Origin of the sequence: Malikia sp., assembly GCF_028687635.1 — a bacterium.
Lineage (GTDB): Bacteria > Pseudomonadota > Gammaproteobacteria > Burkholderiales > Burkholderiaceae_C > Malikia.
The window spans coordinates 1-57,671 of the sequence record NZ_JAQTZS010000010.1 but is presented as its reverse complement, the minus strand read 5'-3'; the positions used below and the strand labels follow the sequence as shown (position 1 = coordinate 57,671).

Annotated in this window: 43 protein-coding genes (1 of these 43 running past the window's edge); 27 read left to right on the top strand and 16 right to left on the bottom strand. The window is 67.4% G+C overall.

The window, feature by feature from the left end; all coding sequences use genetic code 11:
- Positions 1 to 968: the 5' portion of an IS4 family transposase gene (locus PHR85_RS08255; protein ID WP_300052979.1), read on the bottom strand. The gene continues 343 nt to the left of window position 1, outside the view; only the first 968 of its 1,311 coding nucleotides appear in the window; the start codon lies at positions 966 to 968; the stop codon falls past the left edge of the window.
- A gap of 15 nt (positions 969 to 983) precedes the next feature.
- On the opposite strand from PHR85_RS08255, the gene PHR85_RS08250 reads away from it, so the two are divergent.
- Positions 984 to 2,132, top strand: a complete 1,149-nt coding sequence (locus PHR85_RS08250) for a hypothetical protein (RefSeq protein WP_300052854.1) — start codon at positions 984 to 986, stop codon at positions 2,130 to 2,132.
- 18 nt (positions 2,133 to 2,150) lie between these two features.
- Here PHR85_RS08250 and PHR85_RS08245 read toward each other — a convergent pair whose 3' ends face one another.
- A complete protein-coding gene (locus PHR85_RS08245; protein ID WP_300052852.1) occupies positions 2,151 to 2,321 on the bottom strand; it encodes a hypothetical protein in 171 nt (56 codons plus the stop codon).
- Here PHR85_RS08245 and PHR85_RS08240 point away from each other — a divergent pair.
- Positions 2,320 to 2,655: a hypothetical protein gene (locus tag PHR85_RS08240; protein ID WP_300052850.1), complete on the top strand. Its 336-nt coding sequence runs from the start codon at positions 2,320 to 2,322 to the stop codon at positions 2,653 to 2,655. The two genes, PHR85_RS08245 and PHR85_RS08240, sit on opposite strands and share 2 nt — an antisense overlap.
- 985 nt (positions 2,656 to 3,640) lie before the next feature.
- Here the strand turns inward: PHR85_RS08240 and PHR85_RS08235 are convergent.
- From PHR85_RS08235 to metG, 6 genes are all read right to left on the bottom strand, one after another.
- Positions 3,641 to 3,958, bottom strand: coding sequence for a nucleotidyltransferase domain-containing protein (locus tag PHR85_RS08235; protein ID WP_300052848.1), 318 nt, complete (start codon positions 3,956 to 3,958; stop codon positions 3,641 to 3,643).
- A gap of 20 nt (positions 3,959 to 3,978) precedes the next feature.
- Entirely contained in the window at positions 3,979 to 5,595 is a 1,617-nt protein-coding gene (gene nadB, locus PHR85_RS08230; protein WP_300052844.1) for an L-aspartate oxidase, read from the bottom strand.
- A gap of 11 nt (positions 5,596 to 5,606) precedes the next feature.
- Entirely contained in the window at positions 5,607 to 6,455 is an 849-nt protein-coding gene (locus PHR85_RS08225; protein ID WP_300052841.1) for a ScpA family protein, read from the bottom strand.
- An 18-nt stretch (positions 6,456 to 6,473) separates the two neighbouring features.
- Positions 6,474 to 6,686: a DUF3460 family protein gene (locus tag PHR85_RS08220; protein WP_300052838.1), complete on the bottom strand. Its 213-nt coding sequence runs from the start codon at positions 6,684 to 6,686 to the stop codon at positions 6,474 to 6,476.
- A gap of 69 nt (positions 6,687 to 6,755) precedes the next feature.
- Positions 6,756 to 8,393, bottom strand: coding sequence for a SulP family inorganic anion transporter (locus tag PHR85_RS08215; protein ID WP_300052836.1), 1,638 nt, complete (start codon positions 8,391 to 8,393; stop codon positions 6,756 to 6,758).
- A gap of 50 nt (positions 8,394 to 8,443) precedes the next feature.
- A complete protein-coding gene (gene metG, locus PHR85_RS08210) occupies positions 8,444 to 10,531 on the bottom strand; it encodes a methionine--tRNA ligase (protein WP_300052834.1) in 2,088 nt (695 codons plus the stop codon).
- Between the two features lie 146 nt (positions 10,532 to 10,677).
- Between metG and apbC the strand changes: the two genes are divergently transcribed.
- The 12 genes from apbC (at position 10,678) to PHR85_RS08150 (ending at position 22,479) form a co-directional block, all read left to right on the top strand.
- Positions 10,678 to 11,769 (top strand): iron-sulfur cluster carrier protein ApbC, encoded by a 1,092-nt coding sequence (gene apbC, locus PHR85_RS08205; RefSeq protein ID WP_300052832.1) that lies wholly within the window; start codon positions 10,678 to 10,680, stop codon positions 11,767 to 11,769.
- A gap of 3 nt (positions 11,770 to 11,772) precedes the next feature.
- Positions 11,773 to 12,399: a DUF3305 domain-containing protein gene (locus PHR85_RS08200; protein WP_300052829.1), complete on the top strand. Its 627-nt coding sequence runs from the start codon at positions 11,773 to 11,775 to the stop codon at positions 12,397 to 12,399.
- Complete coding sequence (locus PHR85_RS08195) at positions 12,396 to 13,088, top strand: DUF3306 domain-containing protein (protein WP_300052826.1); 693 nt, start codon at positions 12,396 to 12,398, stop codon at positions 13,086 to 13,088. The genes PHR85_RS08200 and PHR85_RS08195 overlap by 4 nt, the downstream gene beginning before the upstream one ends.
- Positions 13,085 to 15,202, top strand: a complete 2,118-nt coding sequence (locus PHR85_RS08190) for a 4Fe-4S dicluster domain-containing protein (protein WP_300052823.1) — start codon at positions 13,085 to 13,087, stop codon at positions 15,200 to 15,202. The genes PHR85_RS08195 and PHR85_RS08190 overlap by 4 nt, the downstream gene beginning before the upstream one ends.
- Before the next feature lie 8 nt (positions 15,203 to 15,210).
- Entirely contained in the window at positions 15,211 to 15,825 is a 615-nt protein-coding gene (locus tag PHR85_RS08185; RefSeq protein WP_300052820.1) for a molecular chaperone TorD family protein, read from the top strand.
- 125 nt (positions 15,826 to 15,950) lie between these two features.
- Positions 15,951 to 16,166 (top strand): formate dehydrogenase, encoded by a 216-nt coding sequence (locus tag PHR85_RS08180; protein ID WP_300052817.1) that lies wholly within the window; start codon positions 15,951 to 15,953, stop codon positions 16,164 to 16,166.
- A 53-nt stretch (positions 16,167 to 16,219) separates the two neighbouring features.
- Positions 16,220 to 19,189 carry a formate dehydrogenase subunit alpha gene (locus PHR85_RS08175; protein WP_300052816.1) on the top strand — a complete coding sequence of 990 codons (2,970 nt, stop codon included), beginning with the start codon at positions 16,220 to 16,222 and terminating at the stop codon, positions 19,187 to 19,189.
- A 1-nt stretch (position 19,190) separates the two neighbouring features.
- Positions 19,191 to 19,805 (top strand): formate dehydrogenase FDH3 subunit beta, encoded by a 615-nt coding sequence (gene fdh3B, locus PHR85_RS08170; protein WP_300052813.1) that lies wholly within the window; start codon positions 19,191 to 19,193, stop codon positions 19,803 to 19,805.
- Positions 19,802 to 20,047: a hypothetical protein gene (locus tag PHR85_RS08165; RefSeq protein WP_300052810.1), complete on the top strand. Its 246-nt coding sequence runs from the start codon at positions 19,802 to 19,804 to the stop codon at positions 20,045 to 20,047. Before fdh3B ends, PHR85_RS08165 begins: the two co-directional genes overlap by 4 nt.
- Positions 20,048 to 20,060: 13 nt before the next feature.
- The gene (locus PHR85_RS08160; RefSeq protein WP_300052807.1) at positions 20,061 to 21,236 is read left to right on the top strand and encodes a formate dehydrogenase subunit gamma; all 1,176 of its coding nucleotides are present in this window, start codon (positions 20,061 to 20,063) and stop codon (positions 21,234 to 21,236) included.
- A 21-nt stretch (positions 21,237 to 21,257) separates the two neighbouring features.
- Entirely contained in the window at positions 21,258 to 21,638 is a 381-nt protein-coding gene (locus PHR85_RS08155) for a hypothetical protein (RefSeq protein ID WP_300052804.1), read from the top strand.
- Positions 21,622 to 22,479, top strand: coding sequence for a formate dehydrogenase accessory sulfurtransferase FdhD (locus PHR85_RS08150; protein WP_300052801.1), 858 nt, complete (start codon positions 21,622 to 21,624; stop codon positions 22,477 to 22,479). Before PHR85_RS08155 ends, PHR85_RS08150 begins: the two co-directional genes overlap by 17 nt.
- Positions 22,480 to 22,621: 142 nt before the next feature.
- Here the strand turns inward: PHR85_RS08150 and PHR85_RS08145 are convergent, their stop codons facing one another.
- Positions 22,622 to 23,755, bottom strand: a complete 1,134-nt coding sequence (locus PHR85_RS08145; protein ID WP_300052798.1) for a prolyl oligopeptidase family serine peptidase — start codon at positions 23,753 to 23,755, stop codon at positions 22,622 to 22,624.
- Positions 23,756 to 23,933: 178 nt separating this feature from the next.
- Between PHR85_RS08145 and PHR85_RS08140 the strand changes: the two genes are divergently transcribed.
- The 3 genes from PHR85_RS08140 (at position 23,934) to PHR85_RS08130 (ending at position 28,595) form a co-directional block, all read left to right on the top strand.
- Entirely contained in the window at positions 23,934 to 25,241 is a 1,308-nt protein-coding gene (locus PHR85_RS08140) for a replication-associated recombination protein A (protein WP_300052976.1), read from the top strand.
- A 43-nt stretch (positions 25,242 to 25,284) separates the two neighbouring features.
- A complete protein-coding gene (lysS, locus tag PHR85_RS08135) occupies positions 25,285 to 26,829 on the top strand; it encodes a lysine--tRNA ligase (RefSeq protein WP_300052795.1) in 1,545 nt (514 codons plus the stop codon).
- Positions 26,830 to 27,071: 242 nt separating this feature from the next.
- Positions 27,072 to 28,595 carry a methyl-accepting chemotaxis protein gene (locus PHR85_RS08130; RefSeq protein ID WP_300052793.1) on the top strand — a complete coding sequence of 508 codons (1,524 nt, stop codon included), beginning with the start codon at positions 27,072 to 27,074 and terminating at the stop codon, positions 28,593 to 28,595.
- Positions 28,596 to 28,624: 29 nt separating this feature from the next.
- Here PHR85_RS08130 and rpoH read toward each other — a convergent pair whose 3' ends face one another.
- From rpoH to PHR85_RS08105, 5 genes are all read right to left on the bottom strand, one after another.
- The gene (gene rpoH / locus PHR85_RS08125) at positions 28,625 to 29,569 is read right to left on the bottom strand and encodes an RNA polymerase sigma factor RpoH (RefSeq protein ID WP_300052790.1); all 945 of its coding nucleotides are present in this window, start codon (positions 29,567 to 29,569) and stop codon (positions 28,625 to 28,627) included.
- A gap of 131 nt (positions 29,570 to 29,700) precedes the next feature.
- Entirely contained in the window at positions 29,701 to 31,554 is a 1,854-nt protein-coding gene (locus PHR85_RS08120; protein ID WP_300052787.1) for a TRAP transporter large permease subunit, read from the bottom strand.
- Positions 31,551 to 32,588 carry a TRAP transporter substrate-binding protein DctP gene (gene dctP / locus PHR85_RS08115; RefSeq protein WP_300052784.1) on the bottom strand — a complete coding sequence of 346 codons (1,038 nt, stop codon included), beginning with the start codon at positions 32,586 to 32,588 and terminating at the stop codon, positions 31,551 to 31,553. Before dctP ends, PHR85_RS08120 begins: the two co-directional genes overlap by 4 nt.
- A gap of 15 nt (positions 32,589 to 32,603) precedes the next feature.
- The gene (locus PHR85_RS08110; RefSeq protein ID WP_300052973.1) at positions 32,604 to 33,497 is read right to left on the bottom strand and encodes a TRAP transporter TatT component family protein; all 894 of its coding nucleotides are present in this window, start codon (positions 33,495 to 33,497) and stop codon (positions 32,604 to 32,606) included.
- Positions 33,498 to 33,605: 108 nt separating this feature from the next.
- A complete protein-coding gene (locus PHR85_RS08105; protein ID WP_300052782.1) occupies positions 33,606 to 34,862 on the bottom strand; it encodes a chloride channel protein in 1,257 nt (418 codons plus the stop codon).
- A 57-nt stretch (positions 34,863 to 34,919) separates the two neighbouring features.
- On the opposite strand from PHR85_RS08105, the gene PHR85_RS08100 reads away from it, so the two are divergent.
- From PHR85_RS08100 to dcd, 8 genes are all read left to right on the top strand, one after another.
- Positions 34,920 to 35,879: a hypothetical protein gene (locus tag PHR85_RS08100; protein ID WP_300052780.1), complete on the top strand. Its 960-nt coding sequence runs from the start codon at positions 34,920 to 34,922 to the stop codon at positions 35,877 to 35,879.
- Positions 35,880 to 35,891: 12 nt separating this feature from the next.
- Positions 35,892 to 36,437, top strand: a complete 546-nt coding sequence (thpR, locus tag PHR85_RS08095; protein WP_300052778.1) for an RNA 2',3'-cyclic phosphodiesterase — start codon at positions 35,892 to 35,894, stop codon at positions 36,435 to 36,437.
- Positions 36,407 to 37,951: an efflux transporter outer membrane subunit gene (locus tag PHR85_RS08090; RefSeq protein WP_300052775.1), complete on the top strand. Its 1,545-nt coding sequence runs from the start codon at positions 36,407 to 36,409 to the stop codon at positions 37,949 to 37,951. Before thpR ends, PHR85_RS08090 begins: the two co-directional genes overlap by 31 nt.
- Positions 37,952 to 37,957: 6 nt before the next feature.
- On the top strand, positions 37,958 to 39,256 hold the full coding sequence (locus PHR85_RS08085) for an efflux RND transporter periplasmic adaptor subunit (protein WP_300052772.1): 1,299 nt from the start codon (positions 37,958 to 37,960) through the stop codon (positions 39,254 to 39,256).
- 111 nt (positions 39,257 to 39,367) lie between these two features.
- A complete protein-coding gene (locus PHR85_RS08080) occupies positions 39,368 to 40,615 on the top strand; it encodes a transposase (RefSeq protein ID WP_300052770.1) in 1,248 nt (415 codons plus the stop codon).
- A 58-nt stretch (positions 40,616 to 40,673) separates the two neighbouring features.
- A complete protein-coding gene (locus PHR85_RS08075) occupies positions 40,674 to 41,441 on the top strand; it encodes an ABC transporter ATP-binding protein (protein WP_300052971.1) in 768 nt (255 codons plus the stop codon).
- Complete coding sequence (locus PHR85_RS08070) at positions 41,441 to 42,655, top strand: ABC transporter permease (protein WP_300052767.1); 1,215 nt, start codon at positions 41,441 to 41,443, stop codon at positions 42,653 to 42,655. Before PHR85_RS08075 ends, PHR85_RS08070 begins: the two co-directional genes overlap by 1 nt.
- A 37-nt stretch (positions 42,656 to 42,692) precedes the next feature.
- Positions 42,693 to 43,265 (top strand): dCTP deaminase, encoded by a 573-nt coding sequence (gene dcd, locus PHR85_RS08065; RefSeq protein WP_300052764.1) that lies wholly within the window; start codon positions 42,693 to 42,695, stop codon positions 43,263 to 43,265.
- Here dcd and PHR85_RS08060 read toward each other — a convergent pair.
- Entirely contained in the window at positions 43,246 to 43,596 is a 351-nt protein-coding gene (locus PHR85_RS08060) for a zinc ribbon domain-containing protein (RefSeq protein ID WP_300052761.1), read from the bottom strand. The genes dcd and PHR85_RS08060 overlap by 20 nt on opposite strands.
- Positions 43,551 to 44,072, bottom strand: coding sequence for a transposase (locus PHR85_RS08055; protein ID WP_300052759.1), 522 nt, complete (start codon positions 44,070 to 44,072; stop codon positions 43,551 to 43,553). The genes PHR85_RS08060 and PHR85_RS08055 overlap by 46 nt, the downstream gene beginning before the upstream one ends.
- Before the next feature lie 236 nt (positions 44,073 to 44,308).
- Between PHR85_RS08055 and PHR85_RS08050 the strand changes: the two genes are divergently transcribed.
- Together PHR85_RS08050 and PHR85_RS08045 are read left to right on the top strand one after the other, a co-directional pair.
- Positions 44,309 to 54,865 carry a cadherin-like domain-containing protein gene (locus PHR85_RS08050; RefSeq protein ID WP_300052757.1) on the top strand — a complete coding sequence of 3,519 codons (10,557 nt, stop codon included), beginning with the start codon at positions 44,309 to 44,311 and terminating at the stop codon, positions 54,863 to 54,865.
- Positions 54,866 to 55,101: 236 nt separating this feature from the next.
- Positions 55,102 to 57,671, top strand: a 2,570-nt coding sequence (locus PHR85_RS08045; protein ID WP_300052754.1) for a tandem-95 repeat protein, incomplete at its 3' end; no start/stop codon positions are given.

Below are 57,671 nucleotides of genomic sequence, written 5' to 3'. Positions count from 1 at the left end.
TTGTACGCCAGCACCGCCGTGGCAAAGCCCAGCAGCGCGGCACGCGGGTGGCCCAGCGTGCGGATTTCGCTGTTGAGAACCGATTCGAGTCGTCCGAACAGCCCTTCGATGCGCCAGCGGCGGCGGTACAGGTTGGCAATCTGTTGAGCCGTGACCTCGTGCGGCAGGTTGCTCCACAAGTTCAGCTGGGTCAGGCCGTCCCGAGTGGGCTCATCGAGCACCAACTGGATACGACGCCACGGCACGCCGTCACCCTCGATACCGATGGACTGCTCCGCCAGCACGCCCGTTTCGCAGCGGCCCGCTTCGTGCCAGCTGCCTTGCTGCACCAGACTCGGATGGCGACCATGCTCGCGCACAATGAAGGCGGCTCCCGTCTGTTGCCAGCCCTGCAACAGGGTGCGGGTGCAGAAATGGCTGTCAGCCAGCCACAGCTCGCCCGCCCGTGCCGAGGCCACCAGGGTCCGCGCCACGGTACGCTCGCTCTCGTGCGCATCCTCGCACGCCACGATGTCCGTGACCAGGGCTTGGTCGGGATCGTAGACCACCAGGGTGTGCCCCGGCAGGGCCGCGCCACGCTGATCGCGCAGCGGTGACAGCCGCTTCTGGCTCGCCGGCAGGTGATTGCCGTCGAGGATGCGCAAGCGCCATCCCGCCAGGCTTGCCTCGCCGTCGAGTTGCGCCATCACCGGCGCCAGACGGGCGGCGCTGCCCTGCACCAGCGCGCGCAGCACCGCCGGCTCCGTGCGATTGACCTTGTCGTAGAGCGCCGCCAACGACACGGGCAGCCGCTCCATCTTGCGCGCGGCCGCATGCAGCGACGGGCGCAGCCCCAGCGAGACCAGCATCATCAGCTCCACCACGGTCGACATCATCAGCTCGCGCGGGTATTGCCTCTGGCGGTTGGCCTCGAACACCTCGTCGATCCAGCCCGCCGGCAACGCCTGCTCCAGCGCCACGCGTGCCATCACGCCCACCGGCGCATGCTGCTCAAACCGCTCCAGTACCTCTGCACACATCCTCGTTCTCCCTTCTACCCCACAAGGCTACAGGAGAATCGGCAACACCTTGAAAGGGATGGGTTTAAAGACCTGACCGGCTTTGCAGAAACCGACTACAAATCCACCCGTGCCCAGCTCTGCGTCGAGGACGATCGCCTGCGCTCGCTGGCCAACGGCCGCAGCTGGCGGATCGGCCAGCTGGAGACGCCCAGCCTAGCCGAACTGCGCGAGCGCGCCGCCCCGGTGCTGGCCACCTCGCGTGGCCGGCTGCGGGTGCACAACCTCGCGGCCGACGCCCACCAGCTGCATACCAGGCCCGAACTGGCGGGTGCGCTGGTACAGGTCGCCTCGCAATTCAATCTGCTGGAGATGACGCACTTCGAGTTCACACCCGAAGACGGCGTGACCGATTACGAATACGACCCGACCCAGGGGCCGGCCTGTGCGCGCGCTGCGGGGGCCGGGACCATCTACCGCAACTACTTCGCGCCGGTCGGCAATCAGCTGGGCCAGACCAGCGAGCGGCAGATCGACACCCTGGCCGACCTGCGATCAACCCTGAAGGGTGGCGACCGCATCAAGATGCGCAACGGCTACGCCTTGGCCGACACCGCCACGCTGCAAACCATCAAGACAGCACTCAGGGCCGCCAGCCCCGCTGAACTTGACGCGTTGCGCGCGCGTCTGCGCATCGGCCTTCATTGGGATGTGGAAGTGACGGCGAGGGGCACGCCGAAGGACCAGACGGTGAGCCAGGCCTACTGCTCGGCATTGCCGATCAGCTACAACCGCGACAGCAAGCCCTGGTTGTGGGAGCCCTTCGCGCGCCTGGTGCTCGAAGCTGCTTATGAAGCCACGCTGCTAGCCGGGGTGATTAATGCAGCCAGACCGGGCGGCAACCGCAGCGTCTACCTGACGCGGCTGGGCGGCGGCGCCTTTGGCAACGAGTACGAATGGATTATGGACGCGATGCAGCGGGCGCTCGACCTGGTACGAGGCCAGGCGCTGGATGTGTACCTGGTCAGTTACCAGCAGGTGCCGAAAGATCTGCAGGCACTCGCCGCTCGCTACGAACAAGACCAGAAGGGCTACCAACGCAAGCCCGAAACCCCGTCCGCTAGCGAGGCATGAGCAACGTATCGACCCACCTTATTTCCTGAGGAAGGCGTGAACCGGCAAGTTCGGCCCGGCGCTGTCGGTGCCTCGCTTCCGGCGCTCTTGCAGACGAGACATGCCCGCCTGCTTCCTCCGGATGTCCAGATAGTCCGTGCAGTCCCTCATGCGCTCATACCAGTCGAAAGAAATAACCTTGTCAATCATGAAGAAATCTCCTTTTCCGTTCCAGAATTCGCGTTATCCGAATACTCCGCAGTCCCAGGCCGTCTGGGAGCTGATAGGGGAGTACGAAGACGAGTTGCTGGTCAGTATCCGAGCAGGCCAAGGCGCGGCAGCCACCCTGCCGACCGACAAGCTCCGCGCGCTGTGTCCGGCGACGAAGAAGGAGTCTGACCCTTTTCTGCGCCGCACCGGGGCTCAAGTGGCTGCCTTCGCCAGGTATCACGGCTACAAGCCCTCGGAAAGAAAACAGACCGTCAAAGGCTCGGTTTTCAAGCGTGTGGCGCGTTTCGAGCCCATCGATCCATCGGCCGCTTGAGTTGCCCTCTTGAACCGTCCTGGTTTTGGGGGAGGTCGGTCCGTTCGTTGAACTTGGGGTAGCGCAAGCAGTCGTGTCACCAGCCGCCACTTTGCTGTCGGAAAACGTCCAGTGCTGGATTTCCGTCTATCGAGGCAATCCGACACGGTTTGACGTGCGTGCGCACTGCCGAGATGCTTAGGGTGAGGGATAGACTGCTGTCAGTAAGGCAGGTTTCGGCTAGGGGCAGTCGCCCTAAAACAAAGTTAGACTTTTCCAACAAGGTAAATAGCAAATGAAAAATTGGGATGCCGCGATAACGGAAGTAGTGAACTCGCTGAGTCAGCCATTTGATTCCCACTTGGTGATTAGAGAACTGGCTCATCGGAATCAACGCCGGTATGTTGATGCCTTGGCCGCAAAAAATACTGAAACTCCGTTTCTTCAACTTCACTCATCTTTAGGGCAAAGAATAAAAGTAGTGTGTGAAGGTCTTGGTTTCAAAGGGAGCGATAGCAAAAGCCCTGACATGTTTGGGCAGCAAAGTACATGCCAGAAATGGTCGCGCTAAACTCTAGCATCACATTTCAGCGCATTTCGTTATACGCAACTCTGTAAGTCATTGATTTTATTGATGTGTGGATTTTCTGCGTTATCATAAAAATCAACATGTTACGGAGATGTGTATAAGGCGATGATTTCAGCGAGCCGCTTCTCGCGGCTGCTGAATTCAAACGTTGAATGTGCCCTGTCAGCTAGAGCGTGTTATGAACTTTCACCTGGGGTAGCGCAAGCAGTCGTGTCACCAGCCGCCATTTCATCGGACCGGCACCCAGCCGTAGCTCACCACGCCGATGATGGGGTCAGGCTCGGGCTTTGATGGTGATGTCGCCAAACAATTTCCCAGCGGCTTTGTGTCGAGCTAACGATCCGGTAGAGGCGTTCCAGCTGGCTCGTGGAGATTATTAAAATTATCTCCGAAATAAAATTTTATCGTGGGAGATCTTCAGCGCGCGTAGAACACCACCTCGACCCGATCGATGTGCTCGCGCAATGCGTGATTGTCGATCTGGGCGTAGAGCGACAAGTCGATCATGTAGGGCAGCAGCAGGTCGTCGAGTTCGTCCATCAGCCGCAGCAGGTCCCGATAGGTCAGCGCATCGCCCTTGAGGGTCAGGTCGATGTCGGAGCCCCGTTTGTAGTTGCCCCTGGCGCGCGAGCCGTACAGCACCGCCTGCCCGATCGCCGGGCAGGCGGCCAGCACCTGCTGTATCGCCTGCACGGCATCTGCCGGCAAGCCGGTGCTCGCGGCCAGATCCCTCATTCGGCGCCTTGGTTGCCCGCTCAGGGCACCAGCACCGTCGGCCCCGCCTCGGCCAGCAGCCCGGGGTAGTCGCGGCTGAAGTGCAGGCCGCGGCTTTCCTTGCGGCCCTGCGCCGAGCGCACAATCAGGTCGGCCACCTGCAGCAGGTTGCGCAGCTCCAACAGGTCGCGCGTGACATGGTAGTGGGTGTAGAACTCGCGGATCTCGGATTGCAGCAGCGCGATCCGGTGCGCCGCGCGCTCCAGCCGTTTGTCGGTGCGCACGATGCCGACATAGTCCCACATGAAGCGGCGCAGCTCGTCCCAGTTGTGCGACAGCACGACCTGCTCGTCGGCGTCGATCACGCGGCTGTCGTCCCAGGGCTTGATGGCCGGGATGTCGGCCACGGCCTGCGCCGCCATGTCGGCCACCGCCGCGCGCGCGAACACCATGCACTCGAGCAGCGAGTTGCTGGCCAGCCGGTTGGCGCCGTGCAGGCCGGTGCAGCTGGCCTCGCCCACCACGTACAGGCCGGCCAGGTCGGTGCGTGCCTTCAGGTCGGTGATCACGCCGCCGCAGGTGTAGTGCGCGGCCGGCACGACCGGAATCGGCTCCTTCGTGATGTCGATGCCGAGCTCGGCGCAGCGCGCCAGGATGTTGGGGAAATGCTCGCGCAGGAATTCCGGGCTCTGGTGCGAGATGTCGAGGTAGACGCAGTCCAGGCCGTGCTTCTTCATCTCGAAGTCGATCGCGCGCGCCACCACGTCGCGCGGCGCGAGCTCGGCGCGTTCGTCGTGCGCCGGCATGAAGCGGGTGCCCCCGAGCGATTCCGGCAGCTTGAGCAGGCCGCCCTCGCCGCGTACCGCCTCGCTGATCAGGAAGCTCTTGGCATCGGGGTGATACAGGCAGGTCGGGTGGAACTGGATGAATTCCATGTTGCCGACCCGGCAGCCAGCGCGCCAGGCCGCCGCGATGCCGTCGCCGGTCGCGGTGTCGGGGTTGGAGGTGTAGAGGTAGACCTTGCCCGCGCCGCCGGTGCACAGCACGGTGTGCGGCGCCACGAAGGCCTCGACCTCGTCGGTGTCCTCGTTGAAGGCGTAGGCACCCAGGCAGCGGCGTTCGTCCTCCGTACCGCCCTCGGCATGCTTGTCGCTCAGGATCAGGTCGGCCAGCACATGGCTCTCGAACACCTGCACATTGGGCGCCAGCCGCACGCGGTCGATCAGCGTGTGCTGGACGGCGGCGCCGGTGGCGTCGGCCGCGTGCACGATGCGGCGGTGGCTGTGGCCGCCCTCGCGCGTCAGGTGCAGTTCGCCGTCATGCTGGGTGAACTGGGTGCCCATCTCGCGCAGCCAGGCGATCGCCTCGGGCGCGTGTTCGACCGTGAAGCGGGTCGCGGCCTCGTCGCACAGGCCGGCGCCAGCGACGAAGGTGTCCTGCACATGGGCCTCGAAGCTGTCGTCCTCGGCCAGCACGGCGGCGATGCCGCCCTGGGCCCAGCCGCTGGAGCCGTCCGCGATGGTGCGCTTGGTCAGGATGGCCACCTGCAGATGGCTGGGCAGCAGCAGCGCGGTGCTCAGGCCGGCCAGGCCGCTGCCGACGATGACGACGTCGAAGCGGCGAGTGGTGGCGCAGGACTGGGATTGGGTGGTGTTCATGGTGCAAAGCTTCAGGCTGGCGTATAGGCCAGCCGGACATAGATGGGAGCGAAGGCCTCGGCCTGGGTGATCTCGATCAGGGTTTCCTTGGCCAGCTCGAGCATCGCGATGAAGGTCACGACCAGCACCGGCACGCCCTTGGCCAGCTCGAACAGCTCGGCGAACTCGACGAAGCGCCGGCCCTGCAGTCGGCGCAGCACCAGGCTCATGTGCTCGCGCACCGAAAGCGCCTCGCGGCTGATCTTGTGGTGCTGCACCAGCTTGGCGCGGCGCAGGATGTCGCGCCAGGCCTGCTGCAGCTCGGCGCCATCCACATCGGGCAGCTGGAGGTCGAGCGCCTGCTCGACGTGGACGCAGGCCGCCAGGAAGTCGCGCCCGAGTTGTGGTGCCTCGGCCAGCTGGCGCGAGGCCAGCTTGATCTGCTCGTATTCGAGCAGGCGGCGCACCAGTTCGGCGCGCGGGTCCCCGGCTTCCTCGCCCTCGGCCGCCTGGCGCTGGGGCAGCAGCATGCGCGACTTGATCTCGATCAGCATGGCGGCCATCAGCAGGTACTCGCCGGCCAGCTCGAGGTTGCGCGCGCGCACCTGCTCGACGTAGCCGAGGTACTGGCGCGTGAGCTCGGCCATCGGGATGTCGAGGATGTTGAAGTTCTGCCTGCGGATCAGGTACAGCAGCAGATCGAGCGGGCCTTCGAAGGCGTCCAGGAAGACCTCGAGCGCATCGGGCGGGATGTAGAGGTCGGTCGGCAGCGCGAACAGCGGCTCGCCGTACAGGCGTGCGAACGCCACCGGGTCGATTGGCTCGGGCAGGCCGGCCAGGCTAGCGGGCAGTGCGTCGTCCAGGGTGGGCGTGTGGTTCATTCAGGCCCGCGCCGGAGTTCAGCGCAGCGTGGGTTCGGTCTGGTAGACGTAGGGTTGCTGCTGGACGCGGCCTTCGTTGGCGTCGGCGTTCCAGTCGCGGTCCACGCTCTGCTCCCACAGCAGGGCGCGGCCTTCGCGCTGTTGCGCGTCGAGCTCGGGCCGCTTGGCCTTGAGCGATTCGATGAACTGCGTGGCGTCGGAAGTGTAGTGGGGGCGTGCGAAGAGGCTCATGTCAGTATGGCACCACGGTTAAAGCTGCTGATTTTACCCAGCAGCCCGCTCAACAGGCCAGCCCGTATTTCAGCTGCAGGTGCGCAGCCTGGCCGCCAGGCCGGATCTGAGCAGCAGATCGCGCGGCTGCTCGTTGAGGTGCCGGATGTCGAGCCGGCCGCCGCGCCGCTCCAGCGCCTCGACCAGCTGCTCCAGCGCGTCGATGCCGGTGGTGTCGAGCGCGACCAGCCTTGTGGCGTCCAGGCTCACATCAAGCTGGTCCGGGCCCGCTTCGACTGCGGCCAGGATCGGGTCGATCTTGGTCACGGCGCCAAAGAACAGCGAGCCGTAGAGCTGGTAGCTCAGCAGCCGCTCGGTGCGCGAGACCAGCTCGGCGCTGAACAGGCTGCCCTGGCGCCGCACGAACAGCAGGCAGGCCAGCACCAGGCCGAGCTCGACCGCCAGCGTGAGGTCGAACACCACGGTGACCAGGAAGGTCGAGACCAGCAGCAGCCGGTAATGCCGGCTGAACTGCCTGAGGCGCGCGAACTCGCGCCACTCGCCCATGTTCCAGGCCACGAACAGCAGCACGCCGGCCAGCACCGCCAGCGGCACATGGCTGGCCAGCGGCGCGGCCAGCAGCACGACCAGCGCCAGCGAGAGCGCATGCACCATGCCGGCCACCGGCGAGGCGGCGCCGGCGCGGATGTTGGTGACGGTGCGCGCGATGGTGCCGGTCACCGGCATGCCGCCGAAGAAGGGCACCGCGAAGTTGGCCACGCCCTGCGCCATCAGCTCCTGGTTCGGGTCATGCTTGGCGCCCGGGCGCATCTGGTCGGCGACGCGCGCGCACAGCAGCGACTCGATCGCGCCCAGGGCGGCAATCGTCAGCGTTGGCGTGACCAGCTGCTTGACGCTGGTCCAGCTGAAGTCGGGCAGGGCCAGCGCAGGCAGGCCCTGCGGGATGCCACCGAAGCGCGAGCCTATGGTCTCGACCGGCAGCTTGAGCAGCCAGGCCAGCAGCGTGAGCGTGACCAGCGCCACGATCGGGGCCGGCAGGCGCGAGGTCGCGCGCAGCGCGCTGGCGCCCTGCAGCCGGTCAAGCTGCTGGCGAAAGGCCGAGTCGCCGGCCCAGATCCGTGGCCAGACGAACAGTCCCAGCACGCAGAGCACCCCGAGTCCCAAGGCATAGGGGTTGAGGCTGTCAAGATGGCGCCAGAGGGTGCCGATCTGGCTGAAGAAGTCGGCTGGCATCTTGTCGATCTTGAGGCCGAGCAGGTCGCGCAGCTGCGACAGCGCGATCAGCACCGCGATGCCGTTGGTGAAGCCGATCACCAGGCTGACCGGCACATAGCGCACCAGATTGCCCAGCTTGAGCAGGCCCATCAGGAACAGCAGCACTCCGGCGGCCGCGGTGGAGATCAGCAGGCTGCCCAGGCCATGGCGCTCGACGATGCCGTAGACGATGACGATGAAGGCGCCGGCCGGGCCGCCGATCTGCACCGAGCTGCCGCCCAGCAGCGACACCAGCAGGCCGCCGATGATCGCGGTCCAGAGCCCGGCCTCGGGCTTGAGGCCGGAGGCAATCGCGAACGCCATCGCCAGCGGCAAGGCGACTATGGCGACCGTCAGGCCGGCGCCAGCGTCTTGCGCCAGTCGGGCGCGGTCATAGCCGCGCAGGTCAGCGAGCAGTCGGGGGCGGAAGCGGGCAAGCGGCGGCAGGTGCATACCCCTTTACTGTAAACCCTGCAGCTTCCGGGGTCACTCGGGGGTTTTACTCAGTGTATCCGCATGCCCGGCTGCGCGCCCGGCCAGGGGTGCAGCACATGGATGCCGGGCTGCGCCTTCTCGTCGGCGTGGCTGGCGGCCAGCACCATGCCCTCGCTGATGCCGAACTTCATCTTGCGCGGCGCCAGGTTGGCGACCATCACGGTCAGCTTGCCGATCAGGTCCTCGGGCCTGTACATGCTCGCAATGCCGGAGAAGACGTTACGCATCCGGCCCTCGCCGACGTCGAGCGTCAGGCGCAGCAGCTTGGTCGAGCCCTCGACCGGCTCGCAGTTCTCGATCCGCGCGATGCGCAGGTCGACCTTGGCGAAGTCGTCGATGCCGATGGTCGGCGCGATCTCCTCGCCACCGGGGATGACCTGTTCCGGTTCGGGGGCGGCCGGCGGCTCGAACAGCGCTTCGAGCAGCTTGACGTCGACGCGCTGCATCAGGTGCTGGTAGACGCCGATCACATGGCCGGCGCCCAGCGGGCTCGCGGCGTTGTCGAAGTCCAGCGGCGCGCATTGCAGGAAGGCCTCGACGTTGGCGGCCAGCGCCGGCAGCACTGGTTTCAGCAGCGCGGTCAGCACGCGGAAGGCCTCGACGCAGGTGGTGCAGACATCCTGCAGGCGGGCTTCCATGCCTGGCTGCTTGGCGAGCTCCCAGGGCTTGTTGGCGTCGACGAACTCGTTGACGCGGTCGGCCAGCGCCATCACTTCGCGGATCGCCTTGCCGTATTCGCGCTCGGCGTAGAGCTCGACGATGCCGGGAATGGCGGTCTGCAGGTGGTCCAGCAGCGCCTCGCCATCGGGCGAGACGGCAGCCAGCTGGCCGCCGAAGCGCTTGGACAGGAAGCCGGCCGCGCGACTGGCGATGTTGATGTACTTGCCGACCAGGTCCGAGTTGACGCGGGCCGCGAAGTCGTCCGGGTTGAAGTCGACGTCCTCGTTGCGGCTGTTGAGCTTGGCGGCCAGGTAGTAGCGCAGCCACTCGGGGTTCATGCCCAGCTTGAGGTATTTGAGCGGGTCGATGCCGGTGCCACGGCTCTTGCTCATCTTCTCGCCGCCGTTGACGGTGATGAAGCCGTGCACGTTGATCTGGCTCGGCGTCTTGCGGCCGCTGAAATGCAGCATCGCGGGCCAGAACAGGGTGTGGAAGTAGGTGATGTCCTTGCCGATGAAGTGCACCTGTTCGACCGCCGGGTCGGCGATGTAGCGGTCGTAATCGACGCCGATCCGGCCCAGATAGTTCTTGAGCGAGGCCAGGTAGCCGATTGGCGCGTCGAGCCAGACGTAGAAATACTTGCGCGGCGAACCCTCGGGCAGGTCGGGAATCTCGATGCCGAAGTAGGGCGCGTCGCGGCTGATGTCCCAGTCACCCAGGCCGCCGACCAGGTTGCCGTGCTCGTCCTCTTCCTTGCGGAACCATTCCTTGATCTTGTTGAGCACCTCGGGCTGCAGGTGGCCGGCCTCGGCGGTCCAGTTCTCCAGGAAATCGATGCAGCGCGGGTCGCTCAGCTTGAAGAAGTAATGCTCCGAGCTGCGCAGCACCGGCGTGGCGCCCGACAGCGCCGAGTAGGGGCTCTTGAGCTCGGTCGGCGCGTAGACGGCGCCGCAGCTCTCGCAGCTGTCGCCGTACTGGTCCTTGGCGCCGCACTTGGGGCATTCGCCCTTGATGAAGCGATCCGGCAGGAACATGCCCTTCTCGGGGTCGAAGAACTGCTCGATGGTCTTGGTCGAGATCAGGCCATTGGCCTTCAGGTCGCGGTAGATCTGCTGCGCCAGTTCGTGGTTCTCGGGGCTGTCGGTCGAGCTCCAGTGGTCGAACCTGACGTTGAAGCCGTCGAGGTACTGGGCGCGGCCGGCCGCGATGTTGGCGACGAAAGCTTGCGGCGTGATGCCGGCCTTCTCGGCCGCGATCATGATCGGCGCGCCATGCGCGTCGTCGGCGCCGACGAAATGCACCTCGTGGCCCTGCAGGCGGCGCAGGCGGACCCAGATATCGGCCTGGATGTATTCCATGATGTGGCCGATGTGGAAGTTGCCGTTGGCGTAGGGCAGGGCGGTGGTGACGAAGAAGCGGCGGTTCGGACTGGGCATGCGGTTTGGACCTGGCGGCGTTGACTAATCCGATGATTTTATCGGTGCGCGCATTGCCATTGCCCTGGCCCCCGCTGGGGGCATGGGTATCGGGCCGTATCCAGGATGCGGGCACAATCAGCTCCATGTTCAGCTGGAGAAAAAACTTGGCCATCGACCAACAGGCGCTGCTGCAGGCGCTGCAAACCGTCATCGACCCCAACACCGGCCTGGACTTCGTGTCCACCAAGGCGCTCAAGCACCTGAAGATCCAGGGCGACAGCGTCTCCTTCGAGGTCGAGCTCGGCTATCCGGCCCAGAGCCAGATCCCGGCCCTGCGCGAGGCGCTGATCCAGGCCGCGCGCGGCGTCGCCGGCGTCGGCAATGTCTCGGTCGCGATCCGTACCTTGGTCACCGCGCACCAGGTCCAGCGCGGCGTGGCGCTGCTGCCGGGCGTCAAGAACATCATCGTGGTGGCTTCCGGCAAGGGCGGCGTGGGCAAGAGCACCACCACCGTCAACCTGGCGCTGGCGCTGGCCGCCGAGGGCGCGCGCGTCGGCATCCTCGACGCCGACATCTACGGCCCGAGCCAGCCCACCATGATGGGCATCGAAGGTCGCCCCGAGAGCCTGGACGGCAAGCTGATGGAGCCGCTGCAGAACTACGGCGTGCAGGTCAACTCGATCGGCTTCCTGGTCGACAAGGACGAGGCCATGATCTGGCGTGGTCCGATGGCGACCCAGGCACTGGATCAGCTGCTGCGCCAGACGAATTGGAACGACCTCGACTATCTGATCGTCGACATGCCGCCCGGCACCGGCGACATCCAGCTGTCCCTGAGCCAGCGGGTGCCGATCACCGGCGCCGTGATCGTCACCACGCCGCAGGACATCGCGCTGCTCGACGCGCGCAAGGGCGTCAGGATGTTCGAGAAGGTCGGCGTGCCGATCCTGGGCGTGGTCGAGAACATGGCGGTCCATGTCTGTTCCCACTGCGGCCATGTCGAGCATCTGTTCGGTGCCGACGGCGGCCAGCGCATGGCGGCCGAGTTCGGCCTCGACTACCTGGGCGCGCTGCCGCTCAAGCTGCAGATCCGCGAGCAGGCCGACAGCGGCCGTCCGACCGTGGTCGCCGACCCGGACGGCGAGGTCGCCGGCCTCTACAAGTCGGTCGCGCGCCAGGTGGCGATCAAGGTCGCACAGCGGGCCAAGGACTTCTCGTCCAAGTTCCCGACCATCACCATCTCCAAGGACAGCTGAACCATGCAGGCTGACGCGCCGAACCGGGTCGAGCTGGCCGTGGTGATGCGGCGCGAGCCCGTCAGCGGCCCGATGAGCCGTTGGCAGCGCTGGCGCTGGGTGCTGGCCGATGTGCTGACGGGCGAGGCGCTTGAGCAGCTGGACCTGCCCGCGCCGGTCGGACCGCTGCCGCTCGAACCCGCTGCGGGCGAGCCGGACGAAGCGGATGGACCGGATCAGGCCAGCCACTGGCTCTACCCTGGCCTGGCACTGGAGCTTCATCCCGACGATCTCGAAGGCTACTACCTCAACCTGAGCTCGCCCCAGCCCTGCTGCTGGGTCATGTGGCGCCCCGACGAGGCCGTCCTGCCCGACGGCTCGCCCGCGCCGCTGCCGCAGATCGCGACCCTGAGCTACCACGACGCTGGCCGCTGGCTCGACGCGCAGGAGCGGGTCGATCAGGTGCCAGCGTCGGCGGCGGTCATCGCCTGGCTGGCGGCCTATGTCGAGTCCCGCTACCGGCCCGAGCCCAAGCGCCGTCAGCGGCCCGCCAGCTTCCAGTCGCTGGCCGACCGCTTCGGCAATCCGGTCAGCATCAGCACCGGGGAGCGCCGAGGCCGTGGTGGCCGTGGCGGCGGCGAGGCGTCATGACGGCCGATTCCGACGGTTTCCTGGGCCGCTGGGCCAGGCGCAAGGCACAAGCACGCTCCGGCGCGACCCTGCCGCCCGAGCCGGAGTCCGCGCCTCACACTTCGCCTGCGCCTGCTGTCCGGCCCCCACCCAGCCAGCACTCGGTGCAGGGCCTTGCGTCCTCGGCCCCAACCGGCGCTGCCGTGGACCCTGCAGCGCCGCCCGGACCGGTCGGGCAGGTCGAACCGGCCCCGCCAGCTTCGCCTCCGCCCACGCTGCAGGACGCGCAGCGGCTCACGCCAGCCTCCGACTTCCGGCCCTTCGTTGCGCGCGCGGTCGCGCCCGAGGTGCGCAACGTCGCCTTCAAGCAGCTGTTCACCGATCCGCACTTCAATGTGATGGACGGGCTCGACATCTATATCGACGACTACTCCAAGCCCGACCCGCTGCCGCTGGCGGTAGCGCGCGAGCTGCTCGCGGCGCATTTCCCAATGGCGCGAGCGTGCGAGACGCAGCAGGCCGCAACGACACCCAGCAGCGAGGCTCAAGCCCCTGCGGCCCATGTTGCCGACACAGCGTCGCCTGATTCGTCCGCTGCCCTGCCGTGTGCCGATGCAGTACAGAACGGCCCAGGCCTACCCGGTCGCCCCAGGCCTGAGCTGGTCGCCGACGCACGGCGCGATCTTCCGCCTTCCGATCCCGCACCATGACCACCCTGATCTGCAACTGCAACCGCACCCTCCCGCTCGACGTACCGGCACTGGGTCGCGCCCTGGGCGAAACCCTGGTCGAGCACAGCACCCTGTGCCGCCGGGAGGCGCCGGCCTTCCAGCGCGTGGCCAAGCACGGCGGCCCGCTGGTGGTCGCCTGCACCCAGGAGCGCCGCCTGTTCGCCGAGTTGGCGGCGCAGACCGAGGGCGCGCCATCGCCCGAAGCGCGGCCGATCCGCTTCGTGAATCTGCGCGAGACCGGCGGCTGGGGTCGCGAGGGCAGGCAGGCCACCCCCAAGATGGCGGCGCTGCTCGCGCTCGCGCAATTGCCCGACCCCGACCCGGTGCCGACCGTGAGCTTTCGCAGCGAGGGGCGGCTGCTCGTCATCGGCCCGCTCGAACACGCCGAGGCGCTGGCGCAACGGCTCGACGATGCACTCGACATCACCCTGTTCGCCACTGGTGGCGCTGGCCGCCAGCAGCGGCGCCACCCGGTGCTGGCTGGCCAGCTGCGGCGTTTGAGCGGGCGGCTCGGCGCCTTCGAGCTCAAGTGGAGCGCCGACAATCCCATCGACCTAGACCTCTGCACCCGCTGCAACGCCTGCGTCGAGGCCTGCCCCGAGGGCGCGATCGGCCTCGACTACCAGATCGACCTGCAGGCCTGCAAAGGCCACCGCGACTGCGTGCGCGTTTGCGAGGCGGCCGGCGCGATCGACTTCCAGCGCGCGCCGCAGCTTCAGGGCGAGCGCTTCGACCTAGTGCTGGACCTGCGCGAGACCCCGGCCTTCAGCCAGCACCAGAAGCCGCAGGGCTATTTTCACCTGCCGCCCAAGGCCGACGCGCAAACGCAGCTGACCGCACTGCTGACCCTGCGCGATCAGGTCGGCGAGTTCGAGCAGCCGCGCTTCGTCCAGTACCAGTCGCGCCTGTGCGCGCATGGCCGCAACGGCAAGACCGGCTGCAGCGCCTGCATCGACATCTGTTCGGCCTCGGCGGTCTCCAGCCGCAGCGGCGGCGCCGACAAGGCGCGGGCCCAGATCCATGTCGACCCGCATTTGTGCGCCGGCTGTGGCGCTTGCAGCACGGTCTGCCCGAGCGGCGCGCTGTCCTATGCCTACCCCAGCCTGGCGCATCAGGGCGACAAGCTGCGCCGCCTGCTGTCCACCCATGCCCGGGCCGGCGGTCGCGACGCCGTCCTGCTGCTGCACAGCGACGAGGTCGGCAGCCAGCTGATCGACGACTGGGGCCGTGCCGCCCGGCTCGACCGCAGCCTGAACGGCGTGCCGGCGCGCGTGCTGCCCTGGCCGTTGCGCCATGTCGCCAGCCTCGGGATCGAGTTCTGGCTGGCCACCATCGCGCAGGGCGCCAGCCAGGTCTGGTTGCTGACCACTGATGCCGAGGCACCGGACTACCGGCGCGCGCTGCGCGAACAGATCGAAGTCGCTCAGTCGCTGCTGTCCGGCCTGGGCTACGCTGGCGAGCATTTCCGCCTGCTGCAGGCGCGCGACGCGCGCGATATCGCCGCGCTCGACGCCGAGGCCCGAATCGCGCCAGCGCAGGGCGTGCGCGAGCCAGCCCGCTTCGCGCTGCAGGCCGACAAGCGCGCCACGCTCGAACTGGCGCTGGAACACCTGCGGCAGCAGGCGCCGCTGCCATCGCTGCCAACCGCGATCGCGCTGCCGGCGGCGGCTCCGCTGGGCTCGGTGCGTGTCGATGCCGACGCCTGCACGCTGTGCCTGAGCTGCGTTGGCGCCTGCCCGGCCGGCGCGCTGCAGGACAACCCCGGCCAGCCGCAGCTGCGCTTGATCGAGAAGAACTGCCTGCAATGCGGCCTGTGCGCGCGCACCTGCCCCGAGCAGGCGATCACGCTGGAGCCGCGCCTGCTGCTCGATGCCAGCCGGCGCGAGCCGCGCGTGGTCGCCGAGCAGGCGGCCTTCCACTGCATCCGCTGCGGCATGCCCTTTGGCACCGAGCGCGGCATCGCGGCCATGATCGCGCGGCTCGGCGCGCACCCGATGTTCCAGGGCGGCGCAGCCGAGCGGCTCAAGATGTGCGGCGACTGCCGCGTCATCGACCTGCACACCAGCGCCGAAACCCGCATCACCGACCTGTGACTCCTGCGATGAACGATCTGCCCCTCTCCTCCGCGCTCGACGAGGAAACCGCCCGCGCCGAGCTCTACGGTCTGCTGGCGGCGCTGTTCTACGCACCGCCCACTCCCGCGCTGCTGGCGCAACTGCGCGTCGCCCCGACCGATGCGCCCAGCGCCGGTGCCTACCTGGAGCAGCCCTGGCAAGCGCTGGTTGCCGCCGCCCGTGCCACGGACGATGCCGCGATTCATGACGAGTTCGATCAGCTGTTCGGCGGTGTCGGCAAGCCGGCGGTCAGTGTCTACGGTTCCGAGTACCTGAGCGGCTTCCTGAACGAGAAACCACTCGCCGCGCTGCGCGCCGACCTCGATCGGCTTGGCCTGGCACGCGACCCCGGCATGCCCGAGACCGAGGACCATCTCGCCTGCCTGTGCGAGGTGATGCGCTACCTGATCGCGGGCGACGATGTCGAGGTCGCCAACCTGGCGCGGCAGCAGGCCTTCTTCGCGCGCCACCTGCAGCCCTGGGTCGAGCGCTTGTGCGATGCGGTCGCGGCCCAGCCTCGGGCACGTTTCTACTCGGCGCTGGCGGGCTTCACGCGCGCCTTCATGGCCGTCGAGGCGCAGGGCTTCGACCTGCTCGACTGAAGTCTCTGCGCTGCCGCCTTGCTTGTTGCAGCGCAGGATTGCCGTCATGTCCTGGTAGGCGTTACAGTCATGGGCATGGGTGCGGCCGTCGTCGCTGTAGCCGCGTCATGCAGTCGGAGAACAATATGAAGAACGATTCCTCCCCACCCGGTCTGAGCCGCCGCCGCTGGTTTGCCGGCGCCGGCACGGTCGGTGCCGTCGCGGCGGTGGCCGCAGCCTTGCCCGCTACCGGGCTGGTCGCCAAGGGGGCGCCCAGCACCGAGCCGGCCTCGTCCGAGCAGGGCAGCGGCTACCGGCTGACCGAGCATGTGCGCCGCTACTACCAGACCACCCGCATCTGACGGTCCCTGCACTTGGGCCGCCTGCGGCCTGTCCCATCGGGCGAGGTAATGCCATGAACCTGACCAAAAAAACCACTCGCGGCGCTGGCGGCGCTGCTTCCACGACCGGCGGCCTGGTGCAGCGCCTGCAGCATGGCCTGACGCAGGCCCTGCCGACGATGGACCGGCGCGGTTTCCTGCGCCGCTCCGGCCTGGGCGTGGGGGTCGGCCTGGCGGCCGGCCAGCTCAGCCTGGTGCGCAAGGCCGAGGCCGCCGCGGGCACACAGGCCGACGGCCAGCGCAAGATCGAGCTGCGTCGCACCGTCTGCAGCCACTGCTCGGTCGGCTGCGCCGTCGATGCCGTGGTGGAGAACGGCGTCTGGGTGCGCCAGGAGCCGGTGTTCGACTCGCCGATCAACCTCGGCGCGCATTGCGCCAAGGGTGCCTCGCTGCGCGAGCATGGACACGGCGAATACCGCTTGCGCCATCCGATGAAGCTGGTCAACGGCAAGTACCAGCGCATCTCCTGGGAGCAGGCACTGAGCGAGATTGCCGACCGGATGAAGGCCTTGCGCGCCGCCAGCGGTCCCGACAGCGTCTACTTCATCGGCTCGTCCAAGCACAGCAACGAGCAGGCCTACCTGCTGCGCAAGTTCGTCAGCTTCTGGGGCACCAACAACTGCGACCACCAGGCGCGCATCTGCCACTCGACCACGGTCGCTGGCGTGGCCAACACCTGGGGTTACGGCGCGATGACCAACTCGTACAACGACATGCAAAACAGCAAGGTCGCGCTGTACATCGGGTCGAACGCGGCCGAGGCGCACCCGGTCTCGATGCTGCACATGCTGCACGCCAAGGAAAACGGCTGCAAGATGATCGTGGTCGATCCGCGCTTCACCCGCACCGCGGCCAAGGCCGACGAGTTCGTCCGCATCCGTTCCGGCTCCGACATCCCTTTCCTGTTCGGCATCCTGCACCATGTCTTCAAGAACGGTTGGGAAGACCAGGCCTATATCAAGGACCGGGTCTGGGGCATGAACCAGGTACGCGAGGAAGTGCTGGCCAAGTGGACGCCCGACAAGGTCGAGGAGGCCTGCGGCGTCAAGGAGGAGCAGGTGCTGCGTGTCGCCACCATGCTGCACGAGCACCGTCCCGGCACCGTCGTCTGGTGCATGGGCCAGACCCAGCACACGATTGGCAACGCCATCGTGCGGGCCTCCTGCCTGCTGCAGCTGGCGCTGGGCAACATCGGCAAGAGCGGCGGTGGCACCAACATCTTCCGTGGCCATGACAACGTGCAGGGCGCGACCGATGTCGGCCCGAATCCCGATTCGCTGCCGGGCTACTACGGTCTGGCCGAGGGTTCCTGGAAGCATTTCGCGGCTGCCTGGGGCGTCGACTACGAGTGGATCAAGGCCCGGTACGCCGAAGGCCAGATGACCAAGCCCGGCATCACGGTCTCGCGCTGGATCGACGGCGTGCTCGAGAAGAACGAGCATATCGACCAGGGCCCGAACCTGCGCGGCGTCTTCTACTGGGGCCACGCGCCCAACTCGCAGATGCGCGGCCTGGAGATGAAGCGCGCGATGGACAAGCTCGACCTGCTCGTCGTCGTCGATCCCTATCCGTCCGCCACCGCCGCCATGGCGGCGATGCCGGGTGACGCCGCCGACCTGAATCCGCAGCGTGCGGTCTATCTGCTGCCGGCGACCACCCAGTTCGAGACCAGCGGCTCCTGCACCGCGTCCAACCGCTCGGTCCAGTGGCGCGAGAAGGTCATCGACCCGCTGTGGGAGAGCCGCAGCGACCACATGATCATGTACCAGCTGGCGCAGAAGCTCGGCTTCGACAAGGAACTGGTCAAGAACGTCAAGCTGCAGCAGGTCAAGGGCCAGGACGAGCCGGTGATCGAGGACATCCTGCGCGAGATCAACCGCTGCGTCTGGACCATCGGCTACACCGGCCACAGCCCCGAGCGGCTGAAGGCGCACATGCGCAACATGCACGCCTTTGACGTCAAGACGCTCAGGTGCAAGGGCAAGGTGGTCGATGCCGAGACCGGCTACGACCTGACGGGCGACTATTTCGGCCTGCCCTGGCCCTGCTACGGCACGCCCGAGCTCAAGCACCCCGGCTCGCCCAACCTGTACGACACCTCGGTGCATGTGATGGACGGTGGCGGCAACTTCCGCGCCAACTTCGGCGTCGAGAAGGACGGCGTCAGCCTGCTGGCCGAGGACGGTTCGCACTCCAAGGGCGCCGACATCACGACCGGCTACCCCGAGCTCGACCATGTGCTGCTCAAGAAGCTGGGCTGGTGGGACGAGCTCACCGAGGCCGAGAAGGCCCAGGCCGAGGGCAAGAACTGGAAGACCGACTCCAGCGGCGGCATGATGCGCGTCTTCATGCAGAACCATGGCTGCCACCCGTTTGGCAACGCCAAGGCGCGTGCCGTGGTCTGGAACTTCCCCGACGCGATTCCGCAGCACCGCGAGCCGATCTTCGGCATCCGCCCCGACCTGGTGGCCAAGTACCCGACCCACGACGACCAGAAGAACCGCTGGCGCCTGCCCGTTCTCTACAAGTCGCTGCAGCAGAAGAACATCGACGAGAAGCTGCACGAGAAGTTCCCGCTCATCATGACCTCGGGCCGCCTGGTCGAGTACGAGGGCGGCGGCGAGGAAACCCGCTCCAACCCCTGGCTGGCCGAGCTGCAGCAGGAGATGTTCGTCGAGATCAACCCGGCGACGGCCGCCGCGCGCGGCATCCGAAACGGCGGCCGGGCCTGGGTCACGAGTCCGACCGGCGCCCGGCTCAACGTGCAGGCGCTGGTGACCGAGCGCGTCGCGCCCGATACCGTGTTCCTGCCCTTCCACTTCTCGGGCCGCTGGCAGGGCAAGGACCTGCTCGAGCATTACCCCGAGGGCGCGCACCCGATCGTGCGCGGCGAGGCGGTCAACACCGCGACCGGCTATGGCTACGACATCGTGACCATGATGCAGGAAACCAAGACGCAGATCTGCAACGTCGAAAGGGCTTGAGATGGCACGCATGAAATTCATTTGTGACGCCGAGCGCTGCATCGAGTGCAACGGTTGCGTCACCGCCTGCAAGAACGAGCACGAGGTGCCCTGGGGCGTGAACCGCCGCCGCGTCGTCACGCTCAACGACGGCGTGCCGGGCGAGAAGTCGATCTCGGTCGCCTGCATGCACTGCAGCGACGCGCCCTGCATGGCGGTCTGTCCGGTGCAGTGCTTCTACCGCACCGACGAGGGCGTGGTGCTGCACGACAAGGATGTCTGCATCGGCTGCGGCTACTGCAGCTACGCCTGTCCCTTCGGCGCGCCGCAGTTCCCGTCCAACGGCACCTTCGGCGTGCGCGGCAAGATGGACAAGTGCACCTTCTGCTCCGGCGGCCCGGAGGAGAACGGCAGCCAGGCCGAGTTCGAGAAATACGGGCGCAATCGCCTGGCCGAGGGCAAGCTGCCGGCCTGCGCCGAGATGTGCTCGACCAAGGCGCTGCTCGCGGGTGATGGCGACGTGGTGGCTGACATCTTCCGCACCCGGGTCGTGCAGCGCGGCAAGGGCGCCGAGGTCTGGGGCTGGGGCACCGCCTACGGCAGCAAGCCGGCCAAGCCGCAGGGAGGCGCATCATGAAGCCACGCCTGCTGACCCTGGGCGCGCTGCTTGGCGCCGTGCTCGCGCTGTCGGCCTGCGGCGAGCAGCCGCAGCAGCTCGGCGGCGGCATCAAGTCCGACCGGCCGGCCCACCAGGGCGTGGGCCAGAGCCCCTACGCACAGCCGGGCTGGCAGGCCGGCGACGCCAATGCCTGGAGCCGGCAGTTGCGCGCGCGTGCCCAGTACGGCCAGAACGAGTACAGCCGCTCGACCCAGCCCTGAACCGGAGCGAGCCATGAACCGGATCTTTTTCTCTGCCACCTCGCCGCTGCGCGCTGGCCTGCTCGCCGCGCTGCTGCTGGCTGGCGGGCTGGTGCTTGCCGCCGAGTCCGGGCCAGTTGCTGCGCCCGTCACCCTGCCGACAGCAGCGCCGGCCATCCGCAGCGCCGACATCCTGACGCTGCAGGATGCCAGCGCCGAGCCCGGCTATGCCGAGCAAAGCAATGCCCAGCGGACCCAGGTCCAGCCCGGCAACAACACGCCGGTCTGGCGCCAGGTCGGGCAGGGCGTGACCGGCACGGTCAACCTGCCCTATGCCGAATATGGCACCCTGATCCAGCCGACCGTGCAGTACCCGCTGGTGCGCCCGGCCAGCGCCGGCGAGGCCTGGCGCCAGCTGCGCAACCGCGTGCTGCTGCCTTACGGTGCCGCCTTGCTGCTGATCGTCGCGCTCGCGCTCGGGCTGTTCTACTTCGCCAAGGGACCGCTCGGCGAGGAGCATCCGCCGGGACAGGGCGAGCCGATCGAGCGCTTCACCCCGTTCGAGCGCGCCGCGCACTGGAGCAACGCCGCCGCCTTCCTGACGCTGGCGCTGTCGGGGCTGGTGCTGGCGTTCGGCAAGTTCTTCCTGCTGCCGGTGCTGGGCGGCACGCTGTTCGGCTGGCTGGCCTACGCGCTCAAGAACCTGCACAACTTCGTCGGGCCGCTGTTCGCGGTTTCGCTGCTGGTGATGATCGCGACCTTCATCAAGGACAACATCGCGAACCGGGCCGACATCCAGTGGCTGGCGCGCGCCGGCGGCATGCTGGGGCAGGGCCAGCTGCCCTCGCACCGTTTCAACGCGGGCGAGAAGGGCATCTTCTGGTGGGCGGTGACGATTCCCGGCCTGTTGCTGGTGGCCTCTGGCCTGATGCTCGACAAGCTGGTGCCGGGGCTGGACTATTTCCGCGCCGACATGCAGCTCGCGCATGTCGTCCATGCCACGCTGGCGCTGCTCTCCTGTGCCATGATCGCCGGCCATGTCTACATGGGCACGGTCGGCGTGCGCGGCGCCTACCGCGCGATGAAGACCGGCTATGTCGAGCCGGGCTGGGCGCGCGAGCACCATCAGCTCTGGCATGACGACATCCAGGCCGGCAAGATTCCGGTCCGGCGCAGTGCCGTGGCCAGCATCGCCCGCCGCCAGTCCTGAATCCCGCGCCCAGGAACCCACATGAAACTGAAAACCCTAGCGCTGCTCGCCCTGTTGCCCGCTGCCGTGCTGGCCAAGCTGCCGACGTCGGAGCTCAGCCCCGAGGACCAGGCCAAGGCGGCCGAGACCAAGGCCCGAGCCGCGCACCAGACCCGGGTCGATGGCTACAAGACCTGCCTGGCGTCCGAGAAGGCGGCCGCGCATTACTTCAAGACCCATCCCCAGGCGGCCAGGCCGGCGGTGGCTCCGGCCTGTACCGATCCCGGGCCATTCGTCGCCGCCGTGCCAGCACCCGCTGCGCCTGCGGCCAATGCTGGCGCAACCGCAACCGCAACCGCAACCGCAACCGCAACCGCAACCGCCGCAGCGCCCGTGCCCAAGAACAGTGACAAAAAGCCCTGAGCTGACCCAGGCTCGCGCGCCGCAGACCTGTCAGGTCACGGTGCATGACGAGTTTGGCCAGCCGCGCGAGATCGCCATTCCCGCCGAGCGCGACCTGACGATCTATGTCGATAGGCGCGAGCTCGTCACGCTGATGACGCTGGGCGCCCATCCCGAGTGGCTGGTGCTGGGCTATCTGCGCAACCAGCGGCTGATCGGCTCGGTCGATGAGATCGAGTCGATCACGGTCGACTGGGAGGTCGGTGCCGCTGCGGTCAGGACCCGCCATGGCATCGCGGCGATCGAGGATCGTACCGCGCGCCGCGTGGTCACGACCGGCTGCGGCCAGGGCAGCGTCTTCGGCGGCCTGATGGACGAGGTCGACCTGATCGAGCTGCCGTCCGAGGCCCAGCTGCGTCAGTCGGATCTGTACGCGATCGTGCGCCAGATCCGGCAGCAGGACTCCGTCTACAAGCGCTCCGGCTCGGTGCATGGCTGTGCGCTGTTTCGCGGCTCCGAGCTGCTGCTGTTCGTCGAGGATGTCGGCCGCCACAACGCGGTCGACACCATCGCGGGCTGGATGTGGCTGCAGGACCCGGCAGCAATGCAGGGCGCGGACAAGGTCTTCTACACCACGGGCCGGCTGACCAGCGAGATGGTGATCAAGTCGGCCCAGATGGGGATTCCGGTCGTGGTCTCGCGCAGCGGCACGACGCAGATGGGACTGGCCGTGGCCGAACAGGTCGGGCTCTGCGCGATCGGCCGCGCGACCAACGAGCGCTTCCTGTGCTTTTCCCATCCGCAGCGTTTGGTGCGGGATGTCGTGCCCCAGCGGCCCGAGGTGCTCGCCGCCAGCGCGTAGATCCCGCCCAGGCGCACCTCGATATGAGCAGCGAGATCGCACCGCAGCGCTGGCGCAGCCACGCCGCTGCGTGCGGCAGTTGGCTGCTCATGGCGTTCCGGGTGCGGCGGCTGGTCGCAGTCGGTGGCTTGGCATGGCTGGCTCAGGGGCGTTCAGTGAGTCGGCGCGTCATCGCCATGATGGCCTTCATCTGGGGCGCGGACTTGTAGGCGTAATCGTTGCGCCACCAGTAGCCGCTGTAGCCCCACCAGTCCCAGCAGCCCGTGGGGTTGGTGTTCCACCAGAGGGAAGACCGGTTGACCTGTGGGTAGAGCACCAGCAGGCGGTTGGTCTCGGCCCAGCGGTTGTAGCCTGCGTCGCGGTGAAAGCGCTCGGGCTGCTGGGTCTCCTGCAGGGATTGGTCGGACTGCAGGCAACCGTGCAAGGCGACATGCACTTTGCAGTTCGAACCCGCTTCTGTGCAGACCTGCGGCACGTAGAGGTAGCCTGTGTCAGCCATGTTGGTCGCGCCGCTAGTGTAGGGACGCTGGTCGAAGGCTACGATCTGGTCGGAAGACGCGGTGCCCGGTGGATTCAGGGGGGCTTTGCCCGGCGACTCATAGATATGCTTGAGCAGTTCGCCGGCCTGGTCGTATGGCTGATCCGTCTTGTCGATCTGGCAGTGGCTGATGTAGGGGCTCGCGTTGTCCGGGCAGTCGTTGCCCTGGCCCGGGGAAATCACCGCATGGCCTGCGCCAAGCTGGTTGTCGTATTTGAGGTGCTTGACCCCGGCTTGCTGAAAAAACGATACCGTCGCCTTGGTTGCCGGCTCCAGCACGATCTCATCCTTGCTGCCATGGAAGACGTAGATGCGCCGGTTCGCGAGATGGGCGACGTCGTCTATCAGGCCCTTGGCGGCCAGGTTTTGCAGCTCCTTGCTCGCCCTGTCCGCGTCCTCCTGCAAGGAAGGGCTTTTGCCCATGCAGTGCTCCAGTTTTTCGATTGGCGACCAGGTACTGTACAGATTGCCCGCGCAGTAATAGGGTCCACCCGCGATCACGCCGGCGCCGATGATGTCCTTCGAGTAGGCCACCTGCAACTGCACCGCCATGTAGGCGCCGGATGAGAGACCCGAGACCGAGGTCTGGGTCGGGTCGGCGCCGTAGGCCTGCAGCGCGGGGGCCTGGGCCAGCGCGCCGGCGTACAGCAACGAGAAGCCGACCGCCGCGAGAATCTTGGTCAGCCCCCCCTTTGGGTCGCTGTCTTTCGCCGCTGCGGGTTCATGCGATAGCTTCATCTTGGTTGCTCCCTGTTCAGATGATCCGATGGCCGGCCGGTGGAGCGCGACTCGGGTTTTGATGGAAATGAAATGTCCTTGGAGCATCCTAATGGGATAGGATGAATTCGACAATCGTTGAATGGGTCGAGCGATACGGCATGGTGTTCGTCGCCCGCAGGACCCCGACCACCGGATAATCGAGACCGTGAACAAGCCTCATGTCCCGCTGGCCGAGCAGCTGCGCCCGCACCGCCTCTCGGAAGTCATCGGCCAGCAGCACCTGCTCGGGCCTGGCATGCCGCTGCGCATCGCCTTCGAGTCGGGCCGCCCGCACAGCTGCATCCTCTGGGGGCCGCCCGGGGTCGGCAAGACCACGATCGCGCGCCTGATGGCGCAGGCCTTCGACGCGCAGTTCATCGCGATCAGCGCGGTGCTCGGCGGGGTCAAGGACATCCGCGAGGCGGTGGAAAAAGCCGAGCATGTCAGGGACGGCCTGCAGCCGCGGGCGACCATCGTCTTCGTCGACGAGGTGCACCGCTTCAACAAGAGCCAGCAGGACGCCTTCCTGCCGCATGTCGAAAGCGGCCTGTTCACCTTCGTCGGCGCGACGACCGAGAACCCGAGCTTCGAGGTCAATTCGGCGTTGCTGTCACGCGCGGCGGTCTATGTGCTGCAGCCACTGTCCGAGGACGATCTAGCCCGGCTGGTGCAGCGCGCGCAGGCGATCGGCGCGGTGCCGACGCTGGAGCAAGCCGCGTTGCAGCGGCTGCTGGCCTATGCCGATGGCGACGCGCGTCGCCTGCTCAACACGCTGGAGACGCTGGCGGTCACCGCGCAGGCGCAGCAGCTGCCTGAAATCACGGACGACTGGCTGCTCAAGGTGCTGGGCGAGCGCATGCGCCGCTACGACAAGGGGGGCGAGCAGTTCCATGACCAGATGTCGGCGCTGCACAAGAGCGTGCGCGGCTCGGACCCCGACGCGGCGCTGTACTGGTTCGCGCGCATGCTCGACGGCGGCGCCGATCCGCGCTACCTGGCGCGGCGCATGGTCCGAATGGCGAGCGAGGACATCGGCCTGGCCGACCCGCGCGCGTTGCGCCTCTGTCTCGACGCGGCCGAGGTCTACCAGCGCCTCGGATCGCCCGAGGGCGAACTCGCGCTGGCCGAGGCGCTGGTCTACCTCGCGGTGGCGGCCAAGAGCAATGCGGTCTATCAGGCGTTCAACGCGGCCAAGGCCTTCGTGAAGCAGGACGGCACGCGGCCGGTGCCGCTGCACCTGCGCAATGCGCCGACCAAGCTGATGAGGGAACTGGGCTACGGGCACGAGTACCGCTATGCGCATGACGAGGCGGGCGGCTTCGCCGCGGGCGAGCACTACCTGCCAGACGGCATGGCAAGTCCCGGCTTCTACCGTCCGGTCGAGCGCGGGCTGGAGATCAAGATCGCCGCCAAGCTGCGCGAGCTGGAGGAACTGAACCGCCAGTCGCGCGAAAAATTAGAATAGGGGTTTGTGCGCAGGCCGCGCACGCCGCAACCCCCCTAGCCCCATGACGCAAGAACACCACGCCATCCCGGCCGAAGAACACAACCAGCTGATCACCGAGCGCCGCGAGAAGCTCAAAGGCCTGCGCGAGGCGCAAGCCGCCGGCCAGGGCCCGGCCTTCCCGAACGACTTCAAGCCGCAGCACCGCGCCGAGCAGCTGCAGGCCGAGTACGGCCATATCAGCAACGAGATGCTGGAGCCGATGAAGGTGCGCGTCTCGGTCGCCGGCCGCATGATGCTCAAGCGCGTGATGGGCAAGGCCAGCTTCGCGACCGTGCAGGATTCGTCCTTCGGCCCGACCGGCGGCCGCATCCAGGCCTACATCAACAACGAGGGGGTTGGCGAGGCCATCCACGCCGCCTTCAAGCACTGGGACCTGGGCGACATCATCGCGATCGAGGGCGAGCTGTTCAAGACCCGCACCGGCGAGCTCACCATCAAGGCCGACCGCATCCGCATGCTGACCAAGAGCCTGCGTCCGATGCCCGACAAGTTCCACGGCATGCAGGACCAGGAGACAAAGTATCGCCAGCGCTACGTCGACCTGATGATGGATGAGCAGGCGCGCAAGCGCTTCATGGCGCGCAGCCTGGCCGTCACCAGCATCCGCGAGTTCATGGTGCAGCACGAGTTCCTGGAAGTCGAGACGCCGATGCTGCACCCGATCGCCGGTGGCGCCAATGCCCGGCCCTTCACCACCCACCACAACGCGCTGGAGCAGGACATGTTCCTGCGCATCGCGCCCGAGCTGTATCTCAAGCGGCTGCTGGTCGGCGGTTTCGAGCGGGTGTTCGAGATCAACCGCAACTTCCGCAACGAAGGCATCAGCGTGCGCCACAACCCCGAGTTCACCATGATGGAGTTCTACGCGGGTTACTGGAACTACCTCGACCTGATGGTGTTCACCGAGCAGCTGATCCGCCATGCCGCGAACCGCGTCTGTGGCACCGGCAAGCTCAGCTACCAGGGCCAGGATGTGGATCTGGAGGCCCCGTTCGAGCGCCTGACGATCCGCGAGGCCATCCTCAAGCACACCGAGGCTGGCGACAGCGTGGACGACCGTGACTGGCTGATCGCGCAGTTGCGCAAGCTCGGCATGGACCCGGTCAAGGACCGGCTGGACAGCCGCAGCCTGGCTGGCCTGCAGGTGATGTACTTCGAGGAGACGGTCGAGGACAAGCTCTGGAACCCGACCTTCATCTGCAACCACCCGACCGAGATCTCGCCACTGGCGCGCGCCAGCGACAATGATCCGAGCGTGACCGAGCGCTTCGAGCTCTACATCACCGGGCGCGAGGTCGGCAACGGCTTCTCCGAGCTCAACGACGCCGAGGACCAGGCCGCCCGCTTCCATTCGCAGGTGGAGAACAAGCATGCCGGCGACGACGAGGCGATGTTCTTCGACCACGACTTCGTGCGCGCGCTCGAGCACGGCATGCCGCCGGCTGGTGGCTGTGGCATCGGCATCGACCGCCTGATCATGCTGCTGACCGACAGCCCGAGCATTCGCGACGTGGTGCTGTTCCCGGCGCTGCGCCGCGAGAGCTGAGACGGGTCTGGCACCCGCCTGGAGTCGCCTAGGGTTTGTCCCGTGGCGCCGTGGGCGGTTTCCCGCTGGGCGGCATCATGGGCGAGACGGAAAGTCCGGTCGATTCTTTTCGATCGGTCTTTTCGACATGGATCGAATCCATTGTCATATGGGTTACTTTTAAAACCCTCCTTAGAATAGCCCTTTCGCCGCCTAGGAGACAAACCGTGCGAGTGGCCAAGTATAGGATTTGGGTTCAGTTGTTGATCACGATCGCCGCGGCTTTGTGCGTGGTCTGGTCGGGCGTGATCGTCTGGCAAAGCTATGTCTACCGCGAGGCGGCGCTCAAGCAGGCCGAGGATTATTCGCTGAGCATGCACAGCGCCACCATGGCTGGCCTGACGGGCATGATGGTGACCGGCACGGTCGGGCAGCGCGACGTGTTCCTGGACCAGATCAAGCAGCTGGGCACGATACGTGATGTGCGGGTGCTGCGCGGCGACAGCGTGACCAAGGCCTTCGGTCCCGGTAATGACAAGGACGACCGCGAGCCTGACGTGGCCGAGCAATGGGTGCTCAATAATGGTCAATCGCTGATTCAAGTCGAATCCGACGCCAAGGGCGAGTACCTGCGTGCCGTGCGTCCGGCGCTGGCCAAGTCCGATTATCTCGGCAAGAACTGCCTGCAGTGTCATCAGGTGCCGGAGAACACGGTGCTGGGCGCCGTCAGCATGAAGGTGTCGCTGGAGCAGGTCAACGCCCAGCTGGCCGATCAGCGTTTCAAGTCGATCCTGGCTGCGGTCATCACGGGCATTCCGGTGCTGATGCTGATCTATCCCTTCATCCGCAGGGTGGTGACGCAGCCGCTGGAGCAGGGCGTCCAGGTCGCCAGGAGCATCGCTGCCGGCGATCTGACGCAGTCGATCACGGTCGACTCGCGCAATGAAATCGGCGAACTGCAGCAAGCGCTCAAGGACATGAACGATGGCCTGGTCAAGATCGTCGGTCAGGTGCGAGCCGGCACCGACACCATCTACCAGGCCGCCAGCGACATCGCCAGCGGCAACGCGGACTTGTCCTCGCGCACGGAACTGCAAGCCAGTACCCTGGACAAGACCGCGTTTTCGATGCGGGAGCTCACCTCCGCCGTCAATCAGAACGCCGACAGCGCGCGCCAGGCCAATCAGCTCGCGCTGGCGGCGTCCGAGGTGGCCGTCAAGGGCGGGGCCGTGGTGTCGCAGGCGGTCAGCACGATGGAGTCCATCAATGCTTCCTCGAGCAAGATCGTCGACATCATCGGCGTGATCGACGCGATCGCCTTCCAGACCAACATCCTGGCGCTCAACGCGGCAGTGGAGGCGGCGCGTGCCGGCGAGCAGGGACGCGGCTTTGCCGTGGTGGCGTCCGAGGTGCGCAGCCTGGCGCAGCGTTCGGCGACCGCGGCCAGGGAGATCAAGCAGCTGATCGACGATTCGGTCGAGAAGGTCGGCGCCGGTCGCGTCCTGGTGCGTCAGGGCGGCGAGACCATGGACGAGATCGTCGCGAGCATCGGTCATGTGACCGATATCATGGGCCGCATCGCCAACGCCAGCTCCGAGCAGACCGTGGGCATCGAGCGCGTCAACAGCGCCATTTCGGACATGAACAACGTGACGCACCAGAACGCGGCCATGGTGGAGCAGGCCTCCGCGGCGGCGCAGTCGCTGCAGGACCAGGCCGGGCATCTGGAGGAGCTCGTCGGCGTCTTCAAGCTCGACCCGTCGGGCGCTCGCGGCATCAAGCTCTGAAGCCGGCCGGCCAGCTTGGTGGGCCGGGCTCAGGCGTAGGCTTCGAGTGCCTTGCGCATCTTCTTCATCGCGGCGACCTCGATCTGGCGGATGCGCTCGGCGCTGACGCCGTATTCGGCCGCCAGTTCGTGCAGCGTCATGCCGCCCGAGCCGTCGTCGTTGACCTTGAGCCAGCGCTCGGCGACGATGCGGCGCGAGCGCGGGTCGAGCGCTTCCAGCGCCTCGCTGATGCCCTCGCTGGCCAGCAGGTCGCGCTGGGTCGCCTCGATCACCGCGGTCGGCTCGTGGCGGGCATCGGCCAGCCAGGCGATCGGGCCGTAGGCATCCTCGCCGTCATCGCCCGGGCTGGGGTCGAGCAGCACGTCGCCGCCCGACATCCGGGTCTCCATCTCGATGACTTCCTCGCGCTTGACCTTGAGTTCCTGCGCGACGAGGTCGATCTCGTGCTCGCTCAGGCGTTCGCGGTGGGTGTCGGCCTCGGCGGCATCGGCCTTGAAGCCCTGCTTCATCGAGCGCAGGTTGAAGAACAGCTTGCGCTGGGCCTTGGTCGTGGCGACCTTGACCATGCGCCAGTTCTTCAGGATGTATTCGTGGATCTCGGCCTTGATCCAGTGCAGCGCATAGCTGACCAGGCGCACGCCTTGCTCGGGGTCGTAGCGCTTGACCGCCTTCATGAGGCCGACGTTGCCTTCCTGGATCAGGTCACCGTGTGGCAGGCCATAGCCCAGGTATTGGCGCGAGACAGAGACCACCAGGCGCAGGTGCGACATCACCAGCTTGCCGGCGGCTTCGAGGTCGTTGTCTTTTTGCAGACGGCGGGCGTAGTCGCGTTCCTCGTCGGCCGAGAGCAAGGGAAGCCGGTTGACCGCGCTGATGTACGCGTCCAGATTGCCCAGCGGCGGCATGGTCAGGGAACTCTTGCCCCAGCTGCTTGCGGGTTGGGCCAGGGCGTGGGTGGTGGCGATGGCGGTCATGTCTTGGCTTCCTCCTTCCCTTGTGGGGATGCTCGAATGTTAGCACTCTGTTGGATCGAGTGCTAAGAGGAAAGTTCCGATCCCGCAAGGCAGATGGGGGTTATAGCGCAGTTTTGCAAGCGCGACCAGCCTCAAGGCAGCAGCAGCCCGGGCAAGCCGGTCGCCAGCACGGGCAGCCAGGCAATCGCCAGGGTGCCGAGGAAGATCGCCAGCAAGGCGGGCAGCACGGCCAGCGCGACATAGCGCACCGGCTTGCCGAACATGGCCGATGAGAAGTAAATGTTCATGCCCGCCGGCGGACAGAGGAAGCCCATTTCCATCGCGGCCAGGAAGATGATGCCGAAGTGCACAGCATCGATGCCGTAGCTCAAGGCCACCGGCAGCAGCAGCGGCACCAGCACCACGATGGCGGCGAAGATCTCCATCAGCGCGCCGGCCAGTAGCAGGAACAGCGTCAGCGCCAGCAGGAAGACGAACTGGTTCGGAATCAGCGCCTGCACCGCCTCGATCGCGGCGTCCGGGATGCCGGCATCGATCAGGTAGTTGGTCAGTCCGAGCGCCATGCCCAGGATCAGCAGCACGCCGCCGATGATCTGGGCCGATTCGCTCAAGGCCTGGCCCAGCAGGCGCCAGGAGAGTTCCCGGTGCGCCAGCGACTGGGTCAGCACGGCGTAGAGCGCGGTCAGCGCGGCGCTTTCGGTGGGCGTGGCCAGGCCGCTGACGAGCGAGCCGATCGCCACGAAGGGCGCCAGGATTTCCCACTTGGCGCTCCAGGCGGCCGTCAGGATCAGGCGCCGGTCGCGCGCTGCGGCGGGGTTGATCCGGCTGGCCGGGCTGGCAGGCTCCGAGGCCTTGCCGCGCTTGAGGTAGCCGCCGAAGATCAGCAGGAAGCTCACCATCACGGCGGCGGGCAGCAGGCCGGCCAGGAACATGGTGTTGATCGGCACCCGGGCGATGATCGCGTACATGATCAGCGGCACCGAAGGCGCGAGCAGCACGCCCAGGGCGCTGGCGCTGGTCACCAGGCCGATGCCACGCCGCTCGGGGTAGCCGGCCTGCTTGAGCAGCGGCAGCAGCAGGCCGCCGAGCGCCAGGATGGTGACGCCGCTGCCGCCGGTGAAGGCCGTGAAGCAGGAACACAGCACGGCCGCCGCCAGCACGGTGCCGGTCACGCCCTGACCGAACAGGGCGACGAACAGGTCGCCCAGGCGCTGCGCGGCGCCGGTGCGGGCAAACACCAGGCCGGCCAGGGTGAACAGCGGCAGGGCGGGCAGCGAAGGGTTGACCGTGATCTGGTAATGCGACAGCGCCACCGACGCCAGCGGCATGCCGTCCTGCCAGAACAGCGCCAGCGCCAGGCCGCCCAGGGCCGCGAAGATCGGGGCCCCGGCCAGCAAGGCGGCCAGCAGCAGCAGGAGTCCCGGCCAGATCGTCAGGGCGCCGCCGTCGAACTGCCAGGCCAGCAGCAGGCCGGTCAGCGGGCACAGCAGACCGCCCGCCAGCCGGCCCCAGGGCATGGGCAGGCAGCGCGCGCCCAGCTTCACGCCCAGCAGCGCAAAGCCCAGCGGCATGCTGGCTTGCACCCACCACAGCGGCATGCCGTAGGCCAGGACATGCGAGACCTCCATCTCGCTGGCGACCAGGCGCCAGCTGGCCAGCGCGAGCATGCCGCAGACCAGCGCGGCCACGGCGTGGGCCAAGGCGTGCAGCAGCGGGTTCGGCCGCGTGCCGTCGGCGCGGGCGCCACCGGCCAGCGTCGTCAGGTGTCCGTGCCGTTCGGCCGCCAGCGCGCCGAACATGGCCAGCACCAGGCCCAGGTGCTGCACCAGCACTGGCGCGTTCTCGATGCCGCGTCCCATCAGCGGGCGCAGCAGGATCTCGATCGCCGGAATCAGCGCCATCAGCACCAGCGCCACCGACGACAGCAGCTCGTCGGCCTTTTCGAGGCGCTTTAGGTGAGCGGTCAGCACAGCGCTCACTTTCACTTGCCCTTGCCGGCGCGGTAGGCTTTCAGATGGACCATGACTTCATCGAAGGTCTCGGCCGGCACCAGGGTGCCGCGAATGCGCGGGTAGAGCTGTTCGGCCAGCGCAGTCCATTCCTTCATCTGCTCGGCGTTGGGGCGGTGCACGGTCAGGCCGCGTTTCTTCATGGCCTCGACCGCTTCCTCGACTTCCTGCCTGGCCTTGGCGCGGATCTGGACGCCGGTCTTCTCGCTGGCGGCGCGCAGGGCTTGCTGGGTGGCGGGGTTCATCTCGTCCCAGGCCTTCTGGGTGACCACCAGCGCGCCGACGATCGGCGCCCAGTTGATTTCGAGCATGTGCGGCGCGCTGGTGTAGATCTGGGTGGCGAGCGCGAAGTAGGGCGTGGAAGGCACCACGCTGATCATGCCGGTCTGGATCGCGGGCAGGATGTCGGTGGTTTCTAGCGGCACCGGGGTGTAGCCCAGGCTCTTCATGATGGACTGCTGTTCGGGCTCCGAGCCCCAGGCGAAGAACTTCATCTTGCGGTAGTCGTCCGGGCGCAAGGCGGCTTCCTTCGAGAAGAACCTGACCCAGCCCGCGTCGCCCCAGGTCAGCACGACGAAGCCCTTGTCCAGGAACTTCTTCTCCATGGCCGGGCGCATCTTCTCGCGCACATGGTCCACTTCCTCCCAGTTCCTGAACAGCAGCGGCATGACCTGCAGCGCCGCGATCGAGGGTTCGATCTCGCGCAGGCCCACCACCGACAGCAGGGCGCCCTGGAGCTGGCCGATGCGCATGCGGCGCGCCATCTCGGCCTCGCCGCCCTGGCTGCCGTCGGGATAGACCAGATATTTGGCGTTGCCGCCCTGGGCCGCGCGCCAGCTTTCGCCGATCTCCAGCAGCTGCCGGTGGTAGAGCGAGTTCTTCGGCACCAGGGTGCCGATGCGCAGCGGCTTGTCGGCCGCCGTCGCCAGCGAGCTGCCGAGCAGGGTGACCGCGAGCAGGGCGGAGGAAGCGATTTTTTGCCAGGGGCGGTGGCGCGGGAGGGTGATCATGGCGGGCGGGTCGGGTCAGAACAGGTCGTCGGCGGTTTCCAGCAGCCAGAGGGCGCGCTGCTGCATCACCTGGTTGGACAGGTCGCCGCGGGTGGCGCTGGCGGCAAGCGCTTGCCGCAGCAGCGCCTCGAAGGCGGGTCGGTCGCCGACGGGCAGCGCGAGGGTTTCGGCCTTGGCCACATAGGGGCCGGCGTTCTGGCCCGCGCTGGCCGCGATGGCCTGATCGAAATAGCGGGTGGCCTGCTGGCGCGAGCCACCGGCCCGAGCCGCCTCGAAGCTGCCCATCAGGCTGGCGAGCGCGCCGTCGCCGAAGGCTGGCGCCACCCGCCAAGCCAGCTCGGCCAGCCGCACCGCCAGCGGCAGGTCGGCCACCACCTCGGGGTCGTCCTTGGACAGGGAGATGTAGGCGCCCCAGGAGGTGGCGGCCCAGTAGGCGACGCCGACTTGCGATTCGCTGATCCGGGGCCAGCGCTGTGGATCAGGCTGTGCCAGCGCCCGCGCGAAACCGGGCTGGGCCTGTTCCAGCGCGGCCATGGCGTGGCGGTGCGCGCGCAGGTAGAGTCGTCTGGCCCGCTGGTCGAGCTTGTGTGCCTTCCTGGCATCCTGGGCGGCCAGTCGTTCGGCCTCGAAGGCGACGAAGGCGTAGCCGTACTGCGTGAAGCCGGCCGTGACCGCTTCGGCCAGCTTGAGGTTGCCGGGCGATTCGCGCAGCAGCGATTCCGACAGCTTCAGGTAGAAGGCGCTGGCCTCGCGCGCGAGCTCCAGGTCTTCCTCCTGCGCCTGGCCCTGGCTGGCGAGCGCATCGCCCATGCCCTGGACGATGAGCTGGCGTGGCGAGCAGGCGGCCAGCGCGCAGCACAGCGTCAGCAAGGCCAGCGAGAGAAAACGGGGCAGGTGGCCGCAAGGCATGGTCACGGGGCTCCCTGTGGGGCGGTCGGCAAAAGGGTTGGGTGTCGCAGGGCGGGCCTGCGCGCGGATCAGACCGGAAATCTACCCGGGGCGCGTGAAGGAATCGTGTCAGGCTGTGGGTGGCCGGGGCTGAGCGACCTTGCCCTCACCGGCTCGCTGCGACTTGTAGATGCCCAGCGGGCCGGAGCAGAGGTAGCTGGCCGCGCAGGCGATCGCGGCCGGCACGCCGAGCGCGGCACCGAACAGCTCGACCGCCATCAGCGTGCAGGCCAGCGGCGTGTTGGCCGCGCCGGCGAACACCGCGACCAGACCGACCGCGGCCAGCAGGTCCAGGGGCAACCGCAGCAGCGGCGCGAGCGCGTTGCCCAGCGTCGCGCCGATGAAGAACAGCGGCGTGACCTCGCCGCCCTTGAAGCCCGAGCCGATCGAGGCCGCCGTGAACACCAGCTTGCCCGCGAAGTCCCAGGCCGGCAGCGGCTGCTCGAAGGCTTGCTGGATCACTGGCAGGCCCAGGCCGAGGTAGCGCTCTGCGCCGAGGATCCAGGCGACGGCGGCGATCACGCAGCCGCCCAGCAGCGGGCGCAGTGGCGACCAGGCGATGCGGTGCTTGAACTGCGCGGCCAGCGCGTGGCTGGCGCCAGCGAACAGCCTGGCAGTCAGGCCGAACAGCACGCCGGCCAGCAGTAGCGCAGCGAGCTGAAGCAGCGACAGCGATCCGAAGGGCGCGACGGCGTAGTGCGAATGCGTCACGCCCCAGAACAGCGCGATCCGGTCGGCCAGCAGCGCCGCGACCAGGCAGGGCAGCAGCACGGCGTGACGCAGGCGTCCGACCGCGAGCACCTCAAGCGCGAACACCGCGCCGGCCAGCGGGGTGCCGAAGACCGAGCCGAAACCGGCCGCGATGCCGCACATCAGCAGCACCGGGCGTTCCTCGCGCGCCAGCTTGAAGGCGCGTGCGAGCTGGTCGGCCAGCGCGCCACCCATCTGCACCGCCGTGCCCTCGCGCCCGACCGAGGCGCCGAACAGGTGCGAGATCACGGTCGCCAGCAGCACCAGTGGCGCCATGCGCAGCGGCAAGGCCTGGCGCGGTTGGTGGATCTCGTCGATCAGCAGGTTGTTCCCGCCGTCCGATCGGCCGCCGAGCTGGAGGTAGACCCAGCCGACCGCGAAGCCCGCCAGCGGCAGGCCGGCGAGCAGCCAGGGGTTGACCAGGCGCGTCGCCGTGGCCCAGTCGAGCGCGTGCAGGAACAAGGCCGACGCGCTGCCGGCCAGCAGCGCGACACCGGCGGCCAGCAGCAGCCCGCGTCCGAGTGTGGCCAGGCTGGCGATTTGGTTGGTGCGGGATTGGGCGGGGGCTGGCTTCATGGGCAGGCGTCATCTTATCGGCCTAGAATGGGTCGAGCTGCATTCAGGGAGGGCGCCATGCCGATTGCCGCCACCACTGCCATCACCGCTGTCAAGGCGAAGGCGGGCCGACTCCGGTCGGTCTGGTCCATCTGGTCCGTGACCGCCTGGCTGATGCTCGCCTTGGCTGGCTTGGCGCTGGCTCCGTTGGCTTGGGCGCAGGATGCAGCCGCCCTGCGCGCGCGCCAGTCCGAGCTCGGCGCAGCCTTGGCCGACAGCGCCTTCGGGCGCCCCCTGGTGCTCGAATCGGTGCAGCAAGGCGACCGCCTGAGCGGCGAGATCCATGCCGTCATCGCACAGTCGTTCGCGGTCGCGGCGGCGGCGCTGCAATCACACCAGGCCTGGTGCGACATCCTGATGCTGCACCTCAATGTCAAGCATTGCCTGGCGCTGGGCACGGGTGCGGACCGCCGCCTGGAGATCGCCATCGGGCGCAAGCATGACCAGCCGGTGGCCGACGCCTTCGCCTTGAGTCTGGGCTATCGCATCCTGGTCAGCCAGCCCGACTATCTGGCCTTGCGGCTCGAAGCCGCCGAGGGTCCCTTGGGCACGCGCGACTTCCGGATCGGGCTTGAGCTGACGCCGCTGCCCTCGGGCGGCAGCTTCCTGCGCCTGAACTATGCCTACCGCTACGGGCTGGCGGCCAGGCTGGCGCTGCAGGGCTACCTGGCGACGCTGGGCCGCGACAAGGTGGGTTTCAGCATTGTCGGCCGCGCCGCCGACGGCAGCCCTATTTATATCGAAGGCCTGCGCGGCGCGGTCGAGCGCAACACCCTGCGCTACTACCTGGCGGTCGAGGCCTACCTGGGCGCGCTGGCCTTGCCAGCGGCGCAGCGGCCCGAGCGACGCCTGCAGGCCTGGTTCGACGCGACCGAGCGCCATGCGCGCCAGCTGCACGAGCTCGACCGTGACGACTACCTGGCGATGAAGCGGCGCGAGCTCGCGCGCTTGCCGGCCGGCAGCGCGGCGGCGAACTGACGCGGCCGGCTGATGACGCAGCCTGGCCCGCGCCTGTTTCTGGCCCTCTGGCCCGATGCCGCCGGGCGCGCCGCCTTGCGCGAGCAAGCCCTGTGCTGGGGCTGGCCCGACGCGGCCCGCCGCTATGAGGAGGCCGACTGGCATCTGACCCTGCATTTCCTGGGTCGCTTGCCATCCGACCGGCTGGCCGGGCTGCGCGCCGGCCTGGCGGTCGATTTCGAGCCCTTCGAGCTGATGCTGGACCGGGCCGAGCTGTGGCGCGGCATCGCGGTGCTGACCTGCGAGCAGATTCCACCCCCGCTATTGCGGCTGCACGCAGCGCTCGGGCAGGCCTTGCGGCGCCTGGGCCTGGCGCCTGATCCCAGACCCTATCGACCGCACCTGACGCTGGCCCGCTCGGCCATCGGCGCCTTGATGCCGCCCGAGCCGCCGGCAATTGCCTGGCCGGTGCGGGGCTACGCCCTGGTCCGCTCCACGGGCGACGCGCGCTGGCGTTACGATGCAGTGCAGCAATACCCCGACCCTCGATGCAAACCCGAACCCCCCTCGATCCGATGACGGCGCCGATCCGCCGGACCCGTCCTACTGGCCAAGCCGGGCGGGCGCTGGTCGGAGTCGCGCTGGCACTGGCATGGGTACCCGGCTGGGCCACGGCCGAGCCGGCCCAGCCAGACCTTGTCGCGCGGAGCGAAGCCGATGCCGCAGCCTTGCCTGCGGTCTTGCTGCCGCTGCAGTGGTCGCAAGCGTCGGCGGAAATGTCGACGGAAATGCCGGCGGTCGATGCCGCTCGGTCCAGGCCCGAGCCAGGCCCGACCGAGCTGGCGCTCTGGTGGCGCGGCTTCGGCGACAACGAGCTGATGGCGCGGGTCGATCGGGCGCTGCAGGCTGGCACCAGCGTGCGCGGCGCGCTGGCCGCCGTCGAGCAGGCGCGCGCCCTGCGCGATGTGGCGCAGGCCGGGCGCTGGCCCGAACTCGGCGCGAGCGCATCGGTCCAGCGTAGCCGCGTCGGCGATAACCCGGCGGCCAATGGCTGGCGCGCTGGTCTCGACGCCGGCTGGGACCCCGACCTGGCCGGCCGCCAGCGCGCCGGGGTCGCCGCTGGCGAGGCCGAGCTGCAGGTGGCGCGCTATGGCCTGGAGCAGGCCCGCGTGGACCTGGCCGCCGAGGTCGCGCTGGCCTATATCGACTTGCGCGGGCTGCAGGCGCGGCTGGCGATCGCGCGCGCCAACCTGGCGGCCCAGCAAGACACCCTCCAGATCACCGACTGGCGGGTGCAGGCCGGGCTGGCGTCCTCGCTCGATCTGGAGCAGGCACGCGCGGCGGCCGAGCAGACCAGGGCCCAGATCCCGGCGCTGCGGGCCAGCCTGAGCCAGACCGCGCACGCGCTGGCCCTGCTCGGCGGCCAGGCCCCAGCGGCCACCCAGTCGCTACTCGATTCCGTTCAGCCGATACCGCTGCCCCCGGCGGATCTGGTCCTGTCTTTCCCGGCCGAGACGCTGCGCCAGCGCGCCGACCTGCGCGCGGCCGAGCAGCGCGTGCTGGCGGCGCTGGCGCGGGTGCGGCAGGCCGACGCGGCGCGCTGGCCCAGCTTTCAGCTCGCCGGCTCGCTCGGGCTGGCCGCGACCCGGCCGGCCGACCTGTTCGAGCTGACCTCGCTCACGCGCACGCTGCTGGCGGGCCTGAGCGCCTCGCTGTTCGATGGCGGCGCGGCGCGGGCGCAGGTGCGCGCCCAGCAAGCGGCGCTGGAGCAGTCGCGCATCGGCTACGAGGCCGCCGTGCTGGGCGCATTGCGGCAGGTCGAGGACGCGCTCGCCGCGCTGGCGGGTGACCGCGAGCGGCTGGCGCGCCTGCGGGCCGCCGCCGAGGCAGCGGCCAACGCCGAACTGCTGGCGCGCCAGCGCTACGCCAGCGGCTTGATCGACTTTCGCACCGTACTCGACACCCAGCGCACCCTGCTGTCGGCGCAAAGCGAGCTCGAAGCCACCCGCGCCGCGCTCAGCGCCGACCATGTGCGCCTGTACCTGGCGCTGGGCGGCGGCTGGACGCCCGATGCCGCCGCCTCCAATCCCTGACCCCTCATGACCAAAACCGACGCTACCGTTCAACCTGCATCCGACGCCGTCGCGCAACTGCTGGGGGCCGATCGCCCGCCGCGCGGCTGGCGCCGTCCGCTCTGGTGGGTGCTCGCGCTGGTCCTGCTCGCGCTGGCGGCCGGCCTTTATTACTGGTCGGGGCGCCAGGCGCAACAGGCCCAGCCGCTTTACGTGACCGAGCCAGTCGGGCGCGGCGACCTCACGCTGACGGTTTCGGCCAACGGCACGGTGCAGCCGACGCGCTCGGTCAACATCGGCAGCGAGCTGTCGGGCACCGTGCGGCGCGTCTCGGTCGATGTCAACGACAAGGTGAGACAAGGCCAGCTGCTGGTCGAGCTCGACACCGCCAAGCTGTCCGACCAGGTCGCCCGCTCGCGCGCCGCGCTGGCGGCGGCCCAGGCCCAGCTCGCGCTGGCCACCGCCACGCTCAAGGAATCGCAGGCCAGCCTGGCCCGGCTGGAGGAGGTCGCGCGCCTGTCGGGCGGCAAGGTGCCGTCGGTGGCCGAGCTCGATGCCGGCCGCGCCGCGCTGGAGCGCGCCCGCGCCAGCGAGGACAGCGCGCGCGCCGGCATCGTGCAGGCCCGCGCCACCCTGTCGACCGACGAGACCAACCTCTCGAAGGGCTCGATCCGCTCGCCGATCAACGGCGTCGTGCTGTCGCGCTCGGTCGAGCCCGGCAACGCGGTGGCGGCCTCGCTGCAGGCGGTCACGCTGATGACGATCGCCGAGGACCTGCGCCGCATGCGGGTCGAGGTCAGCGTGGACGAGGCCGATGTCGGCGCGGTCCAGGTCGGCCAGAAGGCGCGCTTCAGCGTCGGCGCCTACCCCGCGCGCCAGTACCCGGCCGAGGTCACCCGGGTGGCTTTCGGCCCGACCAAGACCGACAACGTCGTGACCTACACCACCTACCTGGAGGTCGACAACCAGGACCTGAGCCTGCGCCCAGGCATGACCGCCAGCGCCAACATCGTCGCGACCGAGCGCCGGGGCGTGTTGCTGATGCCCAACACCGCGCTGCGCTTCACGCCGGTCAATGGCCAGGCGCAGGGCGGCAGCGTGCTGTCCATGATGATGCCGCGCCCGCCCGCCAGCGCGCGCAAGACCGCGCGCGCCGACAGCAAGGCCGGCGCCAAGAAGGTCTGGCTGTTGCGCGATAGCCAGCCGGTCGCGGTGGCCGTCAGCACCGGCATCAGCGACGGGCGCATGACCGAGGTCGTCGAGGGGGACATCAAGGAAGGTGACCAGGTCATCACCGACCAGCGCAGCGCCGGGAGCAAGCCTTGACCAGGAGCGCGGCAAGCCTCCCCCTTCAGGGGGAGGTCAAGAGCGCCGGCCCGCGCAGCGGACCACATCCATCACAGCACAGACCACCTTTGCTGCTACGATAGCCTGCCCATGTCGATCAAGGCTTTCCGCTTTCAGCTTCGCACAAAGCCCGGCACCGAGCGCGCCCTGCGCCGGTTTGCCGGCTCGTGCCGCTGGGTGTGGAATGCCGCGATCGCCGAGCAGCAGCGCCGGCGCGAGGCGGGCGAGAAGTTCGCCGGGCACGCAGCCATGTGTCAGTGGCTCACCGCATGGCGGCACGCGCCCGAAACCGGTTGGCTCGCTGAAACCCCGGTCCATCCGCTGCAGCAGACGCTGCGCCGGCTCGAAGCCGCCTACCAGCGCTTCTTCGCGGGCCAGGGCGGCTACCCCAAGTTCAAGCGGCGCGGCCAGGAGCCGGGCTTGCGCTTCCCCGATCCGAAACAGTTCGCGCTGGACCCTGTCAACGCCCGAGTGAAGCTGCCCAAGCTGGGTTGGCAGCGCCTGCGCCTGTCGCAGCCCGTGGTCGGCGAACCGCGCAACGCCACCGTCACCCGCGAGCGCGGTCATTGGTTCGTGTCGCTGCAGGTCGAGCTGCCCGACGTGTTGCCAGCCGCCGATCTGGCGCCGACGCTGGGCATCGATCTGGGCGTGGCCCTGTTCGCGGCGACCAGCGACGACCAGAAGATCGAGCCGCTCAAGGCGCTGGAGCGCCAGCAGCACCGCCTCAAGCGCTACCAGCGCGCCGTCTCGCGCAAGGTCAAGGGCTCGCGCAACCGCCGCAAGGCCGTGGGGCGGCTCAGCCGTATCCATGCGCGCATCGCCGCGCAGCGCAGCGACTGGCTGCACAAGCTGAGCTCGGAACTGGCAGATCGCCACCCGGTGATCGCCATCGAGGATCTGAAGGTCGCGGCGATGTCGGCCAGCGCCGCCGGCACGGTGGAGGCACCGGGCAAGCAGGTGCGACAGAAGGCGGGACTGAACCGGGCGATCCTGGATCAAGGCTGGGCCGAGTTCCGCCGCCAGCTCGCATACAAGTGCGCAGCCCGAGGTGGTGCCGTGGTGCCTGTGAACCCGGCCTACACCAGCCAGCGCTGTAGCCACTGTGGCCATGTCTCGGCCGACAACCGCCAGACGCAAGGCGTCTTTGCCTGCGTGGCCTGCAGTCACACTGAAAACGCGGACACGAACGCCGCGAAGAACATTCTGGCCGCCGGACTGGCGGTCTGGTCCCGTGGGACCGCAGCCTGTGGAGCGGAAGTCAGCCGCGCCAAGCCCGCGAGGGCGAAGCGCGCAGCCGCGAAGAAGCAGGAACCCACCGAAGGGTTGATGCGTGTCTAGCGCGCGCACCAACCCGGTAGGAATCCTCGGCCTTCAGGCCGGGGAGGAAGTCAACCCGCTGGTCGACACCGCCGAGGCGGGGCCGGGCGTGCCACTGATCCGCCTGCGCGGCATCGGCAAGACCTACGGCCAGGGCGAGACGGCGTTCCAGGCGCTCAAGGGCGTCGACCTCGACATCGCCGCCGGCGAGTTTGTCGCCATCATGGGTCCCAGCGGCTCTGGCAAGTCGACCACGATGAACATCCTGGGTGGGCTGGACCAGCCCAGCAGCGGCCGCTACTGGTTCCGTGGCGTCGAGGTGCAGTCGCTGGCGCGCGACGAGCGCGCCCGCTTGCGGCGGCGCTACTTCGGCTTCGTGTTCCAGGGCTTCAACCTGCTGGCGCGCACCTCCGCGCTGGAGAACGTCGAGCTGCCGCTGGTCTACCGTGGCGAGCCGGCCGTCGCCCGCCATGCCGCCGCGCAGCGGGCGCTGGAGCAGGTCGGCCTGCTGTCCTGGGCCGGCCACCTGCCTTCCGAGCTCTCGGGCGGCCAGCAGCAGCGGGTCGCGATCGCGCGCGCCATCGTGACCCAGCCGCAGGTGCTGCTGGCCGACGAGCCGACCGGCAACCTCGACAGCCAGCGCGGCCACGAGATCATGGAGCTGATCCAGCGCCTGAACCTGGAGCAGGGCATCACGGTGCTGATGGTCACGCACGAGGTCGACATCGCGGCCTACGCCGGGCGCATCGTGCGCTTCGTCGATGGCCGGATCGCCAGCGATGGTCCGAACCCGGATCGGGTCGGCCTGCCGCCGGCGCGGCTAGCGGCTGTGACGGAGGCGCGCTGATGTTCTTCACCACGCTGGTGCTGGCCTGGCGCTCGATCCGGCGCAACCTGCTGCGCAGCTTCCTGACCGTGCTCGGCATCGTGATCGGCGTCGCGGCGGTGATCACCATGGTCACGCTGGGCCAGGGCGCCACGCTGTCGATCCAGAACCAGATCGCCGGCCTGGGCAGCAACCTGCTGCAGGTGCGTCCCGGCCAGCGCCTGATGGGTGGACCTGGCGCCAGCGGCGCCTTCGCGCCGTCCTTTCGCGAACCGGACGCCGAGGCGATCGCGACCCAGATCGGCGGCGTGCGCGCGGTCGCGCCCGAGGCGCGCACCAGCACCACGGTGGTCGCCAACGGCCGCAACTGGAGCAGCAGCGTGATCGGCAGCCACAACGGCTGGCTGGCCACCGGCAACTGGCAGCTGCGCGAGGGGCGCGAGTTCAGCGCCGACGAGTTGCGCGCGGGGGCTGCCGTCTGCCTGATCGGCGAGACGGTGCGGCGCGAGCTCTACGGCAGCCGCAGCGGCGTCGGCGAGGCGTTGCGCGTCAAGCGGATGTCCTGCGAGGTGGTAGGCCTGCTGGCGTCGAAGGGGCAGGGCGCCTTCGGCAACGACCAGGATGACCTGGTGCTGCTGCCGATCAAGACGCTGCAGCGGCGCGTGACCGGCAACACCCGGGTCCAGACCCTGCTGGTCTCGATGCAGGAGGCCAGCGACCCGGCCCGCGTCAGCGCCGGCATCACCGAGCTGCTGCGCGAGCGGCGCAAGCTGGCCGAGGGCGAGGACAACAACTTCAACGTGCTCGACACCAAGCAGCTGGCCGACACCCTGTCGGGCACGACCCGGATCATGACCACGCTGCTGGGCGCGGTCGCCGCAGTCAGCCTGCTGGTCGGCGGCATCGGCATCATGAACATCATGCTGGTCAGCGTGACCGAGCGCACGCGCGAGATCGGCCTGCGGCTGGCGATCGGCGCGCTTGAGCGCGAGGTGCTGCTGCAGTTCCTGGTCGAGGCCGTGGTGCTGTCGAGCCTGGGTGGCCTGATCGGCATGGCGCTGGCCGCCTTGGCCGGCTTCGGCCTGGCGCGGGTGATGGACATGCCGTACGTGTTCCAGCCCGCGATCAACCTGCTGGCCTTCGTGTTCTCGGCCGGCATCGGCGTGCTGTTTGGCTACTTCCCGGCCCGGCGCGCGGCGCGGCTGGACCCGATCGAGGCGCTGCGCCACGAATGAGCGCGACCCCTACAATCGGGTGCAACTGGAGTCAAGCATGAGCATCAAGAGCGACAAATGGATCCGGCGCATGGCCGAGCAGCACGGCATGATCGAGCCTTTCGAGCCGGGCCAGGTGCGTCAGGTCGACGGCAAGAAGGTCATCAGCTATGGCACCAGCAGCTATGGCTACGACATCCGCTGCGCGCCCGAGTTCAAGGTCTTCACCAACATCCACAGCACGGTGGTGGACCCGAAGAACTTCGACGAGAAAAGCTTTGTCGATTTCCACGGCGACTTCTGCATCATCCCGCCCAACAGCTTCGCGCTGGCGCGCACGATCGAGTATTTCCGCATCCCGCGCAACGTGCTGACCATCTGCCTGGGAAAAAGCACTTACGCGCGCTGTGGCATCATCGTCAACGTGACGCCATTCGAGCCCGAGTGGGAAGGCTATGTGACACTGGAGTTCAGCAACACCACGCCGCTGCCGGCCAAGATCTACGCCGGCGAGGGCTGTGCCCAGGTGCTGTTCTTCGAGAGCGACAAGGACGACGTCTGCGAGACCAGCTACAAGGACCGTGGCGGCAAGTACCAGGGCCAGCAAGGCGTCACGCTGCCGCGCGCCTGATCCCGCGATCAGCGGAGCTGACTTCCTGCTTCGCCGAGGCCGGTTTCGTCTTCGTCTTGCGACGAAGGCCAGCGCCTTCCTCTCCACAGGCTGACACGGTGGAACTCACGGCCATGTTCTTGAGATTCACTGCCGCGTTCACGTCGCGGTCATGGACAGCGCCACAGTGCGGGCAGGTCCACTCGCGCACCGACAGCGGCAGTTGATCGAGCTGGTGCCCGCAGCCCGAGCAGGTCTTGCTGCTGGGATACCAGCGATCCGCGACGATGACTTGCCCGCCGCGCATCAAGGCCTTGTAGTCCAGTTGCCGCCGGAACTCGAAGAATCCCATGTCGGCCACCGACCGGGCCAGGCGACGGTTCCTGACCATGCCCTGGACAAACCAGCGCTCTGCCACGCGCGAGACGGTAGCCGACAGGACTTTGCCAGCGAGGCGTCGAGACTGAACTGGTCGTTGCTCAGACTGAAGCGGTCGTGCCGGCTTTTCTCGCGGAACTGCGGATAGCGGGCACGGCCGGCGAAGAAGCTCTGGAACGTCTGGCCCAGCTGGATGATCGCCATCTGGGGGGCGTTCTTGGTGACTTCGAGCATCCAGGAAAACTGCTCGCTCTTGATGGCGTTCAACTGGCGGCGCAGTGCCGCCTGCGAGGGCTTGGGCCGCGTCGGATCCAGTTTGCAGGTCTCGTACTGGCGCTTCCACTCGGTCAGCGCCCAGTTGTAGGCAAAGCGCGCCACGCCCGCCGCGCGGGCCAGACAGGTGGCCTGCGCGTTGTTCGGGTCGAGGGCAATCTGGTGCGCGATCAGCATGGCGGCATAATTCTGGCACGAACCCACACGGCTTGAACAGGGCTGCGCCTCTTCTCGTCACGCCGTCACAGTGCGTGAGCAGGTATGAGCATGAAAGAGAAGAATTAAGCAGGGTTTACGGTAACTGAATGAACCCCATTAACTTGCCGTTATTGGATTTTCCCCGACATATAAATGATAAGGATATCGGCTTTTCAGTTGTTATCCAAGAGAACACCATCTATTTTCTAGCTTAAATGAAAAACCGCCTAGCTGCAATCGTCGCGCGTCTGTACCGTACCCAAGTCAGTCGTCTGTTTCCGTCACGCGATCTGGCCATCACGGCCATCGGTCTGCTGCTGCTCGATACCGTCTGGGCTGACGCGCGCGCGCTGCCCGAAGAGGCCTATCCGCCCGCCAATCCCGAGCCGTCGCGCTCCGATGACGAGCTCCCGCAGGAGCCGCAAGACGCGGTGCCGTCCGAGGCCGCAGCCCTCTCTGCCGACCCGCTGGGACTGCTCATGCTCGTCGAGCAGATCGACAGGCCGGCTGGGGACCAGGCTGATGTTCCGCAGGAAGAGGCGACGGGGGGCAGCATCGCCGATGCCAAGATCGGGGCTCAAGCCGGTGCGACTGGCGCCGCAGCGGTCGGCCTGCCATTCAATCCCGTCTTGCTGGCGCCTCTCGCGCTCCTGGGGCTCGGCGGTGGCGGTGGCGGTGGCGGTGGCGGTGGCGGTGGCGGTGGCGGTACTCCCAAAAACAACGCCCCCGTCTTCAGCGGCGGCGGCACCGGCAGCGTCGATGAGAACGCCAAGGTCGAGACGGTGATCTACCAGGCGACGGCGACCGACGTCGAAGGCAGCGCCATCGTCTACAGCCTGGCCGGTGCCGACAGCGCGCTGCTCAACATCGACCCGACTACCGGTAAGGTCACGCTGAAGGCGTCCGCCGACTACGAAACCAAGTCGAGCTACAGCTTCCAGGTCATCGCGGCCGATGGCGACCTCGGCACCGTGCGCGACATCACCGTCACGGTGAACAATCTGACCGAAAACAACGCCCCCGTCTTCAGCGGCGGCGGCACCGGCAGCGTCGATGAGAACGCCAAGGTCGAGACGGTGATCTACCAGGCGACGGCGACCGACGTCGAAGGCAGCGCCATCGTCTACAGCCTGGCCGGTGCCGACAGCGCGCTGCTCAACATCGACCCGACTACAGGTAAGGTCACGCTGAAGGCGTCCGCCGATTTCGAGACCAAGTCGAGCTACAGCTTCCAGGTCATCGCCACCGATGGCAATCTCAACCCCGCGCGCGACATCACCGTCACGGTGAACAATCTGACCGAGAAGACGATCAACGTCATCGACGGCCCGCTGATGAACGCCTGGGTCTACTACGACGCGAACAAGGACAGTGTCGCCGACGACAGCGAAAAACTCGGCAAGACCGACGAGAACGGCGCGCTCAAGATCTCGTACAAGCCGGTGGCCGGCGCGAAGTTCATCGTCGTGTCGGATAAGGACACCGTCGACGTGTTCACCGGCAACAAGTTCTCGCTGACCCTGGTGGCCAACGATAACCAGACGACTACCGGCCAGGTGCTGTCGCCGCTGTCGACGCTGATCGCGTCGGGCATGGTCACGGAAGCCGAACTCCTGAAGGCATTGGGTCTGGTGCTGCCGGCGGGTGAGACTCTGGACTCGTTCAACTTCGTCGCAGCGATCCAGAGCGGGACGGCCAACGCCGCGACGCTGGCCGCGGCGCAGAAGATGGCCGCCGCCGCGATCGCGATCGGCAACGTGATCGAGGCCGCGCTCAATGCCAAGCAGGCGCTCAACGGCGGCACGCTCAGTCCAAGTGAAACCAGCGCGCAGATGACACAGGCGTTCGCGATCACCGCGACGGTGATGAAGGCACTGCCGGCGCGCACGTCGATCGCCGATGTCACGAAGATTGTGACGAGTCTGTCGCTGGCCTCGACGTTGGACAGCAGCTTCGTCGCCTTCGACTTCATCGCCAAGGAGACCGAGGGCGGCGCGACGCTAAGCGCGGCGGCGGTCACGCAGGCGGTCAAAGCCGCGCTGCTCAGCCATGTCAGCTATTTCAGCGAGCTCAGCGAGCTGATCGCGACACAATCCGACCAGCTGGCAGCTACCAATAGTCAGATCGAGACACTGTTGCTCAGTGCGGGAAATCTGGAGAGCCTGAACGCGCTTCTCGCCGATATCGACCAGCTGGAGAATGCGGCAGAGGAGAGCGGGTACGGTATCGTCAACTCGTTTGCCGGCCTGAACCTGCTCAAGGACAGCGCGACGGTGATCGAGCAGCAGGCCGAAGCCATCCATGGCAACCTGCTGAGCAACGACGAACTGCCAGCGGGCACCGGCCTGTACTCGATCAACGGCACGCTGGTGCCTGATTCTGCCGATGGCAGCGTGGTCGTGATGGGTAAGTACGGCACGCTGACCGTGCACAAGTCGGGCGACTACAGCTACATGCCGGGTGGTGATAACGTCGACAACGTGCTGGCCGGCAAGATCGGCCAGGACGATTTCACCTACGCCGTAAAGAACTCGGACGGCGTCCTGGCGACCCAGAGGCTTTCGATCGAGGTCACGGGCACGGGCTACGGCGACCCCGCTGATGCCAACCACGCGCCAGTGGGCGTGGCCGACACGCTGGCGGCGACCGAAGATCAGGCGGTGACCTACACCGCCGCCCGGCTGCTGGGCAACGACACCGACGCCGACGGCAACCCGCTGAGCATCAAGAGCGTGACGGCCGGCACGGGCGGCACGGTGGTGCTGAACCAGGACGGCACGGTCAGCTTCACGCCGAACGCCAACTTCAACGGCGCGGCCAGCTTCAGCTATGTGGCCACCGACGGCGCGCTGGATGCGGCGGCGACGACGGTGACGGTCAACGTGGGCGCGGTCAACGACGCGCCGGTGGGCGTGGCCGACAGCCTGGCGGCGACCGAAGACCAGACGGTGACCTACACCGCAGCGCGGCTGCTGGGCAACGACACCGACGCCGACGGCAACCCGCTGAGCATCAAGAGCGTGACGGCCGGCATTGGTGGCACGGTGGTGCTGAACCAGGACGGCACGGTCAGCTTCACGCCGAACGCCAACTTCAACGGCGCGGCCAGCTTCAGCTACGTGGCCACCGATGGCATGCTCGACAGCGTGCCGGCGACGGTGACGGTGAATGTCGCGCTTGTCAACGACTCGCCGACGACGGGCGCGGTGATGCTGGCGGCGATCGCCGAGGACAGCGGCGCGCGCGTGATCACGCAAGCCGAGCTGTTGGGCAGCGCGATCGATGTGGAAAACAACACGCTGGTGGCCAGCGCCCTGGCCATCACCACGGGCAAGGGAACGCTGGTCGACAACGGCAACGGCAGTTGGACCTACGAGCCGGCAGCCAACGACGACACGGCGGTGAGCTTTGGTTACACGATCACCGACAACGGCACGACCAATGGTGCGGCTGATCCGAAGGCGGTGGCCGGTACGGCGACCCTGGACCTCACGCCGGTCAACGACGTGCCCAGCGGCCAGAGCGCGACGCTGACCCTGCTCGAAGATGGCGGCAAGACTTTCGCGGCCAGCGACTTCGGCTTTGCCGACGCCAGCGGCGAGAGTGACACGCTGAAGTCGGTGCTCATCACCACGCTGCCGACGGCGGGCACGCTCAAGCTCAATGGCGTTGACGTGACGGTCAACCAGGCGATCGCGGCGGCCGACCTGGGCCAGCTGGTCTTCACGCCGGTGGCCAACGCCAACGGCGCGGGCTACGCCAGCATCGGCTTCAAGGTGCAGGACAGCGGCGGCACGGCCAATGGCGGCATCGACACCAGCGCGGCAGCGACGCTGACGATCAACGTCACGGCAATCAACGAAGCGCCCAGTGGCCAGAGCGCGACGCTGACCCTGCTCGAAGACGGCGGCAAGACTTTCGCGGCCAGCGACTTCGGCTTTGCCGACGCCAGCGGCGAGAGTGACACGCTGAAGTCGGTGCTCATCACCACGCTGCCGACGGCGGGCACGCTCAAGCTCAATGGCGTTGACGTGACGGTCAACCAGGCGATCGCGGCGGCCGACCTGGGCCAGCTGGTCTTCACGCCGGTGGCCAACGCCAACGGCGCGGGCTACGCCAGCATCGGCTTCAAGGTGCAGGACAGCGGCGGCACGGCCAATGGCGGCATCGACACCAGCGCGGCAGCGACGCTGACGATCAACGTCACGGCAATCAACGAAGCGCCCAGTGGCCAGAGCGCGACGCTGACCCTGCTCGAAGACGGCGGCAAGACTTTCGCGGCCAGCGACTTCGGCTTTGCCGACGCCAGCGGCGAGAGTGACACGCTGAAGTCGGTGCTCATCACCACGCTGCCGACGGCGGGCACGCTCAAGCTCAATGGCGTTGACGTGACGGTCAACCAGGCGATCGCGGTGGCCAACCTGGGCCAGCTGGTCTACGCGCCGGTGGCCAACGTCAACGGCGCGGGCTACGCCAGCATCGGCTTCAAGGTGCAGGACAACGGCGGCACGGCCAACGGCGGCATCGACACCAGCGTGGCAGCGACGCTGACGATCAACGTCACGGCTGTCGACGACGACGTCAGGGATGACAGCGAGACGCTCAGCGTGCTCGAGGACAGCCCGATCACCACTGGCAACCTGCTCACCAACAGCAGCAGCGTCGACGGCGCGGTGACGGTCAAGGCCTTCAGCATCACCGGCGAAACGGGTACCTTCACGCTGGGCCAGGCCCACACCGTGGTGGGCAAGGGCACGATCACCATCAATGCTGACGGCAGTTACAGCTTCACCCCGGCGACCAACCACCACGGCAGCTTCCCCGTGGTGAGCTACACCGTCACCGACGGCAGTGGCGCGGATGTCAGCAGCACGCTGTCGATCAGAGTCACGGCGGTCAATGACGCGCCGCGCGGCACGACGGCGACGCTGACCATGCTCGAAGACGGCGGCAAGACTTTCGCGGCCAGCGACTTCGGCTTTGCCGACGCCAGCGGCGAGAGTGACACGCTGAAGTCGGTGCTCATCACCACGCTGCCGACGGCGGGCACGCTCAAGCTCAACGGCAGCCCCGTGACGCTGAATCAGGCGATCGCGGTGGCCGACATTGACATTGGCAAACTGGTCTTCACGCCGGTGGCCAACGCCAACGGCGCGGGCTACGCCAGCATCGGCTTCAAGGTGCAGGACAGCGGCGGCACGGCCAATGGCGGCATCGACACCAGCACGGCAGCGACGCTGACGATCAATGTCACGCCGGTCAATGACGACTTCAGCGACGACAACGAAATCCTCCCGAGCGTGCTTGAGGACGGCACCGCCAGCGGCAACCTGCTGACGGGCACCAGCAGCGTCGACGGTCCGGTGACGATCAAGGCCTTCAGCATCAAGGACGAGCCTGCGGGCAGCACCTTCACGCTGGGTACAGCCTACGACGTGAAGGACAAGGGCCAGATCACGGTCAGTGCCAATGGCGACTACAGCTTCAAGCCGGTGGCCAACTACTACGGCGGCTTCCCGGTGGTGAGCTACACGGTGACTGACGGCCTTGACGATGACGATCCCAGCACGCCGGAAGGCGATCTCAGCACGCTGACGATCAACGTGACGTCGGTCAACGACGCGCCGACGACGAGCGTGGTGACGCTGACGGCGGTGCTCGAGGACAGCGGCGCGCGCGTGATCACGCAGACCGAGCTGCTGGGCAAAGCGACCGATGTGGAAAACGACAAGCTGGTGGCCAGCGCCCTCGCCATCACCAAGGGCAAGGGAGCGCTGGCCGACAACGGCAATGGCAGCTGGACCTACACGCCGGAGGCCAACGACGACACGTCGGTGAGCTTTGGCTACACGATCACCGACAACGGCACGACCGATGGGAAGGACGCGCCGAAGTCGGTGGCCGGCACGGCGACGCTGGACCTCACGCCGGTCAACGACAACTTCAGCGATGCCAACGAAACCCGGATCGTGAGCGAGGACTTCCCCGCCGCCGGCAACCTGCTGACGGGCACCAGCAGCGTCGACGGTCCGGTGACGATCAAGGCCTTCAGCATCAAGGACGAGCCTGCGGGCAGCACCTTCACGCTGGGTACAGCCTACGACGTGAAGGACAAGGGCCAGATCACGGTCAGTGCCAATGGCGACTACAGCTTCAAGCCGGTGGCCAACTACTACGGCGGCTTCCCGGTGGTGAGCTACACGGTGACTGACGGCCTTGACGATGACGATCCCAGCACGCCGGAAGGCGATCTCAGCACGCTGACGATCAACGTGACGTCGGTCAACGACGCGCCGACGACGAGCGTGGTGACGCTGACGGCGGTGCTCGAGGACAGCGGCGCGCGCGTGATCACGCAGACCGAGCTGCTGGGCAAAGCGACCGATGTGGAAAACGACAAGCTGGTGGCCAGCGCCCTCGCCATCACCAAGGGCAAGGGAGCGCTGGCCGACAACGGCAATGGCAGCTGGACCTACACGCCGGAGGCCAACGACGACACGTCGGTGAGCTTTGGCTACACGATCACCGACAACGGCACGACCGATGGGAAGGACGCGCCGAAGTCGGTGGCCGGCACGGCGACGCTGGACCTCACGCCGGTCAACGACGCGCCCAGCGGCCAGAGCACAACGCTGCCCGTGCCCGAAGACGGCAGCAAGACTTTTGCGGCGGCGGACTTTGGCTTTGCCGATGCCAGCGACAGCCCGGCCAACGGCCTGCAGGCCATCATCATCACCGCGTTGCCCCTAGTGGGCACGCTCACGTTCAAAGGCGCGGCCGTCCAGGCCGGCGACTCGATCGCGGCGGCCGACCTGGGCCAGCTGGTCTACGCGCCGGCGGCCAACGCCCACGGCGCGGGCTACGCGACGATCGGCTTCAAGGCGCGCGACAACGGCGGCACGGATAACGGTGGCGCCGACACCAGCGCGGCGGCGACGTTGACGATCAACGTCACGCCCGTCAACGACGCGCCCACGACCAGCGCGGTGACGCTGGTGGCGGTTGCCGAAGACGGCGTTGCACGGACCATCACCCAGGCCGAGCTGCTGGCCAACGCGGCTGATCTGGAGAACAACAAGCTGACGGTGAGCAACCTGGTCATCACGGCCGGCGGCAAGGGCACGCTGGCGGACAACGGCGACGGCAGCTGGACCTACACGCCGGAGGCCAACGACGACACGGCGGTGAGCTTTGGCTACACCATCACCGACAACGGCACCAGCGGAGAGCCAGGCACGGCCGATCCGAAGTCGGTGGCTGGCACGGCGACGCTGGATCTCACGCCGGTCAACGACGCGCCCACGACCAGCGCGGTGACGCTGACGGCGATGGCCGAAGACGACACGCGCACGATCACGGAGACGGAGTTGCTGGCCAACGCGGCTGATCTGGAGAACCACAAGCTGACGGTGAGCCACCTGGCCATCACGGCCGGCGGCAAGGGCACGCTGGTGGACAACGGCGACGGCAGCTGGACCTACACGCCGGCCTTGAACGACGACACGGCGGTGAGCTTTGGCTACACCATTACCGACAACGGCACCAGCGGAGAGCCAGGTACGGCCGATCCGAAGTCGGTGGCTGGCACGGCGACGCTGGACCTCACGCCGGTCAACGACGCGCCGACGACGAGCGTGGTGACGCTGACGGCGGTAGCCGAAGACAGCGGTGCCCGGACCATCACCCAGGCCGAGCTGCTGGCCAACGCGGCCGATGTGGAAAACGACACCCGGGTGGCCAGCGCCCTGGCCATCACGGCCGGCAGCGGCACGCTGGCGGACAACGGCGACGGCAGCTGGACCTACACGCCGGCCTTGAACGACGACACGGCGGTGAGCTTTGGCTACACCATCACCGATAACGGCACCAGCGGAGAGCCAGGCACGGCCGATCCGAAGTCGGTGGGCGGCACGGCGACACTGGACCTCACGCCGGTCAACGACGCGCCGACCGCGACGCCGATCACCAGCAGCAAGACGCAGAGCGATGCGCTCTATACGCTGAATCTACTGGCCGGCGCCAGCGACATCGACGGCGATACGCTCAGCGTCAGCGGCGTCAGCTACCAGATCAATGGCGTCGCGGCCACGGCGCCGGCGGGCCTGAGCCTGTCGGGCGGTCAGCTGCGGGTCGATCCGGCCGCGTACCAGCAGTACGACAAGGGCGAGCAGGCCGTCATCACGGTCAGCTATCAGGTTTCCGACGGAACCGTGACGACGCCGAACCAGGCGACGATCACGATCAACGGCGAGGATGAAGTCCTGATCTTCAGCTCGGGCACCACGCTGGGCGAGAGCCTCAAGGCGCTGCAGCAGCGGGCCATCGATATCGACCGTGTGGGGATCACCCATGTCGACGGCCGCCCGGACAGCCTGACGCTGTCGCTGGGTAGCGAAAGCAGCCCGCTGGTCGCCGACAACCTGTCGCGGTTCGGCATCGATGGCAACGGCAATGGCAAGCTGGATGACACCGAAATCGGCACCGGCAACGTGACGCTGACGGTCGCCAACCCGACGCAGCTGGGCGAGGCGGCGAAGCTGGCCGGCGGTCTGAGCGCGGCGGGCATCGATGTGGTGCATATGGTGAATCTGGCCAGCGTGAACGGCGACTACAACGCAGCGCTGTCGGCGCTGCTGACGCAAGCGTCGCAGACGGGGCTGACTGATCTGACGGCGCTGCACAACGCGGGCCTGACGACTCGGATCGATCTGGGCGGCGTGGACAATGACGTCCAGGTGACGCTGACCGATGCGCGGGTGCGGCAGCTGATCGACGTGGGCCTCGAATTCGCGGCAGCTGACAACATTTGGCTCGACGCCGACACGGCGCAAGACATGCACCTGGGCAAGAGCCTGAAAGACCTGCAGAAGCTGGGCGTGGACAACGTGCAGCTGCTGCCGGGTGGCGTGACGGTGGATCTGGGCAGCGGTGCCGCGCTGAACGAAGTCGGTCTGCTGTTTGGCGATATCGACGGCGACGGCGAACTCATCCAAGACGAGCTTGCCGCAGCTCATGTGACGCTCGCCTTGGGCGATGCGACGCAGCTGGGCGAGGCGGCGGCGCTGGCTGGCGGTCTGCATGCGGCCGGTATCGATGCTGTCAAGATCGACCTGACCCATAGTGATCTCACCAATAGCGTCGATCTGACGGGTGTGATGAATGGCCTGGACGCGCTAAGCGGTGTCGGTCTGGTGAACCAGATCGTGCTGAGCGACGCGCAGCTGCTGATCAGCGAGAGTCTGGCAGTCGCGGCGGCGGCCGATGCGATCGCGCTCGGCGCGGCGGCAGGCACCCACCTGGGCACGAGTCTGAAGAGCCTGCAGAAGCTGGGCGTGGACCACGTGCTGCTGGCGGGCGCCGAGGCGAGCGCCAGCCTGACCGTGGACCTGGGCGACGTCGATGCGCTGGTCGCAACCGACCTGCCGACCTTCGGCATCGACGTCAACAGCGACGGCGTGCTGACGGGCAGCGAAATCGGCGCTGGCAAGGTCACGCTGGCGGTCGCCGATGCGACGCAGCTGGGCGAGGCGGCGGCGCTGGCCGGTGATCTGCAGGCGTCCGGTATCGACGCGGTGAGCATCGATCTGACCTCGGGTCTGAGCGACAGCGCCTACCTGACGGGCGTGATGACGGATCTGGGCGCGCTGCGCGGCGCCGGTCTGGTGAATCAGGTCGCACTGAGCGACGCACAGGCGCAGCAGCTGATCGACGCGGGCCTCGCATTCGCTGCGGCTGACCATATCTCGGTCGACATCAACTCGGCGGCGGGCATGCACCTGGGCACGAGCCTGAAGGACCTGCAAAAGCTCGGCGTGGACGACGTGCTGCTGGCGGCCAGCGCAGGGCACAGCCTGACGGTGGACCTGGGCACCGGCGCCGCGCTCAGCGCGACCGGTCTGCCGCTGTTCGGCGACACCGATCAGAGCGGACAGCTCTCGACAAACGAAGACCAGGCGCTCGATGTCACGCTGGCCGTTGCCAGCCACAGCGATCTGCAGGACCTGCAGAGCGTCGCGAGTGCGCTCGTCGCCGCCGGCGTCGATCATCTCGCGGTTGACCAGTTGGCGCTCGACGACCTGGCCAGCGACGCGGCGCTCAGCGCGCTGATCAGCGCCGGCCTGGACTTCGACGTGCGCGTCGACGACTCGGTGGCCGCCAGCCAGGCCCGCTTCGAGCAGGCAGTCGATATCGTCAAGAACGACGTCGATCTGGTGCCCGATGACCTGACCGGCGCCAACCTGGTCACCCTGGTGGATACGCTGAAGACTTCCGGCATCCACTCGATCGACCTCCAAGCGAGTGCCTCGGTCACGATCGACGACGGTCTGGCCGCCGCGCTGCACGACGCCGGTCTGCTGACCGCGCTGCCGCAAGCGGAGGTCTGGCTCGACACCAGCGCCGCGCAGCTGCAGACCAGCCTGAAGGCGATGGCCGATCTCGGAGTCGACAAGGTCACTTCGACCAGCGATGTCGTGGTCGAGCTCGGGACCGGGACAGATCTGAGCGAACTGAGCACATTGCTCCAATCTTTTGTCAAAGAAGACGGAACGACCGCTACCAAGTCGCTGTTTAACCACCTGGCGCAGCTCGACGTCGGCATCGTCGCCGACGAGGCAACGCTAAGCAATGCGCTAAACGACATGGAGTCTTCCGGTGTCAAGCAGCCGCTGTACGACTTGGGCATCCGCACGGTCGTCGCGGTGATCGGGGACGCGACGGAGCTGTGGACCTTCGACGACACCCAGCACTACTGGACGAAAACAAACACCTAAATGACATCAATACCCCCCGATGGCCCTTTTGCAGGCCGGTTTTGGCGGTTCGTTTTTGAAATGACGTAGAATAAAATCCACTAACTTGCCGTTATTAGATTTTTTCTTGGCACTGAAATGATCGAAATAGCCGCTTCCCAGTTGTCGTCCTCGAAAAGACTATTCAAGGTCTAATTCAAATGAAAAATCGCCTAGCTGCAATCGTCGCGCGTCTGTACCGTACCCAAGTCAGTCGCTTGTTCCCTTCGCGTGATCTGGCCATCACGGCCATCGGTCTGCTGCTGCTCGATACCGTCTGGGCTGGCGCGCGGGCGCTGCCTGAAGAGGCCTATAAGCCCGCCGATCCCGAGCGACTGCGCTCCGATGGCGAGCTCCCGAAGGAGCTGCAAGATGCGGTGCCGGCCGATACCGTCGCCGCCGCCGACCCGGCCGAGCCGCCCGTGCCCGACGAGCCGGCGAAGGACAAGGCCGACGTCCCGCAGGAAGAGGTGGCGGAGGCTCCGGCAGAGGGCAGCATCGCCGACGGCAAGATCGGTGCCGAGGCAGGGGCTGAAGCCGGCGCAACGGCTGGCGGTACGAGTGCGGGTGCCGGTGCGGCGATCGCTGCCTTCTCGCCACTCGGCCTCGGCCTGCTCGCGCTGGCGCCTGTCGCCCTCTTGGCATCGGGCGATGGTGGCGGTGGTGGAAGTGTCAACCACGCGCCGACAACGGACGGTGTCACTCTTACCCCGCTGCCCGAGGACAATAGTCGCAAGATCACGCAGCAAGACCTGCTGTCCAATGCCAGGGATGTCGATGGCAACCTGCTAAAGGTAACCGATCTGAAGGTCGTCAGCGGCAAGGGCCAACTGGTCGACAACGGCGACGGCAGCTGGACCTACACACCGGCTTTGAACGACGACTCGTCGGTCAGCTTCAGCTACCAGGTCAGCGACGGCCAGGCGACGGTGCCCGGCAGCGCGACGCTGGACCTGACGCCGGTCAACGACGCCCCCGTCTTCAGCGGCGGAGGCACCGGCAGCGTCAATGAAAACGCCAAGGTCGAGACGGTGATCTACCAGGCGACGGCGACCGACGTCGAAGGCAGCGCCATCGTCTACAGCCTGGCCGGCGCCGACAGCGCGCTGCTCAACATCGACCCGAAGACGGGCGCGGTGACGCTGAAGGCGTCCGCCGATTTCGAGACCAAGTCGAGCTACAGCTTCAAGGTCATCGCGACCGACCAGGACAACCTCAGCAGCGCGCGTGACGTCATCGTCTCGGTCACCGATCTCAACGAAAAGCCGCTGACTGTCATCGACGGTCCGCTGAACAACGCCAAGGTCTACTACGACACGAACAAGGACGGTGTCGCCGACGAGAGCGAGTACCTCGGCCGCACCGACGCGAACGGCGCGCTCAATGTCTCGTACCAGTCGGTCGCGGGCGCCAAGTTCATCATCGTCTCGGACGAGCAGACGACCGATACCTTCACGGGCAAGAAGTTCTCGCTGACCCTGTCGGCCAACGACGGGGCGGGTAACCCGGTGGTATCGCCGCTGTCGACCCTGGTGGCGTCGGGCGCGATCACGGAGACTGAGCTCAAGGCGATGCTGGGGCTGCCAGCGAACCTTGACCTGGGCTCGTTCAACTTCGTCGAAGCGATCAAGAGCGGGACGGCCAACGCCGCGACGCTGGCGGCGGCGCAGAAGATGACCGCCGCGGCGATCTCGATCGGCAACGTGATCGAAGCCTCGCTCAACGCCAAGCAGGCCGGCGTCAGCGCCAGCGATGCGATGACGCAGGCGTTCAAGATCACCGCGACGGTGATGAAGGCACTGCCAGCGGGCACGCCGATCGCCGATATAACGAAGATCGCGACCAGCCTGTCGCTGGCCTCGGCGCTCGACAGCAATTTCAATGCCTTCGACCTCATCAAGACGGCGACCGCTGGCGGCGCGACGCTGAGCGCCTCGGCGGTCACGGCCGCGGTCAATGCCGCGCTGCCCAGCAATCTCAGCGCGCTGATCGCGACACAATCCGATCAGCTGGCAAAAACCAACGACCAGCTTGAGACGCTGCTGAAGAACGCGACCAGTCTGGATAGCCTGAACGCGCTTCTTGGCGATATCGGTGACCTGGAGAATGCGGCGGAGGAGAGCGGGTACGGCATCGTCAACTCGCTTGTCGGCCTGAATCTGGTCAAGGACACCGCGACGGTGACCGAGCAGCAGGCCGAAGCGATCAAGGGCAACCTGCTGGACAATGACGGCGAATTGCCGGATGGCGCCAGCTTGTACTCGGTCAACGGCACGCTGGTGTCTGATTCGGCCGATGGCAGCGTGGTCGTGATGGGCAAGTACGGCACGCTGATCGTGCAGAAGTCGGGCGACTATAGCTACGTGCCGGGCGGTGACAACGCCGACAACGTGCTAGCCGGCAAGATCGGCTTGGACGATTTCACCTACACCGTCAAGACCGCAGATGGCGCCTTGGCGACCCAGAGGCTTTCGATCACGGTCAAAGGCACCAGCTACGGCGACCCCACTGATGCCAATCATGCGCCGGTGGGCCTGGCCGACAGCCTGGAGGCGGCCGAAGATACGGAAGTGACGTACACCGCAGAGGATCTGCTGGGCAACGACACCGATGCCGATGGCAACCCGCTGACGATCAAGTCGGTCACGAGCGGCACGGGCGGCACGGTGGTGCTCAACGAGGACGGCACGGTCACCTTCACGCCGGACGCCGGCTTCAACGGCGAGGCCAGCTTCAGCTACGTGGCCACCGATGGCACGCTGGATACGGAAGAGACAGCGGTCACGGT

Bases quoted from the DNA above. Each gene is read 5' to 3' on its own strand.
- PHR85_RS08250 (WP_300052854.1), top strand. From the start codon at position 984: ATGCTGCTCAAACCGCTCCAGTACCTCTGCACACATCCTCGTTCTCCC.
- PHR85_RS08240 (WP_300052850.1), top strand. From the start codon at position 2,320: ATGAAGAAATCTCCTTTTCCGTTCCAGAATTCGCGTTATCCGAATACT.
- PHR85_RS08245 (WP_300052852.1), bottom strand. From the start codon at position 2,321: ATGATTGACAAGGTTATTTCTTTCGACTGGTATGAGCGCATGAGGGAC.
- PHR85_RS08235 (WP_300052848.1), bottom strand. From the start codon at position 3,958: ATGAGGGATCTGGCCGCGAGCACCGGCTTGCCGGCAGATGCCGTGCAG.
- nadB (WP_300052844.1), bottom strand. From the start codon at position 5,595: ATGAACACCACCCAATCCCAGTCCTGCGCCACCACTCGCCGCTTCGAC.
- PHR85_RS08225 (WP_300052841.1), bottom strand. From the start codon at position 6,455: ATGAACCACACGCCCACCCTGGACGACGCACTGCCCGCTAGCCTGGCC.
- PHR85_RS08220 (WP_300052838.1), bottom strand. From the start codon at position 6,686: ATGAGCCTCTTCGCACGCCCCCACTACACTTCCGACGCCACGCAGTTC.
- PHR85_RS08215 (WP_300052836.1), bottom strand. From the start codon at position 8,393: ATGCACCTGCCGCCGCTTGCCCGCTTCCGCCCCCGACTGCTCGCTGAC.
- metG (WP_300052834.1), bottom strand. From the start codon at position 10,531: ATGCCCAGTCCGAACCGCCGCTTCTTCGTCACCACCGCCCTGCCCTAC.
- PHR85_RS08200 (WP_300052829.1), top strand. From the start codon at position 11,773: ATGCAGGCTGACGCGCCGAACCGGGTCGAGCTGGCCGTGGTGATGCGG.
- PHR85_RS08195 (WP_300052826.1), top strand. From the start codon at position 12,396: ATGACGGCCGATTCCGACGGTTTCCTGGGCCGCTGGGCCAGGCGCAAG.
- PHR85_RS08190 (WP_300052823.1), top strand. From the start codon at position 13,085: ATGACCACCCTGATCTGCAACTGCAACCGCACCCTCCCGCTCGACGTA.
- PHR85_RS08185 (WP_300052820.1), top strand. From the start codon at position 15,211: ATGAACGATCTGCCCCTCTCCTCCGCGCTCGACGAGGAAACCGCCCGC.
- PHR85_RS08180 (WP_300052817.1), top strand. From the start codon at position 15,951: ATGAAGAACGATTCCTCCCCACCCGGTCTGAGCCGCCGCCGCTGGTTT.
- PHR85_RS08175 (WP_300052816.1), top strand. From the start codon at position 16,220: ATGAACCTGACCAAAAAAACCACTCGCGGCGCTGGCGGCGCTGCTTCC.
- fdh3B (WP_300052813.1), top strand. From the start codon at position 19,191: ATGGCACGCATGAAATTCATTTGTGACGCCGAGCGCTGCATCGAGTGC.
- PHR85_RS08165 (WP_300052810.1), top strand. From the start codon at position 19,802: ATGAAGCCACGCCTGCTGACCCTGGGCGCGCTGCTTGGCGCCGTGCTC.
- PHR85_RS08160 (WP_300052807.1), top strand. From the start codon at position 20,061: ATGAACCGGATCTTTTTCTCTGCCACCTCGCCGCTGCGCGCTGGCCTG.
- PHR85_RS08155 (WP_300052804.1), top strand. From the start codon at position 21,258: ATGAAACTGAAAACCCTAGCGCTGCTCGCCCTGTTGCCCGCTGCCGTG.
- PHR85_RS08145 (WP_300052798.1), bottom strand. From the start codon at position 23,755: ATGAAGCTATCGCATGAACCCGCAGCGGCGAAAGACAGCGACCCAAAG.
- lysS (WP_300052795.1), top strand. From the start codon at position 25,285: ATGACGCAAGAACACCACGCCATCCCGGCCGAAGAACACAACCAGCTG.
- rpoH (WP_300052790.1), bottom strand. From the start codon at position 29,569: ATGACCGCCATCGCCACCACCCACGCCCTGGCCCAACCCGCAAGCAGC.
- dctP (WP_300052784.1), bottom strand. From the start codon at position 32,588: ATGATCACCCTCCCGCGCCACCGCCCCTGGCAAAAAATCGCTTCCTCC.
- PHR85_RS08110 (WP_300052973.1), bottom strand. From the start codon at position 33,497: ATGCCTTGCGGCCACCTGCCCCGTTTTCTCTCGCTGGCCTTGCTGACG.
- PHR85_RS08105 (WP_300052782.1), bottom strand. From the start codon at position 34,862: ATGAAGCCAGCCCCCGCCCAATCCCGCACCAACCAAATCGCCAGCCTG.
- PHR85_RS08100 (WP_300052780.1), top strand. From the start codon at position 34,920: ATGCCGATTGCCGCCACCACTGCCATCACCGCTGTCAAGGCGAAGGCG.
- thpR (WP_300052778.1), top strand. From the start codon at position 35,892: ATGACGCAGCCTGGCCCGCGCCTGTTTCTGGCCCTCTGGCCCGATGCC.
- PHR85_RS08090 (WP_300052775.1), top strand. From the start codon at position 36,407: ATGCAAACCCGAACCCCCCTCGATCCGATGACGGCGCCGATCCGCCGG.
- PHR85_RS08085 (WP_300052772.1), top strand. From the start codon at position 37,958: ATGACCAAAACCGACGCTACCGTTCAACCTGCATCCGACGCCGTCGCG.
- PHR85_RS08080 (WP_300052770.1), top strand. From the start codon at position 39,368: ATGTCGATCAAGGCTTTCCGCTTTCAGCTTCGCACAAAGCCCGGCACC.
- PHR85_RS08070 (WP_300052767.1), top strand. From the start codon at position 41,441: ATGTTCTTCACCACGCTGGTGCTGGCCTGGCGCTCGATCCGGCGCAAC.
- dcd (WP_300052764.1), top strand. From the start codon at position 42,693: ATGAGCATCAAGAGCGACAAATGGATCCGGCGCATGGCCGAGCAGCAC.
- PHR85_RS08060 (WP_300052761.1), bottom strand. From the start codon at position 43,596: ATGGGATTCTTCGAGTTCCGGCGGCAACTGGACTACAAGGCCTTGATG.
- PHR85_RS08055 (WP_300052759.1), bottom strand. From the start codon at position 44,072: ATGCTGATCGCGCACCAGATTGCCCTCGACCCGAACAACGCGCAGGCC.
- PHR85_RS08050 (WP_300052757.1), top strand. From the start codon at position 44,309: ATGAAAAACCGCCTAGCTGCAATCGTCGCGCGTCTGTACCGTACCCAA.